This is a genomic window from uncultured Roseobacter sp. (assembly GCF_947492555.1).
Lineage (GTDB): Bacteria > Pseudomonadota > Alphaproteobacteria > Rhodobacterales > Rhodobacteraceae > Roseobacter.
The window spans coordinates 1-57,671 of record NZ_CANLNE010000004.1 but is presented as its reverse complement, the minus strand read 5'-3'; the positions used below and the strand labels follow the sequence as shown (position 1 = coordinate 57,671).

45 protein-coding genes and 3 pseudogenes (1 of these 48 running past the window's edge) are annotated in these 57,671 nt (G+C 59.2%); 16 read left to right on the top strand and 32 right to left on the bottom strand.

Going from position 1 to position 57,671, the window contains the following annotated elements:
- The 3 genes from Q1A07_RS19055 to Q1A07_RS19045 all read left to right on the top strand — a co-directional run.
- Window positions 1-394 carry the 3' portion of a GntR family transcriptional regulator gene (locus Q1A07_RS19055; RefSeq protein WP_299783619.1) on the top strand. The gene continues 287 nt to the left of window position 1, outside the view, so only the last 394 of its 681 coding nucleotides appear in the window; its start codon lies off the left edge, out of view; the stop codon is at window positions 392-394.
- Window positions 395-659: 265 nt separating this feature from the next.
- The gene (locus Q1A07_RS19050; protein WP_299783618.1) at window positions 660-1,562 is read left to right on the top strand and encodes an NAD(P)-dependent oxidoreductase; all 903 of its coding nucleotides are present in this window, start codon (window positions 660-662) and stop codon (window positions 1,560-1,562) included.
- 56 nt (window positions 1,563-1,618) lie between these two features.
- Window positions 1,619-2,425 carry a sugar phosphate isomerase/epimerase gene (locus Q1A07_RS19045; RefSeq protein ID WP_299783839.1) on the top strand — a complete coding sequence of 269 codons (807 nt, stop codon included), beginning with the start codon at window positions 1,619-1,621 and terminating at the stop codon, window positions 2,423-2,425.
- A 128-nt stretch (window positions 2,426-2,553) separates the two neighbouring features.
- Here the strand turns inward: Q1A07_RS19045 and katG are convergent, their stop codons facing one another.
- Window positions 2,554-4,734 carry a catalase/peroxidase HPI gene (katG, locus tag Q1A07_RS19040; protein ID WP_299783617.1) on the bottom strand — a complete coding sequence of 727 codons (2,181 nt, stop codon included), beginning with the start codon at window positions 4,732-4,734 and terminating at the stop codon, window positions 2,554-2,556.
- Window positions 4,735-4,862: 128 nt separating this feature from the next.
- Between katG and Q1A07_RS19035 the strand changes: the two genes are divergently transcribed.
- Window positions 4,863-5,753 (top strand): hydrogen peroxide-inducible genes activator, encoded by an 891-nt coding sequence (locus tag Q1A07_RS19035; protein ID WP_299783616.1) that lies wholly within the window; start codon window positions 4,863-4,865, stop codon window positions 5,751-5,753.
- Here Q1A07_RS19035 and iolG read toward each other — a convergent pair.
- The 5 genes from iolG to iolD all read right to left on the bottom strand — a co-directional run bounded on the left by iolG (window position 5,750) and on the right by iolD (window position 11,383).
- Complete coding sequence (gene iolG, locus Q1A07_RS19030; RefSeq protein ID WP_299783615.1) at window positions 5,750-6,736, bottom strand: inositol 2-dehydrogenase; 987 nt, start codon at window positions 6,734-6,736, stop codon at window positions 5,750-5,752. The genes Q1A07_RS19035 and iolG overlap by 4 nt on opposite strands.
- Window positions 6,730-7,569: a class II fructose-bisphosphate aldolase gene (locus Q1A07_RS19025; RefSeq protein ID WP_299783614.1), complete on the bottom strand. Its 840-nt coding sequence runs from the start codon at window positions 7,567-7,569 to the stop codon at window positions 6,730-6,732. Before Q1A07_RS19025 ends, iolG begins: the two co-directional genes overlap by 7 nt.
- 119 nt (window positions 7,570-7,688) lie before the next feature.
- Complete coding sequence (locus tag Q1A07_RS19020; RefSeq protein WP_299783613.1) at window positions 7,689-8,531, bottom strand: 5-deoxy-glucuronate isomerase; 843 nt, start codon at window positions 8,529-8,531, stop codon at window positions 7,689-7,691.
- A gap of 3 nt (window positions 8,532-8,534) precedes the next feature.
- A complete protein-coding gene (gene iolC / locus Q1A07_RS19015) occupies window positions 8,535-9,521 on the bottom strand; it encodes a 5-dehydro-2-deoxygluconokinase (RefSeq protein WP_299783612.1) in 987 nt (328 codons plus the stop codon).
- Window positions 9,521-11,383 (bottom strand): 3D-(3,5/4)-trihydroxycyclohexane-1,2-dione acylhydrolase (decyclizing), encoded by a 1,863-nt coding sequence (gene iolD / locus Q1A07_RS19010; RefSeq protein ID WP_299783611.1) that lies wholly within the window; start codon window positions 11,381-11,383, stop codon window positions 9,521-9,523. Before iolD ends, iolC begins: the two co-directional genes overlap by 1 nt.
- A gap of 122 nt (window positions 11,384-11,505) precedes the next feature.
- On the opposite strand from iolD, the gene Q1A07_RS19005 reads away from it, so the two are divergent.
- From Q1A07_RS19005 to Q1A07_RS18995, 3 genes are read left to right on the top strand one after another with little or no spacing between them, the layout of a single operon-like run.
- Entirely contained in the window at window positions 11,506-12,609 is a 1,104-nt protein-coding gene (locus tag Q1A07_RS19005) for a Gfo/Idh/MocA family oxidoreductase (RefSeq protein ID WP_299783610.1), read from the top strand.
- Between the two features lie 17 nt (window positions 12,610-12,626).
- Window positions 12,627-13,520 (top strand): TIM barrel protein, encoded by an 894-nt coding sequence (locus Q1A07_RS19000; RefSeq protein WP_299783609.1) that lies wholly within the window; start codon window positions 12,627-12,629, stop codon window positions 13,518-13,520.
- 12 nt (window positions 13,521-13,532) lie between these two features.
- Window positions 13,533-14,666 carry a Gfo/Idh/MocA family oxidoreductase gene (locus tag Q1A07_RS18995; protein WP_299783608.1) on the top strand — a complete coding sequence of 378 codons (1,134 nt, stop codon included), beginning with the start codon at window positions 13,533-13,535 and terminating at the stop codon, window positions 14,664-14,666.
- Window positions 14,667-15,223: 557 nt separating this feature from the next.
- Here the strand turns inward: Q1A07_RS18995 and Q1A07_RS18990 are convergent.
- A complete protein-coding gene (locus tag Q1A07_RS18990; protein WP_299783607.1) occupies window positions 15,224-16,222 on the bottom strand; it encodes a LacI family DNA-binding transcriptional regulator in 999 nt (332 codons plus the stop codon).
- Between the two features lie 187 nt (window positions 16,223-16,409).
- Here Q1A07_RS18990 and Q1A07_RS18985 point away from each other — a divergent pair, with 187 nt between their 5' ends.
- The 3 genes from Q1A07_RS18985 (at window position 16,410) to Q1A07_RS18975 (ending at window position 19,350) form a co-directional block, all read left to right on the top strand.
- Window positions 16,410-17,360 (top strand): sugar ABC transporter substrate-binding protein, encoded by a 951-nt coding sequence (locus tag Q1A07_RS18985; protein ID WP_299783606.1) that lies wholly within the window; start codon window positions 16,410-16,412, stop codon window positions 17,358-17,360.
- A gap of 80 nt (window positions 17,361-17,440) precedes the next feature.
- A complete protein-coding gene (locus Q1A07_RS18980) occupies window positions 17,441-18,553 on the top strand; it encodes an ABC transporter permease (protein WP_299783605.1) in 1,113 nt (370 codons plus the stop codon).
- Window positions 18,553-19,350, top strand: a complete 798-nt coding sequence (locus Q1A07_RS18975) for an ATP-binding cassette domain-containing protein (protein WP_299783604.1) — start codon at window positions 18,553-18,555, stop codon at window positions 19,348-19,350. Before Q1A07_RS18980 ends, Q1A07_RS18975 begins: the two co-directional genes overlap by 1 nt.
- 22 nt (window positions 19,351-19,372) lie before the next feature.
- On the opposite strand, the gene Q1A07_RS18970 is transcribed toward Q1A07_RS18975, so the two are convergent.
- Window positions 19,373-20,554, bottom strand: coding sequence for a phytanoyl-CoA dioxygenase family protein (locus Q1A07_RS18970; protein ID WP_299783603.1), 1,182 nt, complete (start codon window positions 20,552-20,554; stop codon window positions 19,373-19,375).
- Window positions 20,555-20,804: 250 nt separating this feature from the next.
- Between Q1A07_RS18970 and Q1A07_RS18965 the strand changes: the two genes are divergently transcribed.
- Together Q1A07_RS18965 and Q1A07_RS18960 are read left to right on the top strand one after the other, a co-directional pair.
- A complete protein-coding gene (locus tag Q1A07_RS18965; protein ID WP_299783602.1) occupies window positions 20,805-21,818 on the top strand; it encodes a TAXI family TRAP transporter solute-binding subunit in 1,014 nt (337 codons plus the stop codon).
- A gap of 72 nt (window positions 21,819-21,890) precedes the next feature.
- On the top strand, window positions 21,891-23,942 hold the full coding sequence (locus tag Q1A07_RS18960; RefSeq protein ID WP_299783601.1) for a TRAP transporter fused permease subunit: 2,052 nt from the start codon (window positions 21,891-21,893) through the stop codon (window positions 23,940-23,942).
- Between the two features lie 61 nt (window positions 23,943-24,003).
- Here Q1A07_RS18960 and Q1A07_RS18955 read toward each other — a convergent pair whose 3' ends face one another.
- The 3 genes and pseudogenes from Q1A07_RS18955 to Q1A07_RS18945 form a co-directional block, all read right to left on the bottom strand.
- Entirely contained in the window at window positions 24,004-24,552 is a 549-nt protein-coding gene (locus tag Q1A07_RS18955; protein ID WP_299783600.1) for a VPLPA-CTERM sorting domain-containing protein, read from the bottom strand.
- 53 nt (window positions 24,553-24,605) lie between these two features.
- Complete coding sequence (locus Q1A07_RS18950) at window positions 24,606-29,888, bottom strand: ExeM/NucH family extracellular endonuclease (protein WP_299783599.1); 5,283 nt, start codon at window positions 29,886-29,888, stop codon at window positions 24,606-24,608.
- Window positions 29,889-30,147: 259 nt separating this feature from the next.
- Window positions 30,148-30,758: pseudogene (locus Q1A07_RS18945) on the bottom strand (1-acyl-sn-glycerol-3-phosphate acyltransferase); the annotation flags it as partial.
- A gap of 95 nt (window positions 30,759-30,853) precedes the next feature.
- On the opposite strand from Q1A07_RS18945, the pseudogene Q1A07_RS21950 reads away from it, so the two are divergent.
- Window positions 30,854-30,979: pseudogene (locus tag Q1A07_RS21950) on the top strand (substrate-binding domain-containing protein); the annotation flags it as partial.
- A gap of 87 nt (window positions 30,980-31,066) precedes the next feature.
- On the opposite strand, the gene Q1A07_RS18940 reads toward Q1A07_RS21950, so the two are convergent.
- The 10 genes from Q1A07_RS18940 to Q1A07_RS18895 form a co-directional block, all read right to left on the bottom strand.
- Window positions 31,067-31,315 (bottom strand): hypothetical protein, encoded by a 249-nt coding sequence (locus tag Q1A07_RS18940; RefSeq protein ID WP_299783598.1) that lies wholly within the window; start codon window positions 31,313-31,315, stop codon window positions 31,067-31,069.
- A gap of 225 nt (window positions 31,316-31,540) precedes the next feature.
- Window positions 31,541-33,319, bottom strand: a complete 1,779-nt coding sequence (locus Q1A07_RS18935; RefSeq protein WP_299783597.1) for a calcium-binding protein — start codon at window positions 33,317-33,319, stop codon at window positions 31,541-31,543.
- A gap of 907 nt (window positions 33,320-34,226) precedes the next feature.
- A complete protein-coding gene (locus Q1A07_RS18930; protein WP_299783596.1) occupies window positions 34,227-35,762 on the bottom strand; it encodes a hypothetical protein in 1,536 nt (511 codons plus the stop codon).
- 4 nt (window positions 35,763-35,766) lie between these two features.
- Window positions 35,767-36,759 (bottom strand): hypothetical protein, encoded by a 993-nt coding sequence (locus Q1A07_RS18925; RefSeq protein WP_299783595.1) that lies wholly within the window; start codon window positions 36,757-36,759, stop codon window positions 35,767-35,769.
- A complete protein-coding gene (locus Q1A07_RS18920; protein WP_299783594.1) occupies window positions 36,749-39,709 on the bottom strand; it encodes a hypothetical protein in 2,961 nt (986 codons plus the stop codon). The genes Q1A07_RS18925 and Q1A07_RS18920 overlap by 11 nt, the downstream gene beginning before the upstream one ends.
- 154 nt (window positions 39,710-39,863) lie before the next feature.
- Window positions 39,864-40,712 (bottom strand): oxidoreductase, encoded by an 849-nt coding sequence (locus tag Q1A07_RS18915; RefSeq protein WP_299783593.1) that lies wholly within the window; start codon window positions 40,710-40,712, stop codon window positions 39,864-39,866.
- Window positions 40,713-40,766: 54 nt separating this feature from the next.
- Window positions 40,767-41,309: a nuclear transport factor 2 family protein gene (locus Q1A07_RS18910; protein WP_299783592.1), complete on the bottom strand. Its 543-nt coding sequence runs from the start codon at window positions 41,307-41,309 to the stop codon at window positions 40,767-40,769.
- A gap of 58 nt (window positions 41,310-41,367) precedes the next feature.
- Window positions 41,368-41,850, bottom strand: coding sequence for a nuclear transport factor 2 family protein (locus Q1A07_RS18905; protein WP_299783591.1), 483 nt, complete (start codon window positions 41,848-41,850; stop codon window positions 41,368-41,370).
- Window positions 41,851-41,937: 87 nt separating this feature from the next.
- Entirely contained in the window at window positions 41,938-42,897 is a 960-nt protein-coding gene (locus Q1A07_RS18900; RefSeq protein ID WP_299783590.1) for a CocE/NonD family hydrolase, read from the bottom strand.
- 130 nt (window positions 42,898-43,027) lie between these two features.
- Entirely contained in the window at window positions 43,028-43,915 is an 888-nt protein-coding gene (locus tag Q1A07_RS18895; RefSeq protein WP_299783589.1) for an AraC family transcriptional regulator, read from the bottom strand.
- Window positions 43,916-44,207: 292 nt separating this feature from the next.
- On the opposite strand from Q1A07_RS18895, the gene Q1A07_RS18890 reads away from it, so the two are divergent.
- Entirely contained in the window at window positions 44,208-45,200 is a 993-nt protein-coding gene (locus Q1A07_RS18890) for an aldo/keto reductase (protein ID WP_299783588.1), read from the top strand.
- Window positions 45,201-45,362: 162 nt separating this feature from the next.
- Here the strand turns inward: Q1A07_RS18890 and Q1A07_RS18885 are convergent, their stop codons facing one another.
- The 10 genes from Q1A07_RS18885 to pqqA form a co-directional block, all read right to left on the bottom strand.
- The gene (locus tag Q1A07_RS18885) at window positions 45,363-46,538 is read right to left on the bottom strand and encodes a DUF2254 domain-containing protein (protein ID WP_299783587.1); all 1,176 of its coding nucleotides are present in this window, start codon (window positions 46,536-46,538) and stop codon (window positions 45,363-45,365) included.
- Window positions 46,539-46,677: 139 nt separating this feature from the next.
- The gene (locus Q1A07_RS18880) at window positions 46,678-47,751 is read right to left on the bottom strand and encodes an AI-2E family transporter (protein WP_299783586.1); all 1,074 of its coding nucleotides are present in this window, start codon (window positions 47,749-47,751) and stop codon (window positions 46,678-46,680) included.
- A gap of 114 nt (window positions 47,752-47,865) precedes the next feature.
- The gene (locus tag Q1A07_RS18875) at window positions 47,866-48,345 is read right to left on the bottom strand and encodes a CreA family protein (protein ID WP_299783837.1); all 480 of its coding nucleotides are present in this window, start codon (window positions 48,343-48,345) and stop codon (window positions 47,866-47,868) included.
- A 233-nt stretch (window positions 48,346-48,578) separates the two neighbouring features.
- Window positions 48,579-50,093: a D-Ala-D-Ala carboxypeptidase family metallohydrolase gene (locus tag Q1A07_RS18870; protein WP_299783585.1), complete on the bottom strand. Its 1,515-nt coding sequence runs from the start codon at window positions 50,091-50,093 to the stop codon at window positions 48,579-48,581.
- A 12-nt stretch (window positions 50,094-50,105) separates the two neighbouring features.
- Complete coding sequence (locus tag Q1A07_RS18865) at window positions 50,106-51,053, bottom strand: hypothetical protein (protein WP_299783584.1); 948 nt, start codon at window positions 51,051-51,053, stop codon at window positions 50,106-50,108.
- Window positions 51,054-51,304: 251 nt separating this feature from the next.
- Window positions 51,305-52,384 (bottom strand): pyrroloquinoline quinone biosynthesis protein PqqE, encoded by a 1,080-nt coding sequence (pqqE, locus tag Q1A07_RS18860; RefSeq protein ID WP_299783583.1) that lies wholly within the window; start codon window positions 52,382-52,384, stop codon window positions 51,305-51,307.
- Window positions 52,381-52,656 (bottom strand): pyrroloquinoline quinone biosynthesis peptide chaperone PqqD, encoded by a 276-nt coding sequence (gene pqqD / locus Q1A07_RS18855; RefSeq protein WP_299783582.1) that lies wholly within the window; start codon window positions 52,654-52,656, stop codon window positions 52,381-52,383. Before pqqD ends, pqqE begins: the two co-directional genes overlap by 4 nt.
- On the bottom strand, window positions 52,656-53,396 hold the full coding sequence (pqqC, locus tag Q1A07_RS18850; protein ID WP_299783581.1) for a pyrroloquinoline-quinone synthase PqqC: 741 nt from the start codon (window positions 53,394-53,396) through the stop codon (window positions 52,656-52,658). The genes pqqD and pqqC overlap by 1 nt, the downstream gene beginning before the upstream one ends.
- Entirely contained in the window at window positions 53,393-54,283 is an 891-nt protein-coding gene (gene pqqB / locus Q1A07_RS18845; protein ID WP_299783580.1) for a pyrroloquinoline quinone biosynthesis protein PqqB, read from the bottom strand. Before pqqB ends, pqqC begins: the two co-directional genes overlap by 4 nt.
- Window positions 54,284-54,304: 21 nt before the next feature.
- Window positions 54,305-54,412 (bottom strand): pyrroloquinoline quinone precursor peptide PqqA, encoded by a 108-nt coding sequence (gene pqqA, locus Q1A07_RS18840; RefSeq protein WP_299783579.1) that lies wholly within the window; start codon window positions 54,410-54,412, stop codon window positions 54,305-54,307.
- Window positions 54,413-54,578: 166 nt separating this feature from the next.
- Between pqqA and Q1A07_RS18835 the strand changes: the two genes are divergently transcribed.
- The gene (locus Q1A07_RS18835; protein ID WP_299783578.1) at window positions 54,579-56,690 is read left to right on the top strand and encodes a 4Fe-4S binding protein; all 2,112 of its coding nucleotides are present in this window, start codon (window positions 54,579-54,581) and stop codon (window positions 56,688-56,690) included.
- Window positions 56,687-57,565, top strand: coding sequence for an FAD:protein FMN transferase (locus Q1A07_RS18830; protein WP_299783577.1), 879 nt, complete (start codon window positions 56,687-56,689; stop codon window positions 57,563-57,565). The genes Q1A07_RS18835 and Q1A07_RS18830 overlap by 4 nt, the downstream gene beginning before the upstream one ends.
- Window positions 57,566-57,575: 10 nt before the next feature.
- Here the strand turns inward: Q1A07_RS18830 and Q1A07_RS18825 are convergent.
- Window positions 57,576-57,671: pseudogene (locus Q1A07_RS18825) on the bottom strand (carbon monoxide dehydrogenase); the annotation flags it as partial.

Sequence of the window (57,671 nt, the reverse complement as noted above, 5' to 3'; positions counted from 1 at the left end):
CATCCGCCGGGCTTGTGCCGAAGCCGACGGCGCGGATCTCAAACGCCTGCGCCGCAGCCTTGAGCAGCAAGCCGACGCCGTCGCGCGCAATGACATCGAGCGGTTCCACGCGTTGGACTACGAATTTCACAAAACGCTGTGTGCCGCCGCAAGATGCGCTTTTGCTTTCAAGACGATCACGGAAAACAAGGCCATGGTGGACCGGCTTTGCCTGTTGAGCCTGACGCAGGCGACGGAAATGGACAAGCTGCTGGCAGACCATCGCGAGATCGTTGATCATCTGGAAGCACGTGATGAGGATGGCGTTGTGACTGCGATCCGGATGCACCTGTCCCGGCTTGATAGCGTCATCACCAGCATCCGGAAATCGCACGCCACCTACTTCGAAGACTGAGCGCGAATCCTCAAATTCCTGCCACTGCATCTAACAACAGCGCTCCCAGCAGGAATTCGCCACCCGACGATCGGGCAAAGCGCTTACTTGCAAAATCAGAATTTCCGAGGCTAGTTCTAAGGACGTAACCGGGCAGCGGGGTGTCTTCCGGACTCGCCCGACGTCACCATGACGCGTGAAATCCCCGTGAAACCGGCCCCTCTGCAGGGGGCTTTTTCGAACGCCGCGTCAGTATTTGGACGCGGAAAAAACGGGAGTTTTTCACATGAAAACCACGGGCGTCATCGGCATTGGCGACATGGGCAGCGGGCTTGCAAAGAACCTGCTGAAGAACGGATTTTCAGTCACGGGGATCGACCCGGTCAAAGATCGGATGAACGCTTTCACCGATATGGGCGGGGTCGCTGCAACATCGGTTGCGGAGGTGGCCCGGGCTGCGGAGGCCGTGTTTGTCATGGTCATGAGCGGCGATCAGGCGAAGTCGGTCATCCTGGGGGCGGACGGTTTGGCTGCCCATCTTAAGCCTGGCAGCGCCATTCTGCTCAGCGCCACGATCAAACCGCATGAGGCGCGCGAGATCGGGCAGGAAATGTCGGGATCGGACGTGCATCTGATAGATACGCCGGTCTCCGGGGGGTTTCCGGGTGCGCAAGGCGGCACGCTGACGATGATGGCTGCAGCGCCTGATGCGGTGCTGGATGAATTTGCCCCGGTCATGCAGGCAGTCTCGGCCAACATCCACCGCGTCGGCACCCGACCGGGGGAGGGCCAGACGGTCAAAGCCTGTCTGCAATCCCTGATCGGCGCACAGTTTGCGGCAACCTTCGAAGCGGCAGCACTTGCTGCCAAGGCGGGCGTGCCGGGTCAGGTGCTGTTGGATGTCTTCTCGACCTCCTCGGCGGGCTGCGGTGTCGTGAACAACGCGCTGGAAAAGATCATTGATCGTCAGTTCGAAGGCACCGGCAGCCACATCAACACGATGCACAAGGATCTGACCATCTCGATGGGCTTGGGAGAGGAACTGGGCGTGCCGCTGCACACGGCAAGTGCCGCCATGCAGATTTTCCATGCAGGGCGCACCCGGTATCCTGATGGCGACAACTGGGTCTGCACGCGCGTGATCGAAGAGATCGTTGGTGCCGAACTTCACCGGCAGGCCAAACAATGAAGCTTGGGGTGATCTGCGACGGCATCAGCAGGGATCTACGCCATGCTGTGAGTGTCATGGATGAGTTTGGGCTCGACTACGCGGAACTGCAATTTGTCGGCGACACGGAAGTGGGCGATCACACCGCTGCCGAAGTGCGCGAGATCAATGCCCTGCTGCGAGATCGCGGCAAGCCGGTCTCCTGCCTGTCGCGGCATATCTTCGCCGGCATGTCGGCCGAGAACCGCGCCGGAGACGCGGTTCACACCCGGCATATGGACGCGCTGAAGCGGGTGATCGAGATGGCCCATGTGGTTGGCGCCCCGCTGGTGCGGATCATGACCCAGCGCAAGGAGCAGATCCTCTGGGGCCACAACGGCGCGGAGAAATGGAATGTGGCGCATGGCGTCTGGGACAGCATGCCCCCGTTGATCGCGCCCGCCGTGGAACTGGCACGGGCTGAAGGGGTGACGCTGGTGGTCGAGACCGGCAACGGCACGCTGGTCAATTCAAACTACACCGCGCGTAAACTGATCGACGCACTCGATGCCAGAGACGCGCTCAAAGTGCTATGGGACCCCGGCAACAACTGCTGGTGCCACGAGGTCGCCTATCCCGATGGCTATGCGGAGGTAAAAGACGGCTATCTGGGGCACGTGCATATCAAGGACGTGCTGGTCGATACCCCGCGTGCAACCCTTGAGGTGCGCAAGATGGGTGAGGGTCAGCTTGGCCCGCTCTTTCCGCAGATCGCCGCCGCGCTCCGGGCAGACGGGTATGACGGTGTGATTTCATTTGAGAGCGTGTTTCATCCCGGCAATGGGGATTTCGAGGCGGGCTTTCGACAATGCATCACACATTTCAAAGAGGTGTTCGGCGAATGACCTCAGCCGCAGGCAGGTGATCGCACCCACACGTGCCCTCTGCAGGCGCTGACGCATGCCTGACGTGCAGCGCCCAATAAGATGCGCCGCCTCACAGAGACGGCGCATCACGGTTTTCACATCCTCGATCAGTTCAGATCGAAGCGGTCCAGGTTCATCACCTTGGTCCAGGCGGACACGAAGTTTTCGACAAAGGCATCTTTCGCATCATCCTGCGCGTAGGCTTCAGCCAGGGCGCGCAATTGCGAGTTGGACCCGAACACCAGATCGACACGGGTGCCGGTCCACTTCACGTCACCGCTGGCCAAATCGCGTGCTTCGTAGAGGCCCGGCGATCCCTCAACGGGCGCCCACGCCAGGTTCATGTCCAGCAGATTGGTGAAGAAGTCCTGTGTCAGCTGGCCGACGCGGTCGGTGAACATACCATGCGTGGCACCATCCGCATTCGCCCCAAGAACGCGTAGACCGCCCACCAGAACCGTCATCTCCGGCGCTGTCAGGGTCAGAAGCTGCGCGCGATCCACCAGCATTTCTTCGGCAGAAACCGAATACTCTTGCGGCTGATAGTTGCGGAACCCATCAACGCGCGGCTCCAGCACATCGAAGCCTTCCGGGTCTGTCTGTTCCTGCGTGGCGTCCACACGGCCCGGGGTGAAGGGCACGTCGATGTCGTGACCTGCGTCCTTGGCCGCCTTCTCGACCGCAGCGGAGCCCGCCAGCACGATCAAGTCAGCCATGGAAACAGATGCGGCAGACGCCGACTGGATGCCTTCGAGCACGGACAGCACCCTGGCCAACTGGTCAGGCTGGTTCACCTCCCAGTCTTTCTGCGGCGCAAGCCGGATGCGGGCACCGTTTGCGCCCCCGCGGAAGTCCGATCCACGGTAGGTCGACGCCGACGCCCAGGCCGTGGAAACCATTTCCGGGATCGTCAGATCAGACGCCAGGATTTTCGCCTTGAGGTCCGCGATATCCGCCGCCGTCAGAGGCCTGCCCGTCGCTTCGGGCAGCGGGTCCTGCCAGAGGAACTCCTCCCGCGGCACTTCTTCACCGAGATACCGGGACTTCGGCCCCATGTCGCGGTGAATGAGCTTGAACCACGCCTTGGCAAAGGCATCGGCGAATTCTTCGGGGTTCGCCATGAAGTGGCGCGAGATTTTCTCGTAGGCCGGGTCCATGCGCATCGCCATATCTGCGGTGGTCATCATGATATGCGTCTTGCCCGCATTGTCGGCGGTCGGCGCCATGTCCTCTTCTTTGAGGTTCTTGGCCTGCCACTGGTGCGCGCCTGCCGGGCTCTTGGTCAGCTCCCAGTCATACCCGAAGAGCACGTCAAAGTAGGACATGTCCCAGGTTGTCGGTGTCGGCGTCCAGGCACCTTCGATGCCACTGACGGTCGCATCGACGCCAAAGCCGCTGCCATGGGTGTTTTTCCAGCCCAGTCCCATCTGTTCGATGGGCGCGCCCTCTGGCTCTGCACCCACCAGACCGGCGTCACCTGCACCGTGCGCTTTGCCAAAGGTGTGACCACCTGCTGTCAGGGCCACGGTTTCGTAGTCGTCCATTCCCATGCGGGCGAAAGTTTCACGGATATCGCGACCGGATGCGACCGGATCAGGATTGCCGTCCGGACCTTCCGGATTGACGTAGATCAGACCCATCTGCACCGCAGCCAGCGGGTTCTCCAGCTCCCGGTCGCCGGTGTAGCGCTTGTTGCCAAGCCACTCGTCTTCCGCCCCCCAATAGATGTCCTCTTCGGGCTCCCACACGTCTTCACGGCCACCGCCGAACCCGAATGTTTTGAAGCCCATGGATTCCATCGCCACATTGCCAGTCAACACCAGCAGATCCGCCCAGGAAATCTGGTTGCCGTATTTCTGCTTGATCGGCCAGAGCAGACGGCGCGCCTTGTCCAGACCACCGTTGTCCGGCCAGCTGTTCAGCGGTGCATACCGCTGCGACCCGGTGGAGGCGCCGCCCCGACCATCGCCGGTCCGGTAGGTCCCCGCCGCGTGCCAGGACATGCGCACGAACATCGGACCGTAGTGCCCATAGTCCGCCGGCCACCACGGCTTGCTATCCGTCATCAGCGCGGTCAGGTCTTTCTTGAGCGCCTGATAATCGAGGGATTTGAATTCTTCCGCATAGTCGACCGTGCCGCCAAAGGGGTCCGTCTGCGGGCTGCTTTGGTTCAGGATCTTGAGGTTCAACTGGTTTGGCCACCATTGCCGGTTGCCCTGCACTTCATTCGTTGCATGAATGCTTGTGCCATGCATCACGGGGCATTTGCCTATATCGTTGCCGTCCATTGTATCTCCGATCGGGGTTGATGTGGGTTGAATTCCGGGTACCACAGCGCGTGCGGTCGCGCGTAGAATAACAGAGTCGACCCATACATTGAATTTGAAATTTATTATGGCAGTGATAACTTCATCCTATGGAAAACTTCACGATCAGGCAGCTGCGATACTTTGAAGCCGTCGCCCTGCATGGGCATTTTGGGCGCGCGGCAGAGGCGTGCTCGATCTCCCAACCCGCGATTTCCGTGCAAATCAAGGAGTTGGAGGAAACCCTTGGCCAACTGCTCTTTGAGCGGCACGCGCGCCACATCCGCCTAACCTCGTTCGGAGAGGAATTTGCCCAACGGGTCCGGCCTATTCTACGCTCGATAGATGACCTCTCGGACCTCGCGCGCGCATCACAGGCCGGGTTGATCGGCAAGTTGCGGCTGGGCATCATTCCCACCGTCGGGCCCTACCTGTTACCCCGTCTCGTTGCCGATCTGAATGACGCCTACCCCCGGCTTGACCTGCGCATCCGGGAGACACAGACGGAAAACCTGATCTTTGATCTGCTGGGCGGACAGTTGGATGTGGCGCTGGTGGCGCTGCCGATCTCGGAGCCCGGCCTGACCGAGGTGCCCTTGTTTGACGAGAGCTTTGTTCTGGTGCGCAGCTTGTCCGACGCGGAAAAACCGGTACCAAGCAGTGAAACCCTCAGCAAAATGCGTCTTTTGCTGCTGGAAGAAGGTCATTGCTTTCGGGATCAAGCGCTGGCCTTTTGTGGTACCCCGTCCAACCTGCCGCGCGAAAGCATGGAGGGCAGTTCGCTCTCCACGCTGGTGCAGATGGTGGCCAGCGGCCTCGGCGTGACACTGATCCCCGAGATGGCGGTGGCACTTGAAACCCGCTCGGCGGATGTCTCTGTCGCGCACTTCAAACGGCCCGAACCCACCCGCACCATTGGCATGGTTTGGCGGAAATCGACGCCGCTGGCCGATCAGTTGACCGGTCTGGCAGGCCGGGTAAAGCAGACGGTGACCGGCTAAAGCTTCACGGGCTGGCCCGTCTCCCACGATTGACTGGCGGCGTCGGCCAACATCTGGGCGCGCAGCCCGTCAGTGATGCCAGGGGCGAGCACCGTCCCGTCACGGACCGCTGTCACAAAGTGCTGCATCTCAGCCAGGTACGCCGCCTCGTAGCGTTCAAGGAAGAAGTGTTTGGCAGGTGCCGTGGCAAAGCCTCGCGCGTTAGCGGTCTCGATGGTGTGCTCCTGAACATTCGCGGCACGCAGCATGCCGCCTGACCCATGCACCTCAATCCGCTGATCGTAACCGTATGTCGCCCGGCGGGAATTGCTGATCTGGCAGATCCTACCGCTGACGGTGGTGAGCGTGACAGCGGCGGTGTCGGCGTCCCCTGCAACGCCGATCTCCGGATCGACAAGCGCACTGCCCACCGCGAAGACAGTTGTCGGTTCCTCGCCCAAAAGGAACCGTGCCATGTCGAGATCATGGATCATCATGTCGCGGAAGATCCCACCGGAGCTTGTGATGTAGCTGACAGGTGGTGGCGACGGATCGCGCGACAGGATCGTGATGATCTCGGCGTCGCCTATGTCGCCTGCGGCGAGGCACGCTTGCAAATGTGCAAAGTTCGGGTCGAACCGTCGGTTGAAGGCGGTCATGAAGGGCACGCCTGCGGCCTCAACCGCCTCGATGCAATCGCGGATGCGATCGGCGGACATATCGATGGGTTTTTCACAAAAGATCGCCTTGCCTGCTTTGGCAGCAGCATGGATCAGGTCGTAATGCGTGTCGGTCGGCGTGCCGATGACCACCGCATCCACCTCCGGGCTGGCGATGAGTGCTGCGCTGTCGAGTACTTGCGCACCGGTCTTGGCCGCGAGCGCATCCGCGGCTGCAGGCACGGCATCTGAGACGGCGGCGACACGTGCACCCTCTATCCGCGCTATGGAGCCTGCGTGCACCACGCCAATGCGTCCGCAGCCCAGAAGCCCGATGTTCAGCATTGATCTTCTCCCTTAAAACCGCGCAGCACGGCGCGGGTGGCCGCGACCATTGGGTCGTGAGTGTCTTTCAGGATCTGCACGCGGTCAAAGCGGCTGGGGTTGCTGTTGACGGCCTCGCGCAGCGCGTCTCCAAAGGCCATGCGCAGCTCAGTGCCGATGTTGAATTTGCAGATGTTAGAGCTCCGCGCAAGGTGCAGACGTTGCGCCATCGGCACACCGGAGCCGCCGTGGATCACCAGTGGCGTGTCGGTCAGCGCTTCGATGGTGCGGATACGTGGCTCATCGAGTCCGCCTTCCTTGTTTTCCTGCAGGTGCACGTTGCCAACCGAAATCGCCATGGCATCGACCTTTGTCTCGCGGGCGAATGTCGCGGCCTCCTCAGGGTTGGTGCCTTCCGAGGTTTCGCCCTGTGCGTAGCCGACAAAGCCAATCTCACCCTCGCAGGAGATGCCCGCGCTGTGGGCCATTTCCGCTATGGCCGCGGTCTCGTCGATATTCTGTTGCAGCGGCAGGCGAGAGCCGTCGAACATCAGCGAAGTGAAACCCGACTCCAGAGCCTCGCGGCACTCGTCAGCGGTATAGCCATGATCAAGGTGAGCAACGACAGGCACGCTGGAGCTTTCGGCGAGGTGACGGAACATCTTGCCAAGAACGGGTAGCGGCGTGTGCTCACGGCAAGAAGGACCCGCCTGCAGGATGACGGGGACGCTTTCGGCTTCGGCGGCGGCTACGTAGGCGCGCATGTCCTCCCAACCGAGGGTGACCAGGCCCGCAATGGCGTGGCCCCGCTTCAGCGCAGGTTTCAGGACGTCCGAGAGGGTAACGAGGGGCATGGGCTACATCCCCTTGCAGATCGTTGAATTGGGCGTAATCGCCCGGCGGCACCGCCGGGCAGCCCCGTGCCTGCGGGCGGGGGTGACCCTCTCTACATCTTGCGACGTTGCGAGCAGCTTCACTTGAACTTCGCCACCATGTCCTTGATGCCCGGGATCGTCTCGATCTGATAGGCATGGGTCGGCTGGAAGTACTGCACGAGGCTGCGCTGCGAGAGGCCGCCGAGGATCGTGAAGTAGTACATCTCGTAGCCCGGCATGACCGCGCAGGGGTGATAGCCCTTGTCGATGCAAATGGTGGAGCCATCCATCAGCTGGTAAGCATCCCCCGGCTTGCCCTCTTCGCGCTGCAGGATCTGCACGCCCGAGCCGTGATTGGGCCGGAAGCGGAAATTATAGGTCTCATCATGGCGCGTCTCATGCGGCAGGTTATCCGTGTCGTGCTTGTGCGCGGGAAAACCCGACCAGCCACCCTGCCCCACTGTAAAGAGCTCAGACACCAGCAGCCGACCCACTTTGCCATGCTGTTTCTGGCCGAGGATGTGCTTGATCTTGCGGTGCGTCTTGGTGTCGTCGGAGCCGTATTGCACCTTGTCGAGCTCGGGCACGCGCACGTCGAAGGGCTCCAGCACCTTGTCGTATTTGGCACCTGCGATGAATGTCTCGGTCGCCTCGGAGGTGCACGTCATGCGGACCTTGGCGCCGACGGGCACATAGACGCCCTCGGGTTCGCCGTCCCAGACATCTTCGCCGCGATTGCCAAGTGCGGCGAAGGAAACCCCCTCGACCTCCACATCGACGGTGCCAGTGGCGGGCACGATGCAGGTCTCATAGCCCGGCACCTGGTACTCAAAGCTCTGGCCCTGTTCCAACTTGACGATGTTGAAGTAATTCAGCGGGACAGTCGGGTCGTCCGCATTCACGATGGGTGTGTTCTGGTTGTCGTGCGGGGCTATGTGCATGGGTTATCCTTCCTGGGCCGCGGTCGGGCCGGGGTGAGTGGCGAGAAACGCCTCGAGTTCATCGGTGTCGGGCATCGCGGGAGAGCAGCCGGGCTTGGCCACGACGACAGAGGCACAGGCGGAGCCGCGCAGGACCGCCTCCTTCAGCGGGCGCCCTTTGGAAAGGCTGGCCAGCAGCCCGGCCATGAAACTGTCGCCTGCGCCGGTCGGTTTCACCGCCTCGACAGGGTAGATGCCGGTACGCGTCTCCGTGCCATCCGCAAAGGTGATCGCGCCTTTGGGGCCCATCTTGTAGATCACCATTTGGGCGCTGGTCTCGGCGAGTGCGCGGGCCTTGGCAAGGCCCCTGTCGATTTGGCCGGCCATAAAGCCGAATTCCTCGTCATTGCCGACGATCACATCGGCCATGGCGCCCGCCCGTGTTAGCACCTCTTCAGCCTCTGCCGCCGAGGGCCAGCTGTAGGGGCGGTAGTCAATGTCAAAGAGGATCGGCAGGCCCGCCTCCTTGGCCTTGTCAAAGGCGCGGAAGGCGGCGCTGCGGGAGGGTTCAGCCGCAAAGACCGTACCCGCAGTGATGACGGCACCGTAAGCGGTGAAGTCGATGGCGTCGATGTCGGCAGCATCCATCTGAAAATCAGCCGCATTGTTGCGGTAGATGACAGATTGGTGCTCTTCGATGCGGGTCTCGTAGACCGCAAGCGACGTGCGGTATTCACCGCGCACGCGCTTCACATAACTGCGGTCAACGCCGTAGTGATCGAGCTGCCCTTCGCAATACCAACCGACCGCATCATCCGACACCGCCGTGACCAATGCGGCTTTGCAGCCCAATTTCACCAGACCGGCGGCGGTGTTGGCGGCAGACCCGCCCATGCCCACGCGCATCACCGTGGCGTCGCGGGTACGGGTGCCCGGCGGATCAGGGAAGAAATCCATCCCGACCCGGCCGACGACCAGGAAATTGCCAGTAGCAAGCGCCTCCTGCAGCATCAGATACCCCTTCGCTGGCGAACACGCGCGCTTTCCCATTCGGCGTGGGCCGCGCGCACCTTCTCCGACGTCGAGACCTGCGGCGTGCCGCATTCCCACCAGGTGTGCCCCTGCGTGGTCCAGCCTTCGTAGGCGTCGACCTTCATGACGATCACAGAGGTCTTGTCAGCGGCTTGGGCGCGTTTGAACGCCTCAGCCAGTTCGGTGGGATTTTGAACGGTTTCGGCATTGGCACCCATGGAGGCAGCATGCGCCTCGAAGTCCACGGCAAAGGGCTCGGGCACTGTAGGGCAATCTGCGATGAGGTTGTTGAAGCTCTCGTTGCCGGTATTGTTTTGCAGCTTGTTGATCACCGCAAAGCCCCCGTTATCGAGCAGGAGGATGATCAGCTTTTTGCCCGTGAGCACCGAGGAGTAGATGTCGGAGTTTAGCATCAGATAAGAGCCATCGCCGCAGAAGGTGATCGTATCGCGCTCCGGCTCGCGTTGGGACTGGGCGATGCGTGCGCCCCAGGCGCCAGCGATTTCATAGCCCATGCAGGAAAAGCCGAATTCGACGTCCACGGTGCCCGGATCGAGCGTGCGCCAGTTGGCTGTGACCTCCGCAGGCAGACCGCCCGCTGCTGCCACAACCCGGTCGCGCGGATCACAGAGCGCGTTCACCACGCCGATGGCCTGGGCATAGGAGTTGGGGCGGTTGTCGCCATAGGAGACGTTGTCGGCCACGTAAGCGTTCCATTTTGTCCGCTCGGACTGCGCGTGCTCGACCCACTCACCGGGCGCGGTATAGCTGTCGAGTGCCTCACCCATTGCTGTCAGCCCCAGTTTGGCATCGCCCACCACCGGAAGAGAGCGATGCTTGCCCGCGTCGTGGCGACCTGCATTGAGCGAGATGAACCGCGCGTCTTTGGCAAAGGCCGTCCAGGAGCCGGTAGTGAAATCCTGCAGCCGTGTACCCACTGCGAGGATCACATCGGCCCGCTCGGCAATGGCATTTGCGCTATCTGATCCGGTTACACCGATGGGTCCAATGTTCAGCGGGTGCGTGTCAATCAGGTTGGCCCGGCCCGCAATGGTCTCGACCACGGGAATCTGATGCGCTTCGGCAAAGGCTGTCAGCTCGGCCACAGCGCGGGAATACTGCACCCCACCCCCCGCGATGATCATCGGGCGTCTGGCGGTTTTCAGCAGCGCGGCGGCATCCACGATTTCGGCGGCGTCCGGTGTTTGACGGCGAATGCGATGCACGCGCTTTTCGAAGAATTCGTCGGGGTAGTCAAAGGTCCAGCCTTGCACGTCCTGTGGCAAGCCAATGAAGGCGGGGCCGCAATCCGCCGGATCGAGCAGTGTGGCCAGGGCTGCGGGCAGCGACTGGATGATCTGCGCGGGATGGGTGATCCGATCCCAGTAACGGCTGACCGATTTGAACGCATCATTCACACCGAAGGTCGGGTCGTGGAAATGCTCCATCTGCTGCAGCACCGGGTCCGGCAGGCGCGTGACATAGGTATCGCCACAGAGCAGCAGCATCGGCAGACGGTTCGCATGGGCCAGCGCCGCCGAGGTCACCAGGTTCGACGTGCCCGGTCCTGCAGACGCGGTGCAGAACATGAACCGTTGGCGCAGCCACTGCTTGGCGTACCCTGCGGCGGCAAAGCCCATGCTCTGCTCGTTCTGACCGCGATAGAGCGGCAGAGTGTCCCGCACATTATAGAGCGCTTCGCCCAGACAGGGCACATTGCCGTGGCCGAAAATGCCAAAGCCGCCCCCACAGATCCGCATTTCGACGCCATCGATTTCGATAAACTGATTGTCGAGCCATTGGATGATGGCCTGCGCGGTGGTCAGGGTCTGAGTGGTCATGGATACAGAGGTCCTTCGGGCGATTATTGCGACCAGATCATTTCGCGGCTTGAACAGCTTCGACTCTCACGATACTAATTTTGCAACCGGTTGCAAACGGATTCTCAAAAAAGGACGCGCCGATGGCTGAGATTGGGATAGGCATCGTCGGTGGCGGCTACATGGGCAAGGCCCATGCGGTCGCGATGTCAGCTGTTGGCGCGGTGTTCGACACAGCACGCAGGCCGCGGCTGGAGATGATCTGCGCCACCTCTCCAGAAAGCGCCGAGCGATATCGGGCTGCCTATGGGTTTGCGCGTGCCACCGATGACTGGCAGGTTCTGGTGAATGACCCGGGCGTGGAGGCCGTTGTGATCGCCAGCCCGCAGGAGACCCATCGCGCCATTGCCGACGCGGCCTTTGCGCTAGGTAAGCCGGTGTTCTGTGAAAAGCCGCTTGGCGCCTCGCTGGACGACAGCCGGGCAATGGTGGCTGCTGCCGATGCGGCCGGTGTCGCGAATATGACCGGCTTCAACTATATTCGGACGCCCGCCAGCCAATATGCGCGTCAGCTAGTCGCGGACGGGGTGATCGGCGATGTAACGTGGTTCCGGGGCGAGCATACGGAAGACTTCCTCGCCAATCCGCAAACGCCCGCCTCCTGGCGCACCGACGGGGACGCCAACGGCACCATGGGGGATCTTGCGCCGCATATGATCAACGCAGCGCTTGCCCTGCTGGGGCCCATTGAGCGGTTGATTTCCGAAGTCGAGACGGTTCACGCGACCCGCCCCGGCGGCACAGTTACCAATGACGATCATGGCCAGATGATGTGCCGCTTTGCAGGCGGCGCAATGGGGCAAATGTATTTTTCCCGCATCTCCACGGGGCGCAAAATGGGCTATGCCTATGAAGCCACCGGGACAAAGGGGGCCATTCGGTTCGATCAGGAAGATCAGAACGCGCTATGGCTCTATCGTGCCGAGGGAGCGGAGGCGACGCGGGGGTTCACCAAGATCCTGACCGGCCCGGCCCATCCTGACTACGAACCCTTCTGCCAGGGGCCAGGGCATGGCACCGGTTATCAGGACCAAATCATCATCGAGGCCCGCGATTTTCTGCGGGCCATTGAGACCGGGCAGCCGGTCTGGCCGACGTTCAAGGACGGTATGGAGGTGAACCGCGTGATTGCCGCGGCCATGGCGTCTTCTAAAGACAAAACCTGGAAAGAGATTTCCGACTTCTGACCCAAGAAAGGGCTCTCATGACAATACGGATTGGCAATGCGCCCTGCTCCTGGGGTGTGGAGTTTGCAAATGACGCGCGCAACCCGACATGGCAGTCGGTACTCAAAGACTGTGCGGAAGCAGGATACAAGGGCATTGAGCTGGGCCCCGTCGGTTTCATGCCGGAAGATCCGTCACAGCTGGGTGAGGCGTTGGCAGAACATGATCTGGAGCTGATCGGGGGGGTCGTGTTCCGGCCCTTTCACGATCCGGGGGCCTGGGACGATGTGTTGGACGGCTCGGTGCGCACCTGCAAGGCGCTGGCGGCCCACGGCGCGCAGCATCTGGTGCTGATCGACTCCATTTCGCCACGCCGTGCGCCCACAGCAGGGCGTGCTTCGGAAGCCGAGCAAATGGAAAGTGCCGAATGGAACGCATACCGCGACCGCATCGCAACCATCGCGAAGATGGGGGCAGAGGAATATGGGCTGACCGTGGGCATGCACGCCCATGCGGCAGGGTTCATGGATTTCGAACCGGAGTTGGAGCGGCTGCTGGATGAGGTGGATGAAAACATCCTGAAGATCTGCTTTGACACCGGGCACCATTCCTATGCGGGCTTTGACCCTGTGGCCTTCATGAAGCGGCACATCGGACGAATTTCCTACATGCACTTCAAGGATATCGATCCGGCGGTAAAGGCGGATGTGATCGCCAAGCGCACCGGGTTCTATGACGCCTGCGGGCAGGGTATTTTCTGCAACCTCGGCCAAGGGGATGTGGACTTCCCCACCGTGCGTCAGGTGCTGCTGGACGCAGACTTTGAAGGGTGGTGCACGGTCGAGCAGGATTGCGACCCGCTGCTTGATCCGGACCCTCTGGGCGACGCGAAGGCGAACCGTGAATACCTTGAATCCATTGGCTTTCAGTAAGGAGCCTCTCTCATGACAAAACTGAACTGGGGTATGATTGGCGGCGGCGAGGGCAGCCAGATCGGGCCGGCACATCGGCTTGGCGCACAGGCTGACGGGAACTTTGTGCTGGCCGCTGGCGCACTGGACGTAGATGCCGAAAAAGGCCGCGCTTATGCGCAATCTCTAGGGGTCGCTGCGGACCGGGCTTATACCGGTTGGCAGGAGATGCTGGACGGTGAAAAGGGTCGCACGGACCGGGTTGATTTGGTCACCGTGGCCACACCCAACAGCACGCATTTCGAGATCACCAAAGCGTTCCTAGAGGCCGGGTTCAACGTGCTCTGCGAGAAGCCGATGACCATGACCGTCGAGGAGGGCGAAGAGATCGTGCGCGTGGCCGAGGCGTCGGGCAAGATTTGCGCGGTGAATTACTGCTACTCCGCCTACCCGATGGTGCGCGAGATGCGGCAGATGGTGAAGACGGGCCAGATCGGCAAGGTGCGGCTGGTCGTCGCAAACTTCAGCCACGGGCATCACGGCGATGCGGGCGACGCGGACAATCCGCGGGTGCGCTGGAGGTATGATCCGGCGATGGCGGGCGTGTCGGGGCAGTTCGCGGACTGCGGCATTCACGCGATGCACATGGCGAGCTTCATTGCTGGGGATGAGGTACGCAGCCTGTCGGCGGATTTCGCCTCGACCATACCCTCGCGGATGCTGGAAGACGATGCGATGGTGAACTTCCGGATGGAGGGCGGCACGGTCGGGCGGCTGTGGACGTCCTCGGTAGCCATCGGACGCCAGCACGGGTTCGACATTCAGGTGTTTGGCGAGACGGGTGGCATGCGGTGGGCCTCGGAGCAGCCCAATCAAGTTTATTATACCCCGGTAGGTGGGCGGACGCAGATCATGGAAAAAGGCGAAGGCGGACTGTCGGATGAGGCGACACGCCTCAGCCGGGTGGCCATTGCGCATCCGGAAGGCTTCCCGCTGGCGGTGGCGAATATCTACGTCGATCTGGCCGCTGCGATCCGGGGCGAGATGCGAGACGCCCTGCCCTCTGCCAGAGATGGCCTGCGGTCGATGGCGGCGGTCTATGCGGCGGTGGACTCAGCCAAAGCGGAGGGTGCGTGGGTGGATGCAAGGCCACCGATGTTGCGGTGACTCTGAAGACCGACTGGGCTACGTTTCAAAGCCATATATGCTGCCGTGAGCTAAACTCGGCCCACAGCCCTCTTTCGCCAAAGGCATTTATGGGAACAAACTGATTGACGTCGTCAAGAAGGTCTCTCTCTTAAGTTCGTCGCCGTTTATCGGAAGAGGACCGATGAAGATAGTTTAGCAGGTACCTCATCTTGGTCCGCGTAATGCGTCGAGCAACAGAATAGCCGGTCCGGAAATGATCGCTCCAAGAGCGATTCGGTCACCAAAAGAGAGGTCACTCCAATCTGGGGATGACCAAAAAAAATCAACCACAAGAACAATGTATATGACTATCCCGACTGAAAGCCTTATCTTTTTCGGCAGGAGCCTTGAAGGCTTGGGCGGAGGTCTGCGGGGAGATATCATTGTCAGTTTCGCCTGTCAGTTGCAACGAACTATATTGCCACAAATCCCACAAGTCGACGAGCCTATTCTGCACCATATCGGTTGAGAGCAGGCCTTCACGGACAAAGATCTTACCGTGACATCTGATCTTATAACGAGTCTAGGACAAACACCTAACCCACTGGCCTAAGCGTCCCGCGTTCGACAATCGAGCAAGGGAAAATCCGCGCCTCGGGGTAGCGGTCGGGCTCGTCGAGCATGGCGACCATCAGCTCAATAGACGACGTCACGATCTGGCGGATCGGCTGGTGGATCGTCGTGAGGTTGATGTTCTCCCAGCGGGCCATTTCCATGTCATTGAGGCCGATGATCCCGATGTCCTCGGGCACGCGCAGCCCGCTATCGGCGATGGCGGAGAGCACACCGATGGAAAGCACGTCGTCGCCGCAGAAGTAGGCCTCCGCCGGGTCCGACTTCAGCAGACGCAGCATCTCGCGGCGGCCTGCGTCAAAGGAATAGGCATCTGCAAAGCTGTAGCTGGTGGTGAGGCCGCGATGCGCACCCAGTTCCGAGAAAAAACCGGAATAGCGGTCTTGTGTGGACGTGGCGCTTTCGGGGCCACCAAGGAAGGCGATCTTGCGGTAGCCGCGGGCGACCAGCGTGCGCGCTGCCATGCGCCCGCATTCCACGTTATCGATGCCGACCACATGCACCTGGGGCGCGCTGGAATAGCGCCCGAAACTGTGTACAACGGGCACGCCCGCGTCGCGGAAGGCCTTGGAAAACCCCGGTGGCAGGGTGGAGGAGGCCACCACCGCACCATCAACCGAATACTGCCGCAGCATCCGCACCGAGGCCTGCGGGTCGGTCTCGTCCGAAAGGTTGACCAGCAGCGGGCGCAGGCCCCTGTCCTGCAGACCACGGGTAAAAAGATCGAAGACCTCTAGGAAAATCGGGTTGTGAAAGTTGTTGGAAATCAAGCCGATCAGCTTTGTGCGCCCGGTCGTCAAAGAGGATGCCAGCGCATTCGGGCTGTAGCCCAGATCACGCGCGGCCTTCTCGACCTTACGGCGCATTTTTTCGGAAACCGACGCGCCATCTGTGAAAGTGCGTGACACAGCCGACCGGGACACTCCCGCGCGCTCTGCAACCTCTTTCAATGTGATGGCCATGTCAAATCTGTCCGTTGGTCTTGTGTCTGCGCTCTTTTATCTGACGGTCCCCCGACTTGCAGCATGAATCAATGCGTCAGCTTTTGCAACCGGTTGCAAAATTAGCGACCTCGTGCTTTAGTTGGAATCGGAGAGGTGACAAAGTCACTCTTTTGCCACGAGAACGGTGAATCCTTGGGAGGAAAACATGACGTCCTTGATGAAGAAACTTGTGCTGGCGACCGCAATTGTCGCAGCCCCTTTCATGACTGCGCAAACCGCAGCGGCGGAAGGCGAAAAATACATTCTGGTCAGCCACGCGCCCGATAGCGACAGCTGGTGGAACACGATCAAAAACGGCATTGCGCTTGCCGGTGAACAGGTCGGCGCAGAGGTTGAATACCGCAACCCGCCCACCGGCGATATTGCCGACATGGCGCGGATCATCGAGCAGGCAGCTGCCAGCCAGCCAGACGGAATCATTACAACGCTGGCCGACTATGACGTTCTGAAAGGACCGATCAGCGCGGCTGTGGATCAGGGCATTGATGTCATCATCATGAACACCGGTACACCGGATCAGGCCCGTGAACTCGGCGCGCTGATGTATGTGGGTCAGCCGGAGTATGATGCAGGCTTCGCCGCAGGGCAGCGCGCCGCCAGCGAAGGGGTCACGAACTTTCTCTGCGTGAACCACGCGATCCAGCAGCCGACCGTTGGTGAGCGGTGCCGTGGATACGCCGATGGTCTGGGCATCGATCTTGGCAGCGCGATGATGGACAGCGGCACCGACCCGTCAGAGATCAAGAATAAGGTCCTGGCCTATCTGTCGGCGAACCCTGACGTGGACGGCATCCTGACACTGGGTCCTGTGTCCGCCGACCCGACCATCGCCGCGCTGAAAGAGAACGGCATGGCCGGTGCGATCCACTTCGGCACCTTTGACCTGGGCGAAGAGATCGTGAAGGGAATCAAGGACGGCACCATCAACTGGGGCATCGACCAGCAGCCTTTCCTGCAGGCCTATATGCCGGTTGTGATCCTGGCCAACTGGGACCGCTACGGCGTGCTTCCCGGCAATAACATCAACTCCGGTCCGGGCTTCGTCACCAAGGACGGCCTGACCAAGGTTGAAGAGTTCGCGGGCGAATTCCGCTGATCCTACTCAATACATCCCGGGCGGCCTTCACATCACGACGGCCGCCCATTCCTTAAACGCTTCAAGCCGAGGGACAGGCGATGGCGGACACCCCGCAGATAGATGAACGCATCAAAGAAATCTCACCGTTACGCCGGGCCCTGATCCGCCCTGAACTTGGCGGGATCGTAGGGACCTTCGCGGTTTTCACCCTGTTCGCGCTTTTCGCTTTTGACAGCGGCATGTTCAACAGCCAGGGCGTGATGAACTGGTCCATTGTCTCGGCGCAATTCATGATCATCGCGGTGGGCGCCTGCCTGCTGATGATCGCAGGCGAGTTTGACCTCTCCGTGGGCTCGATGATCGGTTTTGCGGGCATGATGATCGCCGTTTTCGGCGTCGTACTGGCCTGGCCGATGTGGATAGCGATCATCATCACCTTTGCCATCTGCTGCGCGCTTGGGGCGCTCAATGGCTGGATTGTTGTACGCACCGGGCTGCCGAGCTTCATCGTGACGCTGGCCTTTCTCTTTATCCTGCGCGGCTTTACCATCTACATTCCTCAGACCATTGAACGGAAAACCATCATCGGCGGTATTCGCGACGCAGCGGAAGGTGACTGGCTTGCCCCCATCTTCGGCGGCAAGATCGGCCAACCGATTTTTCAGTGGCTGGGCGATATCGGCGTCATCGGTGTGTTCGAGCGCGGCACGCGGGCCGGACAACCGGTGGTCGATGGCATCCCGATGCTGATCATCTGGGCCATTGTCCTGATCATTTTCGGGCACATCCTGCTCACCCGCACGCGGTTCGGAAACTGGATTTTCGCCTCGGGTGGCGACGCAGAAGCCGCGCGCAACTCAGGTGTACCGGTGAACAAGGTGAAAATCCTGATGTTCATGTTCACCGCCTTCTGCGCGACCGTTCTGGCCGTCTGTCAGGTGATGGAGTTTGGCTCTGCCGGGGCGGACCGCGGATTGCTGAAGGAATTCGAAGCAATCATCGCCGTGGTCATTGGCGGCGCGCTTCTGACCGGCGGATACGGTTCTGTCATTGGCGCAGCACTTGGTGCGCTGATCTTTGGTGTGGTGCAGCAGGGCCTCTTCTTTGCCGGTGTTGAATCCAGCCTGTTCCGGGTGTTCCTGGGGGTCATCCTGCTCTTTGCGGTGATCCTGAACACCTACATCCGCCGCATCATCACGGGAGAACGCTAATGTCTGCTTCTCAAAACGCGACCCCGCCCATCATCCAGATGAAAGATATTGAGAAACACTTTGGCAGTGTGATTGCCCTTGCCGGTGTCTCTGTTGATGTCTTTGCCGGTGAATGCCACTGCCTGCTGGGCGACAATGGTGCGGGCAAATCCACCTTCATCAAGACCATGTCAGGCGTGCACAAACCCACGGCGGGCGAGATCATCTTTGAGGGCAAGCCGCTGGATTTCGCCGACCCGCGCGACGCGATCACCGCCGGGATTGCAACGGTGCACCAGCATCTGGCGATGATCCCGCTAATGTCGGTCAGCCGCAATTTCTTCATGGGCAACGAACCCGTCAAGAAAGTCGCCGGTCTCACGTTCTTTGATCACGATTATGCCAACCGCGTCACCATGGAAGAGATGCGCAAGATGGGCATCAATCTGCGCGGGCCCGATCAGGCGGTGGGTACCCTGTCGGGAGGCGAACGGCAGACCGTGGCGATTGCCCGCGCGGTGCATTTCGGCGCAAAGGTGCTGATCCTGGACGAGCCGACCTCGGCATTGGGGGTGCGACAAACCTCCAACGTGCTGGCGACCATCGACAAGGTGCGCAAACAGGGTATCGCGGTTGTGTTCATTACCCACAACGTGCGCCACGCGCTGGCGGTCGGGGATCGCTTCACCGTGCTGAACCGGGGCAAGACCCTCGGGACGGCAAAGCGCGGCGAAATCACCCCGGAGGAGCTTCAGGACCTGATGGCCGGTGGGCAGGAGCTGGCGCAGTTGGAGGGCAGCCTGGGCGGCACGGTCTGACCGCCCACCCCGTCTTGCCGGATCAGGCCTGCCGTTTGGCGTCCATTGCGTCAATCCGGTGGGCAAAGCTCTCCGCATCCATCCCTTCCTTCAGCGCACGTGCAAAGAACGCGGCTTGCGTCTCGGGTGCAAGCCCTCCTGTCGGTGGGTCGCTGTCCAGATTGGTGGGGAATGCATATCCTTCGGCGGTACAGGCAATGACGGCGGCCAACTCACCCTCGGACAATCGCCCCTCTGACAACGCCGCCGCAATCCTCGGATAGAGTTTTTTGCACATCGCACTGCGATCCACCGTTTCCATCGCCCGGCCGAAGGCCGAAGAGATTTGCAGCAGGTTTGCCATCCGGTGGATATCTTTGGTCCTGTTCTCGCCCGCTGCGTGAAACAGGGCCGGATTGAAGAAGATAGCATCTCCCTTCGACAGTGGGACCTGGATGCAATGCTCCTCGAAACAGGTGCGGAACTTCTCCCGTCGAAACGCAACGTACCCCGGACGATAGGTCTGACTGAACGGCAACAGCTTGGTCGGCCCGCTTTCAACCGGCATATCGCAATGCGCAATACCGCCCTGCAAGGTCAGCGTGGGCGACAACATATGCACATGGGCGGGGTAACACGCCGCCTGCCCTGTTGTCTGAAACCCAAGGTGATAGTCGCGATGCGCCTCTTGCGCGGCCCCGCCGGGATAGACGACATTAATCTGCGCTGTCATCTGGAAACCGGGGCCAAGCCACGCTTCGCACACCGCCGCAACCGCTGCATTCGCAAAATAACCCAGGTAGGTCTCCGGCGACCGCTCACACAGTTTTTGCAGACTGTTCCAGATCCGATCATTGGCGCCAGCGGCGGCAAAGTGATCCCCTCCCCCGCCGCTCACCTGCCTTTCCTCTGCGATGATCTGCTCGTAGAGGGCGGTAGCCTGATCGAGAACCTCCGTCTGCTGATACGCCCCGGACAGCACCAGCACGCCCGGTCCGTCCAGCAGAACCCTGGCCCACTCCTGCAGTAGGCTCCAACGCCCGGCAGGGTCATCCAAGACACCCCGCAGCGTGCGCATGGCGTAGATTGGCACATTTTTTTCAGTGCCTGTCGCTTGCGGCACGTCGGCAGCCTGGGTTTCGCGCTGCACGATCTCGATGAAGTCCGACAGGTCGCATGCATCAGGATCGTAGTATCCGCTTTCGGCGTCTTTTTGGTCTTTCATGGTTTGGCATCTCCCCGATCCAAGCCTAGCCGTCGGTCTTTTGCCTGTGAAGACACTTGTCGCTTCAGCAGACCGACCGGTGCGCTTGTAGCGCGCATTGCCATTTCACTCTGATCAAATGGGAAAACGGCATTTGCCTTCCGCAAACTGCCAAAGTAGCGTCTCCGAACTGTCGTTTTGAAAAGGACAATTCAGGACCCGCCCGGCAGAACGCATTGCGGTATCTGAAAAAGAATTGGGAGAGAAAGATATGACAATTTCGCTAGGTACGCTGAAGGGCATGGTGGCCGGTGCGGCCATGGTGGTCGGCCTCGCGTCGATCGCCTCGGCACAGGAGCTGAAGTTCTTTACCATCGGGACCGGCGGCACCGCCTACACCTACTACCCGGTGGGGGGTGTGATTGCCAACGCGATTTCCAAACCTCCGGGATCGCGCGAATGCGATGCGGGCGGGTCTTGCGGTGTCGAGGGGCTGATCGCCTCTGCGGTGTCGTCGCGCGGATCGGTGGACAACGTGAATGCCATCATCTCCGGCCTGCGGAACTCCGGCTTTGCACAATCGGACGTGGCCTACTGGGCATACACCGGCACGGGCACCATGGAGGGCAAGGAGCCTGCAGAAGACCTGCGGACCATTGCCGCACTCTTTGAAGAGCACATTCACCTCGTCGCGCTGGCCGACAGCGGCATTGAGTCGGTGGCCGACCTGAAAGGTAAACGCGTGTCCTTGGATGAACCGGGATCCGGCACCTATGTCGACGCTAACCTGATCCTCGAAGCCAACGGCCTCGCCCTTGAAGATGTGACTGCCGAAGCCCTGAAGGGCGGTGCCGCATCGGAAGCGCTGCGCAATGGCAAGATCGATGCCTTCTTTGTGGTCGCGGGCTATCCAACGGGCTCCCTGGTGGAACTCGCCTCCGCCGCAGAGATCAAGCTTGTACCTATTGACGGCGCAGGCGCGGATGCTCTGGTGGACAAGTACGGCTTCTTCGCCGCTTCGGACATTCCGGAAGGCGCCTATGAAGGCGTCGGCACCACGGCAACCGTCGCCGTGGGGGCACAGTGGTTCACCTCTGCCAAGGAAGATGACGACCTGATCTACGAGATCACCAAGGCGCTGTGGAATGACAATTCCCGCAAATTGCTGGATGTAGGCCACGCCAAGGGCAAGACAATCACCCCTGACACCGCGCTAAACGGTGTCGGCGTTCCGCTGCATGCAGGGGCGGAGCGTTTCTACAAGGAAGTCGGTTTGCTCAAGTAACCCTGACCTGACCAAACAAGGCCCGGATGCGATCATGCGTCCGGGCCTTTTACGCTGTGGCGGGGGACAAAGATGACATCGGATACGCATAAAGAACTGACCGCCGAAGAGCTGGCTGAAATCGAACGCAAGTTCGATCCTGAAACCGCATTTCGGGCAACCGGCCCCGGCTTGGGACTGGTTATTGCCGCCGTGCTCGTTGCGATGTCTGTCTATCATTTCTACGCGTCAGGGTTTGGGCTGATCCGCGAACTCCTGCACCGCGGCATCCACCTGTCGTTCGTGCTGGGCCTCGTCTATCTGCTGTTCGGCTGGCGTAGCGACAAGAGCACGCAAGTTGCCACCCCGGCCTGGTACCGGGTGCAGGGTGTGCCGCTGCTCGATATCGTCTTTGCCATGCTTGCCGTGGGCGCAGCCCTGTATCTGCCGCTCCTCCCGCCAACCATTGTTGCTGAGCGCGTCGGCAATCCGTCGCAGTTTGATGTCTTCATGGGCACGGCCCTGCTGGTTTTAACTCTGGAAGCCACGCGCCGATCGGTCGGCCCCACCCTGCCGATCATCGCATTGCTCTTCATCATCTTCGCCATCTTTGGTCCTCTGATGCCCGGTGCCCTGAAACACGGCGGCGCCTCCTGGCTGGGGTTGATCAATCACCTATACATGACCAATCAGGGCATCTACGGGGTCGCCATCGGCGTGATGGCGCAATACGTCTTCCTTTTCATCCTCTTCGGCGTGCTGGCCACGCGGATCGGCCTGGGACAGCTCTTTATCGATCTGGCCATGGTCATTGCCGGGCGCTATTCCGGTGGCCCGGCAAAGGTCGCGATCTTTTCATCTGCTTTCATGGGCACCATTTCCGGATCTTCGATTGCCAACACGGTGACCACCGGCGCGCTGACCATCCCGGCGATGAAGCGCGTGGGCTATCCTGCGCATTTCTCCGGCGCCGTGGAAGCCACTGCGTCAACCGGTGGGCAGATCACCCCGCCGATCCTCGGGGCGGCGGCCTTTATCATGGTGGAATACCTCGAAATTCCGCTGCGCGACGTGCTGGCCGCCGCGCTTTTCCCCGCGCTGCTGCACTACTTCGGCATCTTCATCATGGTGCACCTCGAAGCCCGGAAACTGGGCCTCAGAGGCCTGCGCGCCGAGGAATTACCCAAGGCCGCACTTGTGCTAAAGCAACACTGGTTGTCGATTATTCCACTGGGAATCCTCGTTTACTTGATCTTATCAGGCAAAACACCGGATTACGCCGCCGTCTATGGCATCATCGCTTGTGTCGTGGTGGGTTTCCTCAATCCGGTCAACCGGCTGACCCTTACAGATCTCTGGAATGCACTGGCGGCCGGCGCCAAGAACACACTGGCCGTCGGGGCCGCCGCCGCCACCGTGGGTGTGGTCGTTGGCGTGGTGACCCTCACGGGTGTCGGCTTCCGACTTGGCTATGTGGTCGTGCAAACGGCGACAGATATCGGCGCATTTCTCTCGACGCTCTGGCCGCTGAGCTATTTCGCCATTGAACAGTGGGCTCTTTTCGTCTCGCTGATCCTGATTGCGATGTCCTGCATCGTCATGGGCGCGGGCATCCCCACGACAGCCACATACATCATCCTCGTAGCTGTTGCCGCCCCGGCACTCGCGCAGCTCCAGGTGGAACCATTGGTCGCCCACTTCTTCGTCTTCTACTACGGTGTGCTGGCGGACATTACACCACCGGTCGCGCTTGCCGCCTATGCCGCGGCGGGCATTGCGGGATCCAACCCTTTCCAGACCGGCAACACCGCCTTTCGGCTGGGGATCGCCAAGGCGCTGGTGCCTTTTGTCTTTGTCTACTCGCCTGCTCTTTTACTCGTGGCCGAAGGTTTCACCTGGGCCGCCTTCACCATCACCCTGATCGGCGCAATGCTGGGGATCGCCAGCCTTGGCGTCGCATTCTCCGGCTTCCTGATGGCCCCTCTCAAACGCTGGGAGCGGTGGTGGGTTGCGCTTGCCTCGTTCCTTTTCATCGCGCCGGGGCTGATCACCATGGGTATCGGGTTGCTTGCCATGGCTCCGATCGTGATATTTCAAATCTCCCGAAAGCCCGGAGATGCGGGAAACCCAAGCAACACCAACTAGGCCCGGTCAAATAGAAACGGTCGAGGATTCCCCGGCCGTGCAAACTCCCGTAATGCAGAAGTCAGCTGCGCCGCCGGCGAAGTCCGACCATCGCCGCCACAGCCAGACCCAGCAGAGGCAATGAGGCTGGCAGCGGGATCGGCGCGACATCGGAAAACACTTCCACACCAACGGGAGAGAAAAGCCCATTGTCCTGGGTTTCCTCGAAGAAAGAGAAGACAACAGTGGCTGTATCGCCAAACAGGTCTGCATCATCGCCCGATAGGGTGTCGAAGATCAGGGTCAGGACGTCTTCTGTTTCGGTCCCATCCGTGTTGACCGGATTGATGGTCAGAACGCTGCTGGCAAGGCTGGCGCTTGCCAGCAGCGTATCCCCGTTGAGGTTGGAAATCAGCAGATCACTGACCAGCGTGCCGCCGATCTGCTCGCCGTTGATGGCGACGTCGATGCCGTCGAAACCAAAGTCGATGAACTCACCGAAGAAACCGGCGGCTGCGTCGCCACCGATCAAGGCGTCGCCTTCGGCCTTATAGATCGGAAAGAGAGCTGCCGCGGCCGTCATCGGCGTCAGCAGGAACAGGCTGGCAGCAAGAGCTTTGAGAAGTTTCATACATCAAGTCCTTCAAGGGTAGAGGGCACGACACCAAGCGCCGAGCCAGAAAATTAGGCGATGTCGAAAACACCGTCATTGATAATGTCGATGTCTTCGATATCGCTGATCCCGCGCAGCAGGATCGTGTCGCGATCTTCGTCCAGCGCGATCAGCAGATTGTCGCGCCCGATGATCCGGGTGGCAGCAATGACCGCACCATCCAGATCGAGTGTGTCGATACCGGCTTCGAAATCCTGAATCCGCAGGCTGTCGCGCTGCGCATCTGTGTCGGTGAAGACAAAGGTATCTGCCTCACCACCACCGCTGACCACATCCAGACGACCGCCGCCCGAAACGATGCGCTCTGCCGCGTCGGTACCGGCCAAACGGTCATTGCCGGAAGTTCCTGCGATCAGCAGATCGGTGTCGCGGTCGAGATCAAGACCGACGATCACCGGGTCATGATCGGACCCACGCAACGGGCTGTTGCCATCAAAGAGGCCCTGATCCGTCGGGCGCTGGGTATCGGGTCCGGTGAATGTATCATCGAGATTATAGTCGAAGAACACGGGCGTGTCGGAGTTGATGTTCCACGTGGTGGCGCCGGTCACCTGATCCCGCAACCCTTCGTTGGCCAGCGCGTAGTCGAGCGTGCCAATCTGGCTGCTGAACCGGTAGGAATAGACGTCATCCCCTTCGAATTCGCGGGCGAGGTCGGTGTAGCCCGCCGCCTCGAGCACCTGGATCGGCGTCTCGCGCGCGTAGGCATTAAGATCGCCAAGGATCATCACGTCTTCATCGTCGACGCCGGTCGGGTTGGTCTCCAGCCAGGCAGAGAGTTCCCTGGCCGCCTCTTCGCGCGTGGCATTGTTGCGCCCGGCCCCGTCGCCCTGATCCAGATCCTCGACGGCCCCTGTGGGCGAGCCTTTGGATTTGAAATGGTTGACCGACGCGGTGAAGACACCGCCTGTTTCAATCTCCTCAAAGCTCTGCGCCAGCGCCGCCCGATTGAATGCGTCACCGCCCTGACCAGCCCCAAGCGGGTCGAGAAATGCGTCCGTATCCAGGATCGCCGCATCCCCCACCAGCCTGGTGGTTGTGGTGTCATAGATGAAGGCCACGGCGATGGCATCATCGCCCACAAATTCGGTGCCCGGATCAACGAATGACCACACCTCCGACCCCAGGGTGGCATTGATCTCTCCCACCAGCGTCTTGATGGCGAAATCATCCCCGGCGAAGTCGTTCTCGATCTCGATAAGACCGATCACGTCGCTGTCCATACCAAGGATGGTCTGCACCAGCTTCTCGGTCTGGCGGGCCAGTTCTTCCGGGGTGTCGGCGCCGCGCGGGTCCTCGCCGTTGTCAAGCTGCCCTTCCAACGTAGTAAAATAGTTCAACACGTTCAGAGAGCCGATCTTGTAGTCGCTGCCGACGTCTTCCGGCTCGGTCGGGACCGGGTTGGTTTCCTCCTCCAGATCGAATGCCACGCCCTCCGGCAGGCGCAAGCGATATTCACCAAAATCGAAATCCATAATCGCCGTCAGACCGTCGACGGATTGCCCCATGCGGACGCCATCGACCGGCCCTTCAACAAGGGAGCCGTCTGGTAAGGTGATCGGGTCAAAATCCTGCCGCGCGCGGCTGGTGCCATCGTCGATCAGGATCGAACGGTTGGCGACCTCTTCCTGATAGGCGGCGTTGCCATCCGCATCCGGTGTATTGATCTGGCTATACTGGTAAATTGGGCCGTCCGAAGACAGAGTCGCCGCACCGAAGTCTTCGTAATCGAAGCTCTCGGAGAAGGTCAGCGCCTCGTCGATGGTCACGAGCATGTTTTCGTAGGCTTCACGGTCGTCCAAATCGGTTAAGGCAATCGATTGTGCCAGTGTCATCGGATCAACGGCATCGGCCTCCTCAACCCGGATCTCCTGCACCTGGATCGTGGTTTTGCCAAAACGCTCCACCACGGTGCCCAGCACGCGGACCTTGTCGCCATCGGCCACATCCGCAATCAGATCGCCATTGCCCTCATATGCGAAAATGCCTTCGGAGGTCGTCGCATCGGCGTCCTGATCGGCACTCTCCTCCATCAGGAAGAAACCCCCAAGATCGCGGAACGTGTCGTTATCCCCGTTCTGGAAATCACCCGTTACGATCGCTTCGATCACCACCGTCTGCCCGACCAGCGCGCTGGCATCCTCATTGCCCTGAACCGTACTGATCAGAGACGGCGCGTCATCGATGTCGCCCTCACCACCGCCACCACCACCGAGCCCGGTGCCTGCGGTCGGCGTGTTCACTGCCGGATCGTTGCCAAAGCTGAGGATTTCGAAGTCTTCCGCTGTATCGGTGTCCACGCCATCGGTCACCCGGCCTACACCGGCGGGCAGAAAACTGCCGTCGGGTCCTACAGCAGGCGCCTCCAAAACGGCCGTATCGCCGCCTGAATCAAGGGCCGCAACGGAATCGATCACCACTTCGTCCCCGGTGATTGCGCCACCTTGCAGGCTGGAGGTTGCCACCAGCGCGAAGGTGGTCGAGCTGTTCTCGAAGGCATTTGCGGGGATGGAGATATTCGCCTCCACACCATAGATCGTCTCTGCGGTCTGATTGGCCAGCAGCAAAAAGCCGTTGTCGCCCAGAACCGTGCCGGGTTCGAAATCGATGCGGAAATCGATGGTACCCTTGGACGCGCCGGTATCGCTTTCAACCGCGATCAGGCTCAGGCCATCCAAGGAGGCCCCCGGAGTGCCGAAAAACTCGACGTATTCGGCATCCGTGCTGGTGGTGCTGACCAACACTTCGTTGATCACCACGCTCGCGTCGGCGCCGACATCCTCGAAAACCGTATCTTCGCGGAAGTTCAGGTTCTGGATGCGGGTGTCGCCAGACGCATTTGTGTCTTCCTCGGCAAAGGGCGCGTCGAGATCGTCTAGGTATTCTGCCAGGGCATCCTGCTCTGTGCCGTCATCGGCAAAGGTCGCATCCCCGGTGCGTGTGGTGTCCTCTGCGGTCAGATCGACGCGGTTCGCACTCTCGCCCTGCGGGAACGGATAGCCGTCCCCTCCCCCCGCCAGGAAGTTCAGCGTGACGATCCGGAATTCCTGCGTCTCATCTCCCACAACTGCGCCGTCCCGCACAAGTTCCGCGATTTGATTACCGTCCTCATCAACGATTTCCGCGTTTACGATGCGGCCGCCAGCGTCGAGCTCGGGATCGAAAGAGAACTCGACACCCGAGACCTGCAGGAAACGACCCGCGACATCCGGCAATCCTCCAACACCGTGCTCCAGCACAGCGACCAGCTCCGCCTTGGTCAGGGTCAGCAGGGTGAGCCCATTGTTGAAGGCGAGTGTCGTTTGAATGTCGTTCTGGCTGATCCCGCCTTGAGGTTTCACAACATTGCCGTCGCCATCGACGATCTCGCCATTCGGCAGGCGTGTCGCCTCGGTGTCTCCTGGCAGCACGAGCGTTTCACCGATGGAAGCGCGGATGCCCCCGCCATTTTTGATCGAAACAACCACCGTTTCGTCGCTCTCCTGTGCTGTGGCAAGGTTGGCATCAGCGGTCAGGTTGCCGAGGTTGGTTTCCTGTGTCCGCACACCGTCAGGATCGCCATCAACACCCGACCGGTTGCCATTGAGGAAAACATCAGACGTGCCAAAGACATTGGATTCCGTCGCGATGATCTGCGCTTCGATTGCATCGGCGATGGCCTGAATTTCAGGATCAACGAGCGCTTCGGCACCGAGATCGGCCACACCCTGGGAATCCGTGGCATAGGCCCCCGAAACCTCCGGGTCGTAAGACCCGGGAATGATTTTCCCCTCCGCGTCGAAATCAAGAACAAGGCGACCGACGTATTTATAGCTGCCATCCGTATTGACCACGGCCGTTTGAGTGCCACCGGCATTCTCGACAAAGATCGGGTAGTCGCCCTGCACACTGTCGCCCTCCCGGGGGCGGTCGTTTTCGTCGAAGAGGCGGTTGTTCGAGCCGCCGGCCACAATCACATCGACATTCTCAAGGCGGGCCGCAAGCTCCTGCTCGATGTTCAGGCGCTGCATATGCGCCAGAAGGATCACCTTGTTCATCGACGGATCAGCCGCCAGCAGCGCATCCACTTCCTGCTGAATCTCTGTAGCAAGCGCGTCCAGTTGCTCCGGTGTCGGATTGTCGTCGAAATCACCGGGCAGGATGTCCAGATCGCCGGGGCTCGAAATGCGATCCAGCGTGGGTGTAGTGGCCCCGACGACGCCGATTTTTTCACCGCCTGTCTCGAAGACAACCGAGGAGGTCACCGTATTGCCAAGGGCTGCCTCACCGCCTGCCCTTTCCAGCGGCGCAAGGTTTGCATCGGTGGAAAAATCCAGGTTTGTCGAGAGATAGGCAAAATCCGTTCCGCCAAAGTCAGTGCCGAACACATCGCCGGGCGCATCACCTGAGATCAGATCCGCCAGCGTTTCGGTTCCAAAATCAAACTCGTGGTTACCGAGGGCAATGGCCTGAATGCCCAATTCATTCTGAATCTGGATATCCGCAATGCCAGCGGAGCCAAAAACTGCTTCGGACGCGTCGAAAAAGACGCCCGGAATGATCGCGTCCCCCGAAGACAGGGTCAGCGTATTATCGGCAACACCATCATCGCCAAGATCCTGAGCGCGCAGTGCATTCAGGACAGCAGAGAGGTTCGGTGCGTCCACAACGGCTCCGGAAGAGGCTTCCTGATCTGCGATATGCAGCAGTTCGAGCGTGAAGACACCGCCATCACCGTCTGTGGCTTCCAGCCCGTCAACGACGAGGTTGTCGATGCCGAATTCGTCGCGGGAACCGCTGCCGTCAACGTCATCGCCTGACCACCGGAGATAGAATGTGGAGCCTGCCGGCAGGTCCGGCAGCGGCACGGCAATAACAGTGCCGACCACACCGTCTGCGTTCGGCGCGGCGGCACTGGCAAACATATCGAGCGGCGAGAAGGTCACACCATCGAGCGAATAGGAAAGGTCAAACGCATTGGCACGTGTCGCGTCATTGTTGACCAGCCGTTCGAAGGTCACGACGACATCGGACAGGTCCGTATCGCCGCTGTTCAGGGTCAGCGTAATGTTGCCGGGCGTGAAATCACTGCCCCCCGGTTGCAGGTAGAGCGCGTTGTCACCGTCACTCCGGTTCAGGGCGTAAAGACCGCCCGTAGATACGCCGCCGTCTGTTTCACCGCGGGACAGATCCGCCACGGAGTTGAAACCCTCGACGGACCAAAGAAGAGAATTCAGCTGGCCCAGCGCAGGGGTCTCATCCAACCCAAGACCGAGAAAAGCGTTGAAATCATTGACGAAAATCTGGCGGCGCATGGCAAAACCTATCTTTGAAACAAGGAATACAGATGACGGTCAGCAAAGTTTCGCTGCCGGTTTCTGCGCTTACTGGACCCGTGGGTAGGGGGTAGATGTAACGACTTGTTAACGATTACTTTACAATTTTGTTCTGCGGGCAAAACAACCATAAAGTGTATTTCCCTTAGGGAATGCGCGGAATTCAGCTTGTTTAGCGGATAGCTTGATAACCAGCTGAGCATTTGACCAAGCAAACACCCCCCGCTGGGTTCTGGTGGAGTGCCAGCGTCCGGCGACGCAACAGGTCAAACGCGTCGGAGCGTTTTTCGGGGAGATCTTGCCGCAGGACCGGCGCGCTGATGTGAACACGAAAGGGCTGGCGATCTTTGTTCAATGTTTCATGAAACAGTGAAATGTCCCGCAGGGTGGGATGCAGCAGGTCCAGAAGATAGAACAGCGCCGAATTGCGTGCGTGGATGTTCACGGGACCATCGGCACATCGAGCTTTTGCGCGATCATGGCCGCTGATTGCATCCGTGCGCGTTCATAAAGGTGCAGCTACCGACGTTTCGCCAGCCGCCCCGAGGGGAAGATAATGCCCATACGACCTTTCGAGAGGGCGGCGCCGGTCAACTGCATGGTCTTTTTCGTTTTCTCATAGTTCCGCCGATCAAGCCGCCATTCGACCGGCAGGATCAGTTTCTGCATCTGTGGCAAAACGCGCAGGATATCGGAATTGGCGAAAATGAAGAGATCCGGCCGAGAGCAGGCAAACGCGGGATAGAGGATGATGCTATCTGCAATTCCCGTGGGGTGATTGGCCACGACCAGCGCGGGTCCTGATCGCGGGATATGCTGGACGCCAGTGATCTGCACATCCCGCGCGATGTGGCTGACCGGGATCAAGCAAGACTGAACAGACGGTCTGCACTTGACGCAATCGGACATCGATTACCGCACCGCGGGCAGATGGCGCCGCTGCGTTGTTGGAAAGGCCGCCGACATTGACGGGTTTTCTATGCCTGTCGGGCCTGCGCGCTCAGGGGGTTCTGTCTCGTCTTCAACATATGGGCATAAGTGTCCCGGCAGATATGTCGATCATCGGGATGGACGATCTGCAAGGTTCCGCAAGCACCCGGAAGCCAAACCCCCGCCTTGCCCTGCCGGGCAAAGCGTCTCCCTTCTCGCGAAAGTCGTCAGCCGTCTTCCATCGGCTGGCTGTCCGCCGAGGTCAGATCGAGCCCATAAGCGCTCCGCATCTGCTCGATGAAGCTCAGTGTTTCGACGTCAAAGGGAGACTTGCCCTCCAAACTGTGAAGCAAAATGCTCTCAAGCAGATCACCCAACGAAATCTCATGCTGAGCGGCCACCGCCTTGAGAACTTTCAATATGCGTTTTTCGATGCGAACACCGGTCTGCACACGTTCTATCCTTTTTTCAGCCATTCAGCCCCAACCGCTCGTAGCCCCTTTGTTTCAAGGGTTGAACGTAACAACTTCGATAGGGACTGGAAAGACCTGGTTGATGTGATGGACTGTACAAGACAACCCTTTCGATGATGTACCACTCTCCAACTTGACCGCCGTCAGATTTAGTTCTCGGAGGGATCAATCGTAATGCTCTCAGGCGGTCGGTAAGGATACGCCGCGAAACCATTCGCGGCGTATCCTTCAGAACATTGACCATTCTTCAACGATATCTGGGAGCTTAAGCAAGTTGGGATCGAGCTCCGTCGGTAACTCATCCGGTTCTTTATGACCCAATTCGACATGGAAAATATCGCCGTTGGAAATCTGCTGATTCAGCAGGATGGCATTTACATTCTTGATGATCGCGATGGCCTGAACGTCGGGGACGAGCACTGCCTCGCCTTGGACACCGTCCGGAAAGGTTGCTTCGCTCCGCGTTGCGAACAGTAATGAGTCCTGACCGATCTGGATCGCAAAAAGGTAGTCGATGTTGTCGACCGGTTCTTCGAAATTGTGGAAATACCCACTTTCAAAAGCGAACTCATCTCCCCAAACATTCAGGTCGTAGATGGTATCGATAGCACCGTCCACGAAATTCTCGAAGTGAATGACATCCAAACCATCGCCTGTATGTATCGTATCATTTCCTCTGCCCCCACGGATCGTATCATTGCCATTACCAGCAACGATCATGTCGTCACCGGAACCGGCATCAATATCGTCGTGCCCGTCACCTCCTTCCAGCGTATCGTTACCTCTGTCGCCGAGCATACGATCATTGCCGTCACCGCCATACAGGAGATCATTCCCTTTTCCGCCGTTCATGGTGTCGTTACCGTCACCGCCGGATAGCAAGTCATTGTGACCTTCCCCATAGAGACGGTCATCGCCATCGCCCCCATAAACGGAGTCAGCGCCACTTCCTGCTACAAGTAGATCGTCACCGGCATGGCCCTTAATGCTATCATTGCCAGCAAAACCGTAAACGGTATCGTCCCCCGCGCCCATCCACATGACATTCGCATCGTCGGTACCGATGACTTCATCGTCACCACCACCGGTCTGGACACGTTCAATGCTGTGCAGAAGATCGGTACCAAGGCCTCCGCCCCAGGCGATGCCGCCTTCCAGATCAACATTCATGTCGCCGTTCGTATCGAAAATCGCAAAGTCCAGACCATTGCCGCCATAAAGGGCGTCGTCACCGGCACCACCTTCCAGCGTGTCCTGATCGTCGCCGCCCCACATGCTGTCATTGCCGTGGCCACCGTCCAGCCTGTCGCTGCCGTCGCCACCGCCCAGCATATCGTTGTGATTGCCCCCCTCAAGGGTATCGTTGCCATCGCCACCGTCCAGCACATCGCTGTGACTGCCTCCCTCAAGGGTGTCATTACCCTCGCCGCCTTGAAGGTTGTCGGCCTGATTGCCACCAATCAGCAAGTCGTTGCCATCATCACCCTTCAGCGTATCCTTGCCGTTGCCTCCGTTCAGCGTGTCGTTGTGATCGCCGCCCCGCACGCTGTCATCGCCATTGTTCCCGGAGATGAAATTCGCGTTTCCATCGCCAATGATGTGATCATTGCTTTGACCGCCAGTCACATTCTCAATGCTGTAAAAGGTCATTTCAATGGCAAGATCAGCGTTCTGCCACCCGCTCGGCGTCCACCACGACACCGGCGGGATGTGCACTGTGCCCGTTCCGGACGCCAGATTCACGGTGATCGGATGATGGGAGTCCTCCAGGCTGACCTCGTCCGTGCCGCTGCCCCCATTGATATGGATTGACCTGTCGAAATTTGGATAGCTCATGTAATTCCAGTCGACCACCGGGTTGAACCTGATGATGTCATCCCCTCCATACCCGTAGACACCATGGCTCCAAATACCATTGACGACAGAATTCTGGTTCAATCCCACGATATAAATGTAATCTGCTTCGGCGGTGCCTTTGATGGCTTCAGGGTTTACTTGTTCAGCCATTATCTTAACTCCTTCTTTCTGTGTCGGGCGCAGGTCACTTTGCGTGACACAAAATGCATTTCGAGCTTTGTGGTTTCAGGCTTGTCGCAAGGCTTTGGGTTCCGACGGAATGAAAAACCTTTGCGGAAGAGAACCGATGCGTCCGAACCCGCACCACCATGGGTGCAATCCGGCGGGTCCCCACCCAATTCGAAATTCCTGATGTAATCTGCGGCAGCTCGCACCCCCGCGGCGAAGAAATACTGGCCCCGGGGCGTCGAATGAGTGCCTTGCTAGAAAATACGGGGAGAAAGCGGTTCCAGAAATCATTGCTGAGAACCAAAGATGCGTGGGCATCACGCCTGCGCGCGATGCCCATCGCACCTGACCCACTGGCCTGCGAACTACGTTTTGATGCACAAAAGAAATTCGCGACCAGAGCGCCAACCCGGACCATAGCCCGGCCTTTGGTGCCTAAAGTGACGTCAAATTTTTTGCCGTAAACTGGCGACCGTTCAATCATTTTACACTTCTCCTCCGCGTGACCCTTAAGTCTCGCTTTGGTCAAATTTTTCGTACCTATTGCGTGCAATCCCACACGGGGCTCGCACCGTCACTTTGCTGTGAGACTGGAGATACACAGGCACCGGGTCTACAGGAACCCGAACGCCTGCAAGCAGCTTATGCGCGGCTGCATCACCGCCCTTTCGGTGACGAGGGTCGCCGAAGAAATTGCTCTCAATATCAAACTATCTTATTGTTTTTAAATAATTTATTTTCAAGAACGCGAATTGATATCACGCACTCGACGCAATCACTTGAGCCCTTGGCATCACCATAGGTTTTCAGAACGAGGTTAACAAAACTCAGGTTTTCAGCGAGAACCCCACTTGCCAGTTTCGGACATCCGGTGCCTGGGGAAACCTGCTCACTCCGCGCTCTCGACCACGCCCTTGCTGATCAATTCATTCAGTCCCTCAGGCGCAATTGGGGGATTATAGTCACCATCATCCGACAGCCTGTGCTTTCGTGGAATGTTAATGGCGCCGTACATGTCCAAAAGCGCGTTTACCGCGTGCTGGCTCAGGGATTTGTTGGCTTTGGGGCTGGTATCGATATTGATTTTGTCCAGAGCCGTTCCAACGTCCTTGATCGCCTGGGTTCCATACCGATCAAGATCTTTGTCGGCATGCTCAAATCGTTTTTTATAGATCCATTTATGACCCATGCCTGGAAAATGGAATTGACCATCAAAAGGCAACCATTGGCCGGGTTTTTTGGAGTTTTTTCCGGTGGACTGATAGAACGCCTGCATCACGGTATCACCCTTCTCGTCGCGCATCTTGACGATCACAAAGGCGCGGGTGACTCTTTTCCCGTTAATGACCTCCACAGCGTCCTTGAGAATGAACACGTCGGACGCGACCGACCCGTCGCGCGGCAGCTTGATGTCTCGCAGGCCCGGAGCGGGCGGCTTGCCAAGCCGGAACTTCTTTCCAAGGTATTTTTTGATGCGTTTCCATCGGGTCCGCGCCGTGATCCTGGTCACCTCGACCTGTGCTTTGGTCTTCTGCGCCCGCGTGGACGGTTTCACTGTCGTCACTGGCAAGCCGTTGATCATCATCTGTGACGCAGGCGCGCCCACTTGCGGTTTGACATTGCGCGTGAATTTCTGCGCGGCCGTGTTTTTGCCGCCCGCCATCCCTCCAATGCTCTGGAATTGATGGCCCACGGCATTGATTGCCACCTGATCGTCCGTGACCCATCCCGTAGCAGTCGCGGCAAAGCCGCCAAGGAGGCTGGAAGACATGATCTTGGCAGTATCCAACTGCAGTCTGAGCAGTTGGATACGGTGGTGAACATTCGCCTGATACCCCGTCCGAACAACACCGTCGGCATCCCACCGCTTTACCATCATCAACCGGTGATATTCTGCCGCCTCCGGCGAGTCCAATGCCCGAAGGCGGCCCTCAAACTCGGCCTCCATCCAGTAGTTCAACCGGTCCAGACGCGCCTCTGCATCCCTGTCTCCAGCCTGATCGGGATACATCTCGTCCAGAACCTGCAGGACGTTTGCCCGCAACCGCGCACGCCGCTTGTTGGCACGCTCCGCGGGGCTTGGCGCGGGGGCGGCGTCCTTCGGGTCAGGCGGGGCCGTGGCAAGCGGATCGCCCAAGTGAAAATCCATCAGCGGCGTGACGGAGTTTGGGTCGGTGAACGGGTCGAAAACCATCGCCCGGCCAACAGCGATATTGAAATCGGTGGTGTTCAGATTGTGCGACGCCTGGAAGAACAGGTTGCCCGGCTCGCCGCTGATCAGTCCGGAGTGACCATAGTATTCCAGAAAGTAGTTACCCTGACGGTCCTGCTTAATGTCCCCATGAAAAATCCCGTAAGGCTCGCTCTTGTCCTTGTCGTTGGCGTGGATGTTCCGCTCGATACTGAATTCCTGGACTTTATCCATGGTGTCAGTCCTGCAGGCGGGTGATCATTTCCTCGCCAATGATCCGCGCCTCGAAATGCGTGAAAGCGGCCGCGTTCACCGCCAGCGCGATACGTTCGAAATGCCCCGCACCGGCATCCAACGTCTTGCTGGTGTTCAAAACGGCTTGCAGGTTGGCGGAAAAACGCATCGTTTGCACGCCGGATGCCGAAATCTCCACCGGCGGGTCAAACGCCCCGATGTTGAGCATTTCCGACAGGGAATGAAACCGGAGTGCGGAGTCGATCTCCTCCAATACGCTGACACCGTGCAACAGCGGCAGACCCACACCGCCCTCAAGCCGCCCGCGCCTGCGTTCGGAGAAATAGGTGGAGGCACTGACTTTCGCAATGAACTCAAATTGAAAGGACACAATGCCGGACAGGCCCAAGCCATCGGCGAAACTCTTATGTGCCGGATCGGCATTGACGACCAGATCAATGATATTGGCAGAACCGCCTTCGTCCACCACGTGAAGCCGCGCGGTGTAGGTGAACGCGCCGTCGTGGGTTCGTTTGGACACCGCCATGTGCCAGGCGACCGCGTCAATATCGCTTGGTGTGACCAGATCAAAGGATTTGGATAACCAGCGGCAGCGGTCCTGATCCGACGCTACGAGCGTGAGCACGCCCTGCACATCCGACAGAAACGCGTTTTCCAGCACACCACCGCTGAAATCCTCCTGCCCGGAAATCGCATGCACACGGGTTTTGTAAGCGTCCCGGTAGTGCCCGGGTAGCAACTCGCGAATGACGCCGATCTCCAGGATCGGATCGGTCTGGCGTTTCAGCATCTGGGCAGCCTGATCAGTGTCGAAAACGAAATCCAACCCCGAAACCTCCCACTGCTGGCCACTCTTGAGAGGCGAAGACAGGGCGGTTGTGACACCGGTCGTGCCAGAAGCAAGGTTCAGGCTTCCACTGCTTGGGTCGGTGAAATAGGTCGCCAGACCACTCAGATCGATCGTATCAGTTATCATCCCAGACCGGCGCCTCCGATACGTCATACCAAATGTCGATATCCACATCCTCACCCAGATCGGACCCGAAACGAATCGCCAAAGCGTCCCGCACCCCGCGCCGCATCTGGTTGGCCAGCGCGGGCATCTCCATGCCCAGCGGGATGGTGCCCACGATGATATCGCGCGGCTCACCCTGCCAGACGACTTCATTGCCCTTGATGCGATTAAGATCAGTGCTCGGCACCGCCTTACGCTCGATGACCCGTTTGCTTTCGCCGCCCGACGTCTCCGCGTAGCTCACCGCATCCTGCCCGTCGGTCTTCTTTTGCTTGCTGAAGGCGTGGGTGGATCTGGACGCGGCTTTCTGGATGCTGCCCTGCGAGCCAAAGGAATGATTGCCGAGAATGCCGGGCCAGAAATGCGCCGAGCTGGTGCCCAGGCTGGCGCCAAACCCGATACCCACATTTATGCCTCCGTTCACACCGGGGGAGATGTTGAAGCCGTTGAGGTAGTTCTTCCAAAGCCCCGGGATCATATTCACGGGTGGACCGCTGCTGCTCGCAGGCCCGGTGGTCAGCAAAGCCATGATCTGTGGGCCCAGATCGGCCGGTGGCGGTACCTGCGTGACCAGTTCAAAGAGTTGCCGCAGGAATTCGCCGTTGTTCTGAACCGCAGAAGCGGTCGACAGGATCGGCGAAAAGGGGGAGAAGGTCAGCGTATGCAGGCCTTCGATCTCGCCGGGGGCCAGATCTCCCCAGTTTTGCTGAAAATCTACTGTCAGCGGGTTGGCGTTTTCGAACGTGACAATCTCTTGCGACGGGTCGCCCGTCACATAACGTCGCGCATTGTTCACATAGGACGCCGCGTCTTCCCAGTCGTTTGAGACGGTCGGATAGAGATGTTCCGTGTGCGAGCGCACCTCCTGCGACCCGCGCGATTCAAAGCCCGCGTGTGTCTCGCCACTGCGGTCGGTGTAGCTGACACTTGGGCCCATTTCGGTCTGAATATATCCCTGCGACGAGGATTGCGTGATGTGCAGCGCGTAGTTTGGTCGCTCTTCTTCCGGAAAGGCATCGGTGTAGTCATTTGCGCCATAGGGATCCTGCCCCGCAGTCTCCTTTGTCGTGTAGACCACCGACTTTTCAAACTCGACAGACCGCCGCCTGGAGTTCTGGAACACCTGCGCCTTGGTGGTGTTCAGAAGGTCCAGAAGGCTCTTAAACTGCGCCACCTTCTGGCGTTGCCCGGTTTCCCTGACCCGTTCAATCCCGAGCGTGAAACCGCGCGATCCCAGCACCGCATAGTCATCCAGCAGGTCTTTCCCGATCAGGCGGAAATGCAGCGCCTGCACAGTCTGAGACTTCGACGGGCGGGGCGTGATCCAGACATCGGACGACTGAAAGAAGTCGAGTTGGGAGACGACGATCCGGCAAGTTTCACTGTCAGCATTGGACAGCCGGATCGACAGGTATTGCGCAGAGGTGGGCTGATCGAAGCGCAGACCGTCCTGCGCCAATCTGAAAATATCCATGAACGTAGAGACATGTGTCCGCGCGATGCGGCGAAGATACTCTGGCGAGGAGGCGATGCGGGTCGCCGCAAGACCGTCGGGCGGATCAACCTCAAACACCTCGATCTGGATGCTTTCGCAAAAGTTCACCGAGTTGGGCAACTGCAGGATGTAGTCTTCAAGGACTTCTTCCAGCGCCTCGCGGCTGGCCGTTTTCAAGCTGTTGAGAAAGGTGAACAGGATGTCGCTGAAGTCCACGCTATCGGAATGGCGGTCGATGTCCTGCAACCGGTCAATCAACGCGTCGATATCTTCTGCCCGTTTTTCGTCCGGGATGAAGGGCAGCCGCATCTTCAGCCCGGCCACACAGCGCGGTTCATCATCCGCCTGTTCAAAGAGCAGATTCACAGCATCGCCGTTGCCAAGCGGTTCAGAGACAAAAATCTCCTTGTATCCTTTGCCTGCGCGGGCGGGATTTGACCGATAAGCCCGCGCCGGGGACGTCAGCGACGTGGCGGAATAGACCCCATACTGCCCATCCGGATGCAAGATCGCCGACTTTCCGTGAACGGAGGTGCCCCCATCGCTGTCCCGGTCGGGATATTGTTCTGACAGCACCCCGAAACCGGTCAAGGGACGGTACCGCATCGCCTCTTCATGCGTGTAGAAAACAAGCTGCGGGATGTCATAGCCAAGTGTGAATTCCAGCCGCTCGCGCATGTCATCCGTGAGGTCAGGTAGCTTCTTCTGTTCGTATTCGAACGGGAAGAAGGGAAAGTTCGACAGTTTCAGAGTTACCGCCGAGGTATAGGTCGGCTCAATCGGTATATAGTTGGCGCCAGAGTGATAATTGCTTTCCTGATGCACCAGTGTGTTGTCGGCATCGAAAAAATTCTGGCCCCTGAGGGGTTGCAGCTCGGCATCGACGGAGCCTGCGTTCGTGATCTGAATTTCGCGCGGGAGCCCGAAGTTGGCGCTGCTCTGGCCAAATCTGTTGAACGTGTAGGGAATGTAGGGATTGCCGAAAACACACGCCCCGCCCAGAAGAGCGGGCCGGGCAAAGCGGATCAGGAGTTCCACCGAGGCTCTGCGCCCATGCGTGAAGGCCGCCTCGTAGTTGGTTTTGGACAGCAGCAAAGGTTTGGAGAGGGCGGAGAGCTGCACCGCGTCCTGTTTGTCGCCTCCGGCAAACTCCGGTCTTTCAAAAACAGTGAGGCCCGTCGCCGGAGCGATCACATTCCCGTTCGCATTGAGCTTGGGCAGGTAGTCGTCAAACCGATGTTTTCCGGGGGTTCCCAGATCAAGAATATTCGACCTGAATGAAAACTCGAACGCATCCGTCGCGACGCTGAGCCTGATCACCCGTGCCGCTTCTGAATTCTCGTCGCGCCCAAAACCGGAAAGCTCGATAGGTCGACCAACATTGGTTCGGATCGGATACCGCGTATTACTAATCATGCCCCACCCCTGGTTGAACAGATGCTGAAGGTGACGCAACGTCAAGTCAAGAGGTTTGCATCTTGAGAGGATGGTGGATCAGCTCGGGAAATGGGCTCAGATCACTATCGGCAGCAACCTCTTTTGGATGGTGCAGCAATACATCGCCCAAAGATCACGCCGCATCTTGGCTGGCAGCTTCGTGGTTCACGGCACGAGATGTCCCTTCCCATCTGGACAGCTCTGCCAATAGGCCTTCGCCGTGCTCTCTGATGGCGTCCACGGCGTCATCACCCAGCGCAAGTCGCAAGGGAACCATATCACTCTGCAACGCATCCTCGATTGCTTTTGCGGCTTTCATGGGATCGCCGACTTGCGTGCCATGCATCTCTCTGGCAAAGGCACGCGTGTCGCCAACGATCTCCTTATAATCGCTGATCTTCGGCATGTGCCTTAATGCAGTATCCGCAAATTCAGTTCGAAAGGCACCGGGCTCAACCATCATGGTTTTCACCCCAAATGGAGCCAATTCCTGCGCAAGCGCCTCTGTCAGACCCTCCATCGCAAACTTGCTGGCAGAATAGGTTCCAAACCCGCTGAACGACAGCTGCCCGCCCAGCGAAGACATCATCACAATTGCCCCCTTGCGCCTTTTCCGCATCATGGGCAGTGCTGCCCTTGTCACGGACACGGCCCCGAAGAAATTCGTTTCCATCATCGCCCGAAGCTCTGCGTCCGGTGTTTCTTCCACGGCACCAACGATGCCGTAACCTGCGTTGTTGATCAGCACGTCGATCCCACCAAACCGATCTTCGGCGGCCTCGACAGCCTTCAATATCTGACGGGGTTCCGTGACATCCATTTGGTGCGCCAATACCCGGTCAGGCGCCTGCCGGGCGATCTTTTTCAGTCGATCAAGGCGGCGGGCGGTGACCACGACATTGTAACCGCGACCAATTGCGTATTCTGCAAATGCGGCGCCGAATCCGGACGAGGCGCCAGTGATAAACCATGTCTGTCTCATAGTTTGGTCCTTTCAGTGAAGTCTGGTGAGGGAAGAATTGAGGTATTTGGGATTTCAGCTGCCCGGCGTATTGCGCACATAGACGTTGCCGCGTTCCGCCGTTGCCGTGAACGACATGGCATTCACCCGCCATCCATCAGCGGTCCTCTCGAATCCATGCTCATATGTGCCCCAGACTTCCCAAAGCGCTTCGCCGCCGTTTTCGGGCAAAGCCCCGGAGGCCATCCGGTTCCATGCATAGCCATGGCTTTTCAGGATAGCGGCATCTGGTCCATCGAAGGAAATCCGATGGTTCCCGCGCAGATGGAAACTTTCCTTCTCACCGGCAAGGTTAGCGGACCAACCTGCGATCAGTCCGTCGGCGGGGATCGTCGCGGGGTCGCCCCCCACAAGCGACGTGAAATCCACTGTGATCTCTTGTGTAAAGAAAGCCCGCGCGGTGGCCCAGTCCTTGGCATCTACCGCCGCGTCGATGGCATCCGCGATACGGGTCATCTCGGCCCGGTCCAAAAGCGTTTCCTGGGTCACCGGGTCTCCAGCCGTATCGGCAAATGCTGGTCCCGTCAGAGATACAATCGCGAAAACTACGTGTTTCATTGAATTGGTCCTTTCTGAGTACATGAAGCAGGCCGATCAGGTCGGCGTCGTAACCGCGTTAGAGCCGCGGGGACAAAAGCTCCGAGAGGGGGCGGTTTTCCCATTCGGGCGACGTTTTCAGCGCGGTGACCTGCCAGCCCTCTTCGGTATTCTTCAATACATAGTCGAGGCGGCCACGCTGCTGCCAAACCTCGCCGTCACGTTGGTAGGTCGCGTCATATCGGGCGGTTGCCGTGGCAATGACCGATGACACCCCCAAAATCTCGATCTGCGAGACATCATGCGCGGTACTGTCAAACTTTGGGAACAGCTCCGACCAGGTTTCGACAACGGTCTGCTCATCAACCCGTGCACCGTCCTCCGTCGCCAGCGACAGTTGGTTCAGGATGACATGGTCAGCGAACTTGATATCCAATCGAGCCCAATCCTGCGCGTCGGCGGCAGCGGCAATCCCTTCTATTGTCTCGGCAATCATGACTTCGTCACTGGCAAAGGCGGAGGCCGGGAAAAGGATCAGAGCGGAAAAAAGAAGATGTTTCATGGTGATACCTTTTGGTCGGAGAGGTTGTGTTTGGGGGGAATGAGGCCGGGGACAGACATGGTGCCCGGCGCTCAGATTAATCTCGGATCAGCTGTCCCGATCCGGCTGTGCGGCAAAATGACGGGCCATCGCATCTGCGGCACGATCTACGTCTTCGGGATTGTCATAGAAGTCTGATTGCGTGACGTTTTCGAGCCACGTCACCGTCGCTTCGCCCGTATATCCAGCGAGATAAGCATCGACACCCTGGGGGATGGCGGCGGCCCGCGAATGGACAATGGCCAGCGGTTGATCAAGGAAGGACGCGGTATCCACCGGCAAATAGGTCAGCCAATCGTCCCACCCCGCGTGGTTCCATTTGTTGTCATATGCCGCGATGAGCCCACGGTCGAAACTGCTGTAATAGTCGCTCGCCTGCATCAGCGAGCCTTCGGCATAGGCCGCATGGATCACGTGACCGCCCTGCGCTTCCGCCTCGGCGGCAACCTGCATCAGCCCATCGATACCGTCCGCACCGCCATAGACCGTCTCGACAATTGCGCGATCCTGGAGCCAGGGCGCGACGAGGCCAACACTCTGGATCAGCGGATTTCCTACCGCGGCGTCGGCCATGTAACCTGCCGATGCGCAGATACCCATGCCATTGATTTGCGCCGCATCAACTTCAGGAAACGTGCCAATGAATTGGGCCGCGGCGTTGATGTCCGAAATCTTGGCAGTGGGATTTTCGATAAATCGCATACCACCCGGGGTGCTGGCAGGCAGGTTACCCGACTTGCCCCAGCCGCGGAAATCAAAAGTCACCGCCGCGAACCCACGCTCGACCATCTCCGCGGCGTAAAGCGCGGGCATTTGCTCTTCGACAGAGGTCCATGAGCCGGTGACGAGAACCGTGGGGAGTGCCGAGCCGTCATGGTTCTCCGGCAAATACAGCGTTCCCGACAACACGGCACCCTCGTTCTCGAATGTGAAGGTGCGGGTCTCGATGTCTGCAAGTGCGCTTGTGGTCATCAAGGTGGCGGCAGCAGTGAGCGTAAATCTTTTCATCTGTCATCTCCCATATTCATTCAGGTGCGAGCGTGTTGCCCGGTGACATGAGAGATACGGCCTGCCAGTGCCGATTAATTGAACCGGGCAACTCGGTTTTTGAACGATGCTGCTTTTTGTAGAAAACTACTCAGGCAGATTGAGACGCGCGATACTGGCGCGGCGTCTGACCTGTTACCTGTTTGAAGCTGCGCGAAAAATGCGCCTGATCTGCAAAGCCACATGTAAGTGCGATATCACCCAGGGCACGGGCAGGTTCCGCCATCATCCTGATCGCTTGCTCAACCCGGTAAGCGAGGACGTATTGCATGGGCGTCGATCCGAGCGTCTCCTTGAAGACACGGCTGAAGTGAGACGGGCTCATACCCGCCTCGCGCGCCAGGTCATCGACCGAGATCGACTGGTCCAACCTATCCCTGATCATGGCCAGGACCCGGTTGTAGTGCGCCGATGTAAACCGAGCCGTCAGCGCGACCTCTTCAGGACGTCTCTTTCCATATCGCTGGAGAAGTTTGACCAGCAGCACCCGGCTCATGGCTTCGAACATGACGCCAGAAGACATGTCGTCGTTTTCCAAGGCATCGCGCAACATCACACCGGCAGCGCAGAGATCGGCGTCTGAAAACTGCGGCAGATCGCGAAACTGCTGCACATGGAGCAGCAGGCCCATTTCCGTCTGTGCAAAGCGTTCCACTTTCACTGGATCAATGGTGACAACAATCACGTCGGATTTGGCAAACCAGCGCCAGCCGGATCGCATGCCGGCCGGGGTCACGATGATATCGTTCTTGTAGAATGTGAAATCCCGCATCTCACCGTCCCGCCGGTTCTGGACCCGGTGCGGTTCGTCCTTGAGGTTCAGCAACACATGGTGTTCGGCAAATACTTCTTCCGGCATGCTATCCGGCTCTGCCTGAAAATACCGCACGGACATCAGGGAAGCTGCCGATGTGTGCTCCAGATCGTCGCTGTTCAGCAACGGCAAAGACGGATAAATTTCCTCGTATCTGCGGGGCATGATCAGGATCCTTCCACTATGAAAACTAGCATGCCGCCCGAAAACGGCCAGCCGGGGTCGGATAAATCGATGCGCCGCACCTTGGTGTCCGAGACTACGATATCGTCGCCACCGGGAGGACGGATCGGCTGACTGCAAACTATGGGAGTCCGCGCTGCTCTTCCAAGAGAGGCCGTGACGGCCACTCTGCGCGTCTGTCTTTCAAAAATGGAAGGATCATTCCAAAGCGTTTCATAGGTGTTTTTCCTGTCCTGTGGCTAACTCTTTTTGAAGCCACCAAAGGAGTTCCAAAATGATGTTTCTCGATCAGAAAATTGCACCGCTAGGCATGGGTTGCTGGCCCATCGGTGGGCCGATGTTCTCAGGTGATCAGCCGCTTGGGTACACCAATTCCGATGACACGGAATCGCTGCGCGCGATTCACGCAGCGCTTGATGGCGGCATCCAGCTTTTTGATACAGCCGCAGCCTACGGGGCAGGACACGCGGAGCGGCTGCTTGCACGCGGATTAAAAGGCCACCGCGAAGCCATGGTGGTTACCAAGGTTGGTATCACCATCGATGAAGCCACCAAACAGCTGACATTTGAAGACGCCACACCTGAGGCGATCCAGCCTGCCATTGACCAATGCCTGTCCCGGCTGGACCGCGACCGCATTGACCTCATGCTGCTGCATCAAAACGGTCTTTCGGTGGCCCAAGCCGAAGCCGTTTTCGACGAAATGGAAAAAGCCTGCGATGCGGGCAAGATCAGGGCTTACGGCTGGAGCACCGATTTCGCGGATAGCGCCACTGCTTTCGCGCAGCGACCCAACTTCACCGCCGTTCAACATGCGATGAATGTCCTGCTGGACGCCCCGCGTATGCAAGACGTCGCGCAAAACCATGACTTGACCGCCCTTATCCGCTCACCGCTGGCGATGGGTTTGTTGAGCGGCAAGTATGGTGCGGCCTCAAAAATTCCGTCTGACGACATTCGCGGCACGGATAATCTGATGGTGAAGTATTTCGATGGTGCGCGTCCGAACCCTGAATTCCTCGAGCCGTTTGAGGCCATCCGCGATCTGCTGACGACAGATGGGCGCAGTTTGATACAAGGCGCAATCTGCTGGCTCTGGGCCAAAGGCGAGATGAATATCCCAATCCCGGGCGCGCGCGCTGTCGAGCAGATCCACGGCATCACCGGCGCGCTGCAACATCCCCCACTTTCCAGCCACGTGATGGAAGAGATTGAAACCGTATTGAGGCGTGATCCCGATGACCCCCATGCGGACGAGGAAAGGTAGTCGCCCCCGCGCCTCCCGGCATCGCAGCCTTGCAGCATGTCACAAGGCTTGCGTCGCGTGTCACGGTATCCACCCCAAGCTCAGCTGGTCTTTGGGAATGGCGGGGCGGCAACAACGGCACGCGCAGTGGCGACTGCATGACGCCCCATCGCCAGACGGACCCTAAAGACCTTTGTTCAGGTCGCTTACCCTCGATTTGTAATGCCCATGCGCCAAATGATCCGTCTCGCAATAGGGCTGAGAGGCCAGAAAACTGCGCTTGAAAAGATCGTCATACGTGAGGCGCGGGCCCAAAACATACTTGCCCGCGCCGTCTTTGCCCAACCCGTCCCCGTGGTGCTTTGCCGTCTTAAGCGCGTTGTGCATCCAGTTCAGACAGTTGATTGCCGTAAAGGGGTCGTTCACCCCAGGCGACAAGGCGCGGGCCAGCATTTCCACCAGTTGATCCACCAGAAACAAAACATTTTGATGTTCTGTGCGGCTGACGCCTAGGGCGTAGGCTTCACAAAGCTCCGTATAGTGCTCATCCGACAGACCGCCTTCGGTCCAAACGGTCAATGCGGGTGTAAAGGGGGTCACGAAATCACCGGGCAGTTTTTCGATCCTGATCTGTAAATCTTTTTCGCGCATCAGGTCTTCGATCAGGTCATAATTTAGCGTCTGGATATAGCCCGCTGATCCCAGCATGATCTGATGGTCCGGCGGGCGATCCGGGTAGTTGATCTCAGGGCGCTCTTCCAATGCGGCTTCGGCTTCGATGATATTGACGATCTCGGCCTCCAGCCGCCGCCCCAGCGAGGCCGTTATGTTGGAGACGTTGATGGTTTCCGGCACATGGTGCACAAAATAGATCATGGTGAAGACGGCAATGATGCAGCCCAGCATGGCCACCAGCATTGAATACTGCGGGACAAAAGCGTCCACGCCCGCCGCCTCGGACGGGTCCTGAACCGCACGCAGGATGGAGAGCGCATAAGCGAAGGTTGCGATCAGAATACCAAGGCTGATCTGGTTGCCCCGGTCCCGCATGAAGTTGCCGATCAGACGCGGGCCATAGTTACCTGCAGCGAAGGACACTGCAACGATTGTCATCGAAAACATCACACCGGTCACACCGATGACAGCTGTGGATATGGTGGACAGGGTGCTGCGCGCGCCATCAACCTGCGTATTCACAAAGGGGTCCGGCAATCGAAAGGGCAACAGCTCGGTGTGGCGGTCGATCCACTCTGTTGCGTGTGCAAGGGCCAACGCGACCAGAACGAGGGCTGCCGGGATAAACCAGTAGCTGGCACGCATATCCTGTGCCAGTTTGAGCAGGAGCGCGCGTTTTCTCATGTTGCATCTTCCCTCTGCCGTCCCATTCCCGCGTCCCCGGAACCTGCACCCCACTGGGCCAGACCCGGCCGGCGATCAGGACCCGAAGGACACACCAGCCTGTCTCGACCGGTGCGCACAAGGGGCGAAGCCAGGCGCTTCACGGCGACTGTCTTCTGGTATTGTCGGCAGCTCCCAGAAAACTGCCTATGACATTCAGGCGGTCGACCTTGTCACAGACGACCTTGAACACGAGCAAAAACGGCACGGCCACCAACGCCCCGGCAACGCCCCAGAGCCAGGCCCACAAAACGACCGTCAGAAAGACCGCCACGATGTTCAACTCCAACCGTTTGCCGATCAGGTAGGGCGTCACGAACTGCGCCTCTATCGACGTCAACGCCTGGTACACAATTGGTGCCAGCAGCGCGTAGGACAGGCTGTCGAAGAAGATCACCGAATGGACAGCCACCAGCACGGTGCCAATGACGCCACCCAGAATTGGCAGATAGTTGAGCAGGAAGGCGGCGATACCCCAAATGTAGGCGTATTCAAGCCCCACCAGCCAGAGCCCCGCGAAAACGGCCAGCCCCAGCCCCGCATTGATCACCGTAATCGTCAGCAGATAGCCGGACACCCGCCTTTCGATGTCGTAGACGGTTGAGAGAGCCTTCTTTTTCTCGCTGAGCCTTGGAAAGGCCTGCACCAGCTTGACATAAAAGAGATCACCAGAGGCCAGCAGGAACAGCGCAAGGATAAGTGCAACGCCGATAGACGTGGCGCTACTGGCAACCACGGTAACAGCGGAATTCAGCAGACCCGGCTGCTGAACGACAACCTCCTGCGGCCCATCCGCTGGCGCCGCCGTCATCTCTTCCACTTGAGATGACGCATCCTTTACCGCCTCAATGGCCTCCTGCACGCCGCTCAGTTTTTGCTGGAGCTCTCTTGCGATGTTGGGGGCGTCGTCGGTCCATGACCGAACCGTCCCACCGGCAAAGTAAGCAGCTGAACCGATAGACGCCGTCGCCATGAGGATCAGAAAGGCCGCGGAGAGCCCCGCAGGCAGGCCTTTACGCTGCAGGAACCTGTTGATGGGACTGAGTGTCAGCGCAAAGAGAAACCCCAGCATGATCGGCAGGATTAGATCGCGGGCAAAATAAGCAATTACGAAGATGGCAATCGTCGTGAGGGTGTTGGCACTTCGTCGCAGGGCTTTGATATCTTCGTTCATCTATCGATCCATTGAATCGCCGCAGAAACCTGTAAACTCCGGCCCCTGCGTTCCTGGTATTTCGGGTCGGACCACGCACCAGCAGCGCCCTTACACATCGCCGTCAGAAGCGCCCTAGTTCTGGAATAGCGGCACCGTCGAGATTGACATCTTGGCCGATCCATTCTGCACCTCGCGCGCATGCGCAACATAAATCAACGTTTGATTTTCGTTATCAAAAATACGTTTTACGCTCAACGACTTCCAGATGATCGACCGCCGTTCTGAAAAAATGCTCTCCCCCTCGTCCGACCGATCGATGTCTCCAATTGCAATAGGACCGGTCTGGCGGCACGCAATGGAGGAGTTGGACGGATCTTCGAACCAATTGCCTTTCTGAAGACGGTCGATCAGGCCGCGCTCGAAATACGCAACATGACACGTGACACCTTCGACCTCCGGGTCAGCAAAGGCCTCGATCACGATATCATTGCCAAGCCAGTCCACATCGACATTGCCGACTTTTTCTGCCGCAACAGGCTCGGCGATCACGAACAAAGCCACAATGGCTGGCAGGAGGCGGTGAAACCGCGACCCTCTGTCGTTCAGGATCATCTCAGGCCAAAGAACGACAAGACAGCCAAAATGACGACGATGAGGCCAACGATGTAGATAATGCGGTTCATGATGTTTCCCTGTTTGTGGCGTCTGGCGCACGACGTCGTGCCGCGCATCCGGCGCTCTCCCAAGCAAACACCTGAGGCTCCGCATGGTTCCCCGATTTCTCACCCAAGATTGTTTTTTCCGGTCGGTTGACTGTCGTGAATTGCGGTGAGGGGCGCGCGTGCTTAAGCGCCACGCTCGTCCCAGGTTGCCCGGTGGCCTCTGGTATCCACGTGGACAAAGCTGTTGTATATCCCGATGCCGCCTTCGAAAAACCCGTTCTGCCGCAGCTCCTGCGCAACATCCGCCCAATCCCCGGAGTTGCCATGTCCGCCATCGATCACCCGAAAATCCGCAGCGTCAAAAGCCATGTGCCGACTGCTGCTGGCCCCATTGATCGAGCCATTATAGGCAGGGCTGCGATAAACGCTGTTGAGGCTGATGCGAGCGCCGATACGGTCCCGTATCTCATCAAGCAGGCGCGCCAATGGCACAACGCTTCCATAAAGATCTGAAGGCGGGTCGGTGTTGTTCTGGTGTGTCGCGTTTGATGCACCCTTGAACAGGAATTCGTCCCAATTGAAATGACGCACATCTGACAGCTTGTCCTGCCAGAAGGCCTCGAACGGATGACCCGCCACAGCAGCCACATCCCGGTTGATATCGTCACCTGTCTCCAGCGGATCATCGGCTTCCACATCGGCGAACTGGTTGGACACCAGCTTGATCCAACCATCATTGGACAGTTGCCGCAACAGGGCCCCGACCCCGCATTGCTGTGTCACCGCATTGGCATCGAACACGTGATCGGCAATGAACTTGCCGCGACGGTAGATGGTGGAAAACCCCCACAGATAGGGTGACGGAACGCTGCGCGACCGGTAGCCAAACCCATTGTATCGTTCGAACCGAAAGAGCGCGCGCGGCAGGGACCAGTCAGCTTCCTGATCGAACCCTTTCAGGCGCAATGCATCTGTCGCACTTTCCTCGAATGTGAAAGGCGGCGTGCCGATTTCCGGCTTACCCCCCGGAACACGCGAAGTCCGTGCACCCAAGGGATCACCATTGTGCAGATGGGCCTCGAAATTGTAGGTCGATTCCATCTGGTGTAGCCCTGCGACGAACCACCACGGGATGCCCAGAGGGGTGCCGATAGACTGGTATCGGGCGCGATTGTCATAGGCGGTCTGCGCCATCTTCCTGACCTTGGGCACATGGCTTGGGCGAATACCGGCCCCGTTGAAAAATCTCACATATTCATCCGCAAGATCGGCGTAGTTGCTGGAATCGATCGGGATCTGATCATTCAAGATATCGCCCGGCGCCAATGCGGGTGTCGTTGCCCCATCGATGATCGCCGCATCACTGCCCGGGTCGGGCGCCCCGGGGTCATCGGCCGGATCGCTGCGCCCGGCGTCATGCAATTCCGCGTGCAGCCGCCCCATTTCAGCGCGCATATCGCCGATCGCCGGTGAAGCCGAAAACCCGACCGTGCGTGTCAGATGTTCGATGTGACCGATGATCCGCCCAATCACGTCCAGCATGGCCACCGAATTGTCGCGCAGGTTCTTCAGGGCGGCCAGCCGCATCGCCTCTTCGGCCTCGGTCCAGAGCTTTTCAACCAGATCAAGCTCTTCGTGGCTTTGCGCCTGTGACGCGAGTTCTATGAAATGATCTTCATCGTATCTGAATTCCGGCATCTCACACTCCGATCAACGATCTTTATCTCTGAGGTCTTTCAAATCAGTCAGGACGCTCTCCAGCAAAATGCGGGTCTCCGTCGCCCTGCGGACAAATTCAGTGCTTCTTTCAACGGAATTGACGGTCTCCAACGTGATCGCCTCGCGCAGCGACACCAGCGTCTTGTCGGACCGATCCAAGAGCTTCACGTAGTCGGTCAGGGCGCTTTCAAAAAGGATCGCCTTGGCCGCGTTGCCTTCGGGGCTGCGCAGCGCGTCGAGCTTGCGCTGCAAGCGTGCCTGCTCTTCGGTCTTACCGTCCAGACGGGCCCGGTTCAGGGCAATCGATGTCTGCTTCACCGAACCGACAAATTGCGAAACGTAGACAGCATAAAGCGCGGGCGTGTCATCGATCATAAGACCGATCAACGACCGAATATCCGGCTCCAGTTTCAGCACCGAACGGGATGCGGCATTCTGCGTGGCGGCGGTGACAAGCCGTTCAGCAATATTGGTCACACCCGCAATGGGCAGTTCGGCAAGAACGACGCCTGTCCCGGCAAAAAGTGCCGTCACCGCCGTGTTCAGCGCGCCCAACTCCTTGCCCCGTTGCGCAATCACCGACGCAGGTCTGCCAGCGGAGACATCGAGCAATATCTCGGAATAGGTCTCCAGAACCGCCAATGCCAGACGGCGGACCTGGATATCGGGGTGCTCGTTAACACGCACCCCCTCCTCGCCTAGGGCAAATTCGACCCGGAAACAGGGGCGATACCCCTGCGCATTGCGCGCGCAGGAGGTCGCTTTTGGCCCGCTATCCGTGACCAACACCGCCGACACCTCGTCGAGGATCAGATCCCCAGCCGCCTTGGTGTTCGATACGCTGTCCGCGTAGGCGGCGAGTTCATTTTTGGGTAGTACAGCGCAGGCAGAAAGAAAAAGAGCCGCGACAAATACGCAAATAATTCGGGGGCTACCCACAATAATCCTCCAGCTTAAAATGACCGGAAAAAGTAGAAATAATTAAAATATTAACAGCTATTAAAGCGCATAGAGGCGTGATCTGGCAAGGGTTTCGTTTATCGCAACGCACCCTGCAGTTGTGTGATCGTACGCAATCGGGAAGTGCGGAGACAAACCCAAGGCGCTGCTTTCAAAAGATTTTCAGGTTTGCGACAGGGGGGAAGGACCTTGCTTTTGAGACACGCGAGGGCGAACTATTCGCGGGGTCGTCAGAGCCTACGATAGATGAAATCGGGCACATCGACGGTGCTCACTTCCTGCACCAGCAGCGCGTCCAACGCCGCGCGGCCCGGGGACTTTCGGCACACCGGGTCCGTTGCCGAAGGATCACCCAGAACCGCCATCGCCTGACAGCGACAACCGCCAAAATCAATATCGCGCCGTTCGCAGCTTTGGCACAGGTCCGGCAGCCAATCCGTCCCGCGATAGGCATTGAACGCCGGGCTGTCATACCAGACGTCGCGCAGCGGTTGCTCCGTCACCCGCGCAAAGGTGAGGCCGGGAATGGTCTCGGCCGCGTGACAGGGCAGAACGGTGCCGTCCGGTGTGATGTTGACCCCGGTCGAGCCCCATCCGTTCATGCAGGCCTTGGGGAAATCGGAATAGTAATCGGGGGGCACAAAATCGATAACCAGCGTGCCGCGCAGCCGTTCCGTCGCGGCGCGCACGATCCGCTTGGCTTCATCCACCTGATCGCGGCTCGGCTGCAATGCCGCACGATTGCTCAGCGCCCAGCCCTGGAACTGCACACAGGCCACTTCGATCCGGCGCGCGCCCAGACGGACAGCCATCTCGATCGTGGCCTCCAGATCGTCTAGGTTTTCGCGGTGCATCACCGCATTCAGAGTCAGCGGAAAACCCATTTGGGCGATGTGATCCGCCACATGCATCTTGCGATCAAATCCGCCCTTGTAGCCGCCAATCCGGTCGGCGATCCGGGCATTCACCCCCTGCACCGACAGTTGGATATGGTCGAGACCTGCATCCTCCAGCGCCTGCAGACGTCTTGGCGTCAGGCCAATGCCGGAGGTGATCAGATTGGTGTAGAGCCCTGCATCCCGCGCAGCAGCCACCAATTCGACGATGTCCCGGCGCGATGCGGGCTCCCCGCCCGACAGGTGCAGCTGCAACACTCCAAGACCTGCAGCTTGTTCAAAAATATCGGCCCATTGCTCGGTAGACAGCTCCCGATCCTTCGCCGTCAATTCCTGCGGGTTGGAGCAATAGGGGCAGGCCAGCGGGCAACGGTGCGTCAACTCAGCAAGCATGGCAAGCGGCGCGTTGGTCATGTCCTGACGTCCAGCAGACGCTTGTCCGCGAGGTCCCCCAGATAGGCGATTACATCCGCCATGATCTCGGATTTCTCCGCATCATAAAGCCCGGCCAGCGTATCGGAAATCTGATCGATGCTCGCTTGCCCGTCGACGTGATCCAGCACCGCACAACCGATCTGGTCCAGCATCAACACCCGCTCCGGGCCCAGCAGCACCGGGGTGTCACGCACCCGGTCGAAATGTCGACGCACCCCGCGCGGCAGAGAGGGGACATCCGCAGGTCCCATCACAACAGACCTTCGCCCGGTTGCCAGGCCCCGGGCGGAATGCGACCCGGGTCAACATAGGCAGAATGGAGCGCATCCAGCTGCGACCACAGCACCTCTGTCTTGAAGATGAGCGCATTTGCGGCGGCGTCTTGATCCGCCTGCGTGACCGCATGATCCAGCACCCAGCCCAGACCAAAGGCCACGTCCCGTGGAGCTTCGCTCAACCGGTGCTGGAAATAGGAAATCGTCTCGGCATTTGCGAAGTCATAGTGTTCCAGCAGCCCCGCAATCCGGTCCTTGTGGATTTTCGGGGCAAAGAGTTCGGTGAGCGAGGAGGCCACCGCTGGCAACATCGGCTCGTCCCGCACGAACCGAACGTAGGCATCGACGGCAAAGCGCGTGGCGGGCAGTACGCCCTGCGCCGAGGACACATAGTCGGGGTCCAGCCCGACACCTTCGGCCAGCTTCAGCCAGCGGTGAATGCCGCCCGTGCCCGCTTCGGTGCCGTCGTGATCCTCAATCCGGCGCCGCCAACTGCGCCGCAACCCGGGATCGCTCACGCGCGACAGAAAGGCCGCATCCTTCATCGGGATACGGGACTGGTAATAATAGCGATTGATCACCCAGGCGCGCACTTGATCCGGTGTGCAACCCCCTGAATGCAGCAGGTGATGGAACGGATGCTTGTCGTGATACCGTTCCTCGCCAATCTTGCGCAGGCGCGCCTCGAACGCAGCACGATCAGGGGCTTGGGTCACAGCGATATCTCCATCCCGTCATGGGCAATCTCCCATCCGGCGGCGGTCACAGCAGCCCGTTCGGCGCTGTCTGGCTGCAGAATGGGGTTGGTGTTGTTGATGTGCACGAACATCTTGCGCGCCTCCAGACCTGCGAGCCGCGCAATCGACCCCTCCGCACCGTTGAGCGCGATATGCCCCATGCGTGCGCCGGTTTTCTGCCCGGTGCCCGTGCGCGCCATATCGTCATTTTCCCAGACCGTGCCGTCAAAGAGCAGGAAATCCACGCCTGCCAGCCGGTCAAGCAACCAATCCGGTACCGTCGCGCAGCCGGGCACATAGGCCGCGCGCCGACCTTGCGTTTCCAGCAGCAGCCCAACGGTCTGCTCTCCCACCGCTTCAAGATCCAACGCGGCCTCGTCTTCCAGGAACAAGGCCACCTTACCCGGCACCGCAAAGGGCGTGACCCGCAGGCCTGGCACCGGTTCGAAAGGCGTATCAAGATGGATCGTCTCACGCCCAACCAGATCGGCATCCAGCACGTTGAAAACGGAATTGCTCGACGTGATCTCCATGCCTGCAGATGTGGCGTAAAGCTTAAAAGCGGTCTTTTCGCGCAATGTCAGCAGCCCGGCGATGTGGTCGATATCGCCATTGGTCAGCACGACCGCCCCGATTGGCGTATGCCGCAGCGATTTGGGATGCAGCTGCGGGGTTCGCAGCAGCTGTGCAGAGATATCCGGGGAGGCGTTCAGGACCGCCCAAGTCTCGCCATCAGCCGAAACCGCAATCGACGACTGCGTCATCACAGGCAGCTTGCCCGCCCGTGCATCGGCGCAATTCTGGCACCCACAATTCCATTGGGGCAGCCCACCACCGGCGGCTGCCCCAAGAATAAGAATCTTCATAATGTTGAATCAGCGGATGATTCAGATCACGTCGCGGTCACCGCCACGCTCATCATCTTCGCCGGGGCCATACATGTTGATTTCCATGCCGCATTTAATTTCCCGGGCCTTCGGTTTGCTCCAAGCCATGTCGTTCCTCCTCTGAATGTCTCCAATAGCTAACATATAAAGGTCTGATCGGAAAATGCGACCTTTGGATGAGGTCACGCTCCTATTTGCTTTATCCAAACATCGGGAGAAGGATCATACCTTAGTCCCATAGGACAGGTGCCTGCGCGAGCCTAGGATCAGCGCCATGACAGGGAGAGAGACTGCAGCTGCACGCGCACTAGGGGCGTTAACGGCCTTGCTTTTCTGGGCGGTCACCACCGTACAGGGAACGGCCGAGCCTTTGTCCCGTGAGGCCCTGGAACCCCATATCGCACCGCCTATGTCGCTGGGGGAGCAGATCAGCGACACCGGTGTCTGGCAACTCCTGAATTCGGGGGGCGCGAATGCGGGCTATGTGTTTGAGACGGAACCGATGGCACCGCTGCCAGGCTTTTCAGGCGCGCCCATCAACGTGCTGGTCGTGCTCGATCTGGACGGTCGGTTTCTGGATGTGAAACTCCTGTCGCATAACGAACCGATCTTTGTGTCCGGCCTTGGACAGGCGCCGTTCCATAAGTTCTTCGAGCAATACCGTGGCCATTCGATCACCGACAGCCTTGTGGTTGGCACACCTTACGGATCGGGCGGCGATGGATCAGCACTGGTCTATCTGGACGGGGTGACCAAAGCGACGGCCAGCGTCCGCATCGCTCATGAAAGCGTGCTGGCCGCAACCCTGCAGGTGGCCCGCGAAAAGATGGGCGGGATTGCCACCGGCCCACCCGCCTATCCGGACCAGGAGTACACCGAAGACCTCACATGGGACGATCTGGTGACGCAAGGCATCGCCGTGCGCCGGGTTGTCAGCAATGCGGAGGTGGATGCGGCCTTCGCAGGTACCCTGTGGGAAGACGACGACCCAGAGGCCACCGATTACCCCGACGAGACCTATCTGGACCTTTGGGTGATCGACATCGGGCCGCATTCCATTGCCCGCGCGGTTCTATCCGACGACAGCCTCGCCGAGCTGGAACAGTTCATGTCGATCTCCACAATGGACGAGCCCGTGCTGGTCGTGGAAACAGCACGGCACGGCCTGATCACAGATGACTTTGTCCGCAACACAGCCCCCGACCTGATCAGCGCGGAACAGGGTGGGTTCCCAATCGCCTTTCGCGACGCCGATATCTACTTGGAGATGCAGGACACCGTGCCCGAAGACATCCGCGATGGCACCGCCCTGATCCTGCGCACGGACCGGCGTCTGGGGTTTGATCCAACCGCGGAATGGGAATTGCATATCAAGGCGCTGCGCGAACACGGTGTCTTTCAACCGGAAATCGGGTCGGTGACGTTCGAGGTGCCTTACCAAGCCCCCGAACGCTTCTTTGCCCGTCAGGAGGTGGTCAAACCGGCCCCGCCCTGGGTGGATGCCCTGCGCAATCGCGCCTCTGACCTGATCCTACTGGGTGTTTTCCTCACCGGCCTGCTGATGCTGCTGGGTCTTTCGCTGAACCGGCTGGCGGGATATCGGCATTTCACGCCAATCCGCCTCGCGATCCTTGCTTTCATGACAGGTTTCGTCGGCTGGTGGGGTCAGGGCCAGCTCTCCATTGCCACGCCACTGGCCGTGATCCGGACAGCGTTCGAAGGGGGCAGCTATGCCTTCCTCCTCTATGATCCCTTTTCGCTCATACTCTGGGCCGTCACGATCATCGGTTTTGTCCTTTGGGGGCGCGGTCTCTTTTGCGGCTGGCTCTGCCCGTTCGGCGCGATGCAGGAATTCACCGCCCACCTGGGGCGCCTGCTCCGCCTGCCGCAAATCGAACCGAACGCCCTCTGGGATGACCGGCTGAAACTCTTGAAGTACGTCGTCCTCGCGGGTCTCGTCGCCATTCTGTTCACCGCCCCTGCCCGGCTGGACCAAGCCATTGAGGTTGAACCCTTTAAGACCGCCGTCACGACCTTTTTCATCCGCGAATGGTACTACGTCGCCTACGCCGTCGGCCTGCTGCTCCTGTCCATGGTGCTGTTCAAAGGGTTCTGCCGGTATCTCTGCCCGCTCGGCGCGGTGATGGCCATTGGTGGACTGATCCGGGGTCGCGACTGGATTGCCCGACGCACCGAATGCGGTACACCCTGCCAGCTGTGCAAGGTCAAATGCAGCTACGGCGCCATCAAGAAGACCGGCGAGATCCAGTATTCCGAGTGCTTCCAATGCCTTGACTGCGTCACCATCCACGACGACGAACGTCAATGCGTGCCGCTCATCCTCGCGGGCAAAGGCCGCAGTCTGCAAAAGGTGGCCGCCGAATGAGTCTGAGCAGACGCCGTTTCCTGACCATTTCTGCGGGATTCGCATGCGCACCGGGGTTTGCGCAAGCGCATACGTGGCAAGGGCGTGCCTTTGGCGCGGATGTGTCAATCACCCTGCGCGGCCCGAAACCGCCCGCCATGGCGGCTCTGCGGAAGGCGCGCGCGCAGATTGCCGAAATCGAAAAACTCTTCAGCCTCTACAATCCCACCTCGGCCCTGTCACAACTGAATACCAAGGGCGCGCTGCACACCCCGGATGCCCGATTCCTGGCGCTAATGCGGGCTGCAGATCACGCTTTTGAAGTGACCGGTGGGCTCTTTGATGCGACCGTACAAACCCTCTGGCACGCCCTTGCCACGGGCGAAAACACGGATGTCGCGCAAAAGGCCGTCGGCTGGCGCAGGGTACGTTTTGGTGTTCAAAAGATCACGCTGAGCAAAGGTCAGGCCCTGACGTTCAACGGCATTGCCCAGGGCTTTGCCACGGATGAAATCACCCAAGCACTGAAAGCCCAAGGCATGCAAAACGTGCTGGTGAACATCGGCGAGTATCGTGCGGTCGGCGGTCCATGGCGTCTGGGACTGAGCGACCCGACATGGGGTCATCTGGGCACGCGTACGGTGACGGATGCGGCCATCGCCACATCAAGCCCCGGTGCCATGTCCATTGGTCCCGCAGCTCACATCCTCCACCCTGTCGCCGGGCCACGGTGGTCGACGGTCTCCGTTGAGGCGCCAACAGCGACACTGGCGGATAGCTTGTCCACCGCTCTGGTCTTGGCGGATATTGACCAGATCACAGAGATCAAAAAAGCGTCACACGACCTGGGTCGCGTGACGCTGGTGTCCATGCAGGGTGAGTTGATCACCCTCTAGTTTTCAGCCTTCACGCGGCGTCTTTAACCGCGCGTTTTGTCATGACGGCGGTGAGATGTGCGCGGTAGTCGCCGGTGCCGTGCAGGTCGCTGATCATGTCGGCGCC

Excerpts from the sequence above, each read along its gene's own strand:
- Q1A07_RS18990 (WP_299783607.1), bottom strand. The coding sequence starts at position 16,222 with ATGGCCATCACATTGAAAGAGGTTGCAGAGCGCGCGGGAGTGTCCCGG.
- Q1A07_RS19025 (WP_299783614.1), bottom strand. The coding sequence starts at position 7,569 with ATGCCCCTCGTTACCCTCTCGGACGTCCTGAAACCTGCGCTGAAGCGG.
- Q1A07_RS18830 (WP_299783577.1), top strand. The coding sequence starts at position 56,687 with ATGAGTCTGAGCAGACGCCGTTTCCTGACCATTTCTGCGGGATTCGCA.
- Q1A07_RS18970 (WP_299783603.1), bottom strand. The coding sequence starts at position 20,554 with ATGAAAGACCAAAAAGACGCCGAAAGCGGATACTACGATCCTGATGCA.
- Q1A07_RS18905 (WP_299783591.1), bottom strand. The coding sequence starts at position 41,850 with ATGAAACATCTTCTTTTTTCCGCTCTGATCCTTTTCCCGGCCTCCGCC.
- Q1A07_RS19000 (WP_299783609.1), top strand. The coding sequence starts at position 12,627 with ATGACAATACGGATTGGCAATGCGCCCTGCTCCTGGGGTGTGGAGTTT.
- Q1A07_RS18870 (WP_299783585.1), bottom strand. The coding sequence starts at position 50,093 with ATGCCGGAATTCAGATACGATGAAGATCATTTCATAGAACTCGCGTCA.
- Q1A07_RS18965 (WP_299783602.1), top strand. The coding sequence starts at position 20,805 with ATGACAATTTCGCTAGGTACGCTGAAGGGCATGGTGGCCGGTGCGGCC.
- Q1A07_RS18890 (WP_299783588.1), top strand. The coding sequence starts at position 44,208 with ATGATGTTTCTCGATCAGAAAATTGCACCGCTAGGCATGGGTTGCTGG.
- Q1A07_RS19035 (WP_299783616.1), top strand. The coding sequence starts at position 4,863 with ATGGAAAACTTCACGATCAGGCAGCTGCGATACTTTGAAGCCGTCGCC.
- Q1A07_RS18880 (WP_299783586.1), bottom strand. The coding sequence starts at position 47,751 with ATGAACGAAGATATCAAAGCCCTGCGACGAAGTGCCAACACCCTCACG.
- pqqE (WP_299783583.1), bottom strand. The coding sequence starts at position 52,384 with ATGACCAACGCGCCGCTTGCCATGCTTGCTGAGTTGACGCACCGTTGC.
- Q1A07_RS19020 (WP_299783613.1), bottom strand. The coding sequence starts at position 8,531 with ATGCACATAGCCCCGCACGACAACCAGAACACACCCATCGTGAATGCG.
- Q1A07_RS18955 (WP_299783600.1), bottom strand. The coding sequence starts at position 24,552 with ATGAAACTTCTCAAAGCTCTTGCTGCCAGCCTGTTCCTGCTGACGCCG.
- Q1A07_RS18915 (WP_299783593.1), bottom strand. The coding sequence starts at position 40,712 with ATGAGACAGACATGGTTTATCACTGGCGCCTCGTCCGGATTCGGCGCC.
- Q1A07_RS18875 (WP_299783837.1), bottom strand. The coding sequence starts at position 48,345 with ATGATCCTGAACGACAGAGGGTCGCGGTTTCACCGCCTCCTGCCAGCC.
- Q1A07_RS19045 (WP_299783839.1), top strand. The coding sequence starts at position 1,619 with ATGGATGAGTTTGGGCTCGACTACGCGGAACTGCAATTTGTCGGCGAC.
- iolG (WP_299783615.1), bottom strand. The coding sequence starts at position 6,736 with ATGCTGAACATCGGGCTTCTGGGCTGCGGACGCATTGGCGTGGTGCAC.
- pqqB (WP_299783580.1), bottom strand. The coding sequence starts at position 54,283 with ATGAAGATTCTTATTCTTGGGGCAGCCGCCGGTGGTGGGCTGCCCCAA.
- Q1A07_RS19050 (WP_299783618.1), top strand. The coding sequence starts at position 660 with ATGAAAACCACGGGCGTCATCGGCATTGGCGACATGGGCAGCGGGCTT.
- Q1A07_RS18910 (WP_299783592.1), bottom strand. The coding sequence starts at position 41,309 with ATGAAACACGTAGTTTTCGCGATTGTATCTCTGACGGGACCAGCATTT.
- Q1A07_RS18920 (WP_299783594.1), bottom strand. The coding sequence starts at position 39,709 with ATGATTAGTAATACGCGGTATCCGATCCGAACCAATGTTGGTCGACCT.
- Q1A07_RS18935 (WP_299783597.1), bottom strand. The coding sequence starts at position 33,319 with ATGGCTGAACAAGTAAACCCTGAAGCCATCAAAGGCACCGCCGAAGCA.
- iolD (WP_299783611.1), bottom strand. The coding sequence starts at position 11,383 with ATGACCACTCAGACCCTGACCACCGCGCAGGCCATCATCCAATGGCTC.
- Q1A07_RS18900 (WP_299783590.1), bottom strand. The coding sequence starts at position 42,897 with ATGAAAAGATTTACGCTCACTGCTGCCGCCACCTTGATGACCACAAGC.
- Q1A07_RS18940 (WP_299783598.1), bottom strand. The coding sequence starts at position 31,315 with ATGGCTGAAAAAAGGATAGAACGTGTGCAGACCGGTGTTCGCATCGAA.
- Q1A07_RS18975 (WP_299783604.1), top strand. The coding sequence starts at position 18,553 with ATGTCTGCTTCTCAAAACGCGACCCCGCCCATCATCCAGATGAAAGAT.
- Q1A07_RS18885 (WP_299783587.1), bottom strand. The coding sequence starts at position 46,538 with ATGAGAAAACGCGCGCTCCTGCTCAAACTGGCACAGGATATGCGTGCC.
- Q1A07_RS18980 (WP_299783605.1), top strand. The coding sequence starts at position 17,441 with ATGGCGGACACCCCGCAGATAGATGAACGCATCAAAGAAATCTCACCG.
- Q1A07_RS18925 (WP_299783595.1), bottom strand. The coding sequence starts at position 36,759 with ATGATAACTGATACGATCGATCTGAGTGGTCTGGCGACCTATTTCACC.
- Q1A07_RS18930 (WP_299783596.1), bottom strand. The coding sequence starts at position 35,762 with ATGGATAAAGTCCAGGAATTCAGTATCGAGCGGAACATCCACGCCAAC.
- Q1A07_RS18950 (WP_299783599.1), bottom strand. The coding sequence starts at position 29,888 with ATGCGCCGCCAGATTTTCGTCAATGATTTCAACGCTTTTCTCGGTCTT.
- Q1A07_RS19005 (WP_299783610.1), top strand. The coding sequence starts at position 11,506 with ATGGCTGAGATTGGGATAGGCATCGTCGGTGGCGGCTACATGGGCAAG.
- Q1A07_RS18985 (WP_299783606.1), top strand. The coding sequence starts at position 16,410 with ATGACGTCCTTGATGAAGAAACTTGTGCTGGCGACCGCAATTGTCGCA.
- katG (WP_299783617.1), bottom strand. The coding sequence starts at position 4,734 with ATGGACGGCAACGATATAGGCAAATGCCCCGTGATGCATGGCACAAGC.
- Q1A07_RS18835 (WP_299783578.1), top strand. The coding sequence starts at position 54,579 with ATGACAGGGAGAGAGACTGCAGCTGCACGCGCACTAGGGGCGTTAACG.
- iolC (WP_299783612.1), bottom strand. The coding sequence starts at position 9,521 with ATGCTGCAGGAGGCGCTTGCTACTGGCAATTTCCTGGTCGTCGGCCGG.
- Q1A07_RS18960 (WP_299783601.1), top strand. The coding sequence starts at position 21,891 with ATGACATCGGATACGCATAAAGAACTGACCGCCGAAGAGCTGGCTGAA.
- pqqA (WP_299783579.1), bottom strand. The coding sequence starts at position 54,412 with ATGGCTTGGAGCAAACCGAAGGCCCGGGAAATTAAATGCGGCATGGAA.
- Q1A07_RS18895 (WP_299783589.1), bottom strand. The coding sequence starts at position 43,915 with ATGCCCCGCAGATACGAGGAAATTTATCCGTCTTTGCCGTTGCTGAAC.
- Q1A07_RS18995 (WP_299783608.1), top strand. The coding sequence starts at position 13,533 with ATGACAAAACTGAACTGGGGTATGATTGGCGGCGGCGAGGGCAGCCAG.
- pqqD (WP_299783582.1), bottom strand. The coding sequence starts at position 52,656 with ATGGGACCTGCGGATGTCCCCTCTCTGCCGCGCGGGGTGCGTCGACAT.